This window comes from Novosphingobium sp. DS6-6, assembly GCF_057784975.1.
In genome coordinates this window covers 54945-111534 of sequence record NZ_JBYNTS010000010.1, presented here as the reverse complement: position 1 = coordinate 111534, position 56590 = coordinate 54945, and the positions used below count along the sequence as shown (strand labels likewise).

Genomic DNA, 56590 nt, shown 5'->3' with positions numbered 1-56590 from the left:
GGCGCTGGCGGATTTCTACGCCGGCAGCCCGGTGGTCAGCGTTGCCATGGGCGCGCCCGAGGCAGGGGAACTCCTGATGCGCCGCGACGTCAGGGGCTGGGATGGCCTTGACCTCAGCGTCATCGGCAGCAAAAACGGCGCCCAGGCGCGCCTTGTCGCCCGGCTCGACAATCTGGGCAAGGGGGCCAGCGGCGCTGCGGTCCAGTCGCTCAATCTCATGACCGGGCTGCCCGAAACCGCGGGTCTCGCACTCCAAGCACCGTGAACGGAAGCGCGCCAGGTCGATGCCCGGCGCGCTCCGATGGCGGATCCGCCGGCAATCAATCTTCGGGCGCGATCGTCACTTTAAGACCGTCGAGCACGGGCAACTGGCACGACAGGCGCGAATTGGCGTTGCGATGGTCCGAGCTGTCGAGCAGGTCGTTCTCGTCGCCGTTCATCGCGGGCAGCGCCTCGCCACCATCGTCGACATAGACATGGCAGGTGGCGCAAGAGCAGCAGCCGCCGCACAGCGCCAGCAGCTCGTCAAAGCCGTTGTCGCGAATGGCTTCCATCACGGTCAGGCCGCTGTCCACTTCGATGGTCTTTTCCGCGCCGGCACGATCGACGACAACAAGCTTCGGCATTGGCAAATGCTCCTCATGGCGGGCGGGATTCGCATCGCTCTCTGTTCGCCCTTCGTCGCGGCTGCTAATGCCCCCGAAAAATATTGGCAAGTGCGAAGGGATGCCACGCCACATGGGACTTTCACAGCACGCGATCACCGCCGGCCTCGATCACCTGGCAACGCAGCATCCGGCGTTCGCCGCGGCCCTGGCCAAGGTCGGCTATCCCGCGCCGCGCATCCGCCAAGCCGGCTATCGCACCTTGTTGCGGACGATCGTGGGCCAGCAGGTGAGCGTTGCCGCCGCCGCCGCGGTCTGGGCGCGGCTCGAAGCATCGCTGGGTCCGGACATGCCCCCGGCGGCCGTGCTGGGGGCCGATTTCGATGCCCTGCGCGCCTGCGGTCTTTCGCGCCAGAAGCAGGGCTATGCCCGCTCGCTGTGCGAACTGGTGGTGTCGGGCGAACTCGATCTGGCCGCCCTGCCCGAGGATGACGAAGCCGCAATTGCGCAACTGGTGCAGATCAAGGGCATCGGGCGCTGGTCGGCCGAGATCTATTTGCTGTTTGCCGAAGGACGGCCCGACATCTGGCCGGCCGGAGACCTTGCCGTGCAGGTGGGGCTGGGCAAGCTGCTGGGTCTGCCCGAACGGCCGACCGAACGCAAGACGCGCGCTCTTGCAGAGCCGTGGCGCCCGCATCGCGGCGCACTCGCGCTGTTTACCTGGCATTGCTATGCCAATCCGGCGCTGTGATCGGTAGAGTGACCCGCTGCATCTTCGTCACCGGCGGAGCATCGGGTATCGGCCGTGCCATTGCCCGGCGCTTCGCGGCCGCCGGCTGGTTCGTCGCGCTCGCCGATGTCGATGACGAGGGGATGGCGCAGACCGGGGCCTTGCTGCCGGCGGGCAGATGGTCCGCCCACGGGCTCGACGTGCGCCATGCTTCTGCATGGGAAGCAGCGCTGGCCGCCGCTGCGCAGGCCGGCGGCGGCGCGATCCACGTGGTGGCCAACAATGCCGGCCTGCCGCTGGGCGGCCGTCTGGCGGAGTGCAGCGTTGCCGAGATCGAGCACGTTGTCGCCGTCAACCTGACCGGGGCGATTCTTGGCGCCCGTGCCGCCTATCCCTGGCTCAAGGCTGCGGGGCAAGGCGCCTGTCTGCTCACCACGGCCAGCGCCGCCGCACTCCATGGTACGCCGGGGACCTCCGTCTATGCCGCCACCAAGGCGGGCCTGCGCGCCTTGACCGAAGCGCTGGATGCCGAATGGGCAGGCGATGGCATCGCCGTGCGCAGCCTCATGCCCGGCTTCGTTGCCACGCCGCTGCTCGATCGCGCGCCCAACGGAGCCACCCCGGGCACGATCCGCGACGTGGCCGACCGCCAGGGCCTTGAGGTCATGTCTCCCGACATCGTCGCCCAGGCAGCCTGGCGCGCCGTGCACGGCAGGCAGCTGCACACGCTGATCGGCCCGACGGCGCGGCGCCTGGCGTTTGCCGCGCGCTGGGCGCCGCGCGCCTTGCGACGCCGGTTGCGGCGTTCAGGCCGCGAGGTTACAGCCTGACGTCATGATCGCCCCGTCGTTCGCTGCCCGTGACATTGCCTGCCGACGGGGAGGGCGCATCCTGTTTCGGGGCGTGAACATCGCCGCGGCGGCGGGCGACGTGCTGCATCTTGTGGGCGCCAACGGCATTGGCAAGACCAGCCTGATCCGCATTCTGGCGGGCCTGATGCGGCCCTTTGCCGGGACGGTCGAACGAAAGGGCAGGGTGGCCCTGATGGACGAGCGGCTGGCGCTCGATGCGCATCTGCCGCTGGGCCGGGCGCTGGCTTTCTGGCATGCGATCGACGGTACGGCACCGGCCACGGGCGATCCTTTCGGCCTGGCTGATCTGGCCGATGTTCCCGTGCGCTTTCTGTCGACCGGACAGAAGAAACGCGCCGCGCTGGCCCGCATGGCTGCCACCGGGGCGCCGATCTGGCTGCTTGACGAGCCGCTGAACGGGTTGGATACGGCTTGGGTGGCCAAGGCCCACGATGCGATCGCGGCCCACCTGGCGGGCGGCGGCCTGGCCGTGATCGCCTCGCATCAGCCGCTGTCCCTTGCCGGCCTCAAGACGCTGGCGCTGGCCGACCACGTGCCCCCTGGCCCGCCCCCGGACGTGCGCGAAGACTTTGCGCGGGACTGGGCATGATCGGCCGGCTGTGGCCCCTGTTCAGGCGCGATCTGGCCATGCTGCTGCGTGGCGGCCAAGGCCGCGGCGGGGCATCCTTGCCGCTGCTGTTCTTTCTTGCCGTTGCCATGCTCTATCCCTTTGCCGTAGGGCCGGATATACGCCTGCTGTCGCGCACCGGGGCGGGGGTGATCTGGGTCGCGGCCCTGCTCGCCGCGATCCTTCCGCTCGACCGGCTGATCGAGCCCGATGTCGAAGCCGGCATGTTCGATCAATGGGCGCTGCGCGGGTTTTCGGAAGAACTGCTGTTGCTGGTGCGCATCGTTGCCCACTGGATCAGCTTCGGCGTGCCGTTGCTGCTGGCCGCGCCGCTGTCGGCCGGGCTGCTTTCGCTCGATGCCGGGCAACTGATCACGGTGGAATGGGGCCTGCTGCTGGGCACGCCAGGCCTGGCTGCCATCGGGGTGACGATTTCGGCGCTGACCACCGGCTTGCGCGGCGGCGCGGCGCTGGGCGGCCTGCTCGCGATTCCCCTGGCGGTGCCGCTGCTGATCTTCGGGGCGGGGGCGTTGCAGCCGGGCGGCGAGGGCGGGCTCGGCCTGCTTGCCGCCTGCAGCCTGGTGTCCCTGGCCGTGGCTCCGTTCGCCGGAGGGGCGGCGATCCGCGCGACACGCGAATAGCTTTGCTGCCCCCAAGCGCAATTGGGTTGCCCATCGCCGCGCCGCGCCTTACCTCCCATCGCATGACTGTTCCCGCGACCGCTTCCGACAGCCTCTCCCTTATCGGCAATACCCCGCTCGTGCGCCTTGCCGGGCCAAGCGCGGCGGCCGGCGCCGAAATCTATGGCAAGTGCGAGTTCGCCAATCCCGGTGCCTCGGTCAAGGATCGCGCCGCCCTGTGGATCGTGCGAGACGCCGAGGCGCGCGGGCAGTTGCGCCCCGGCGGCACGATCGTGGAAGGCACCGCCGGCAATACCGGCATCGGCCTTGCCCTGGTGGCCAATGCGCTGGGCTATAAAAGCGTGATCGTGATGCCCGAAACGCAATCGCGCGAAAAGATGGACACGCTGCGCGCGCTGCGTGCCGAACTGGTGCTGGTGCCGGCCGCGCCGTTTTCCAACCCCAATCATTTCGTCCACACCTCGCGCCGGATCGCCGAAGAAACGCCCGGCGCGATCTGGGCCAACCAGTTTGACAACATCGCCAATCGCCGCGCCCACATCGAAAGCACCGCGCCCGAAATCTGGGCGCAGATGGAAGGCCGGCTGGATGGCTTCATCTGCGCGGCGGGCACCGGCGGCACGATTGCCGGCACCGGCATGGGCCTCAAGGCCTTTGACGAGGCGATCACCATCGGCCTTGCCGATCCGCATGGCGCGGCGCTTTACAACCATTATGCCCATGGCGAGTTGAAAGCCGAAGGGTCGTCGGTGGCAGAAGGGATCGGCCAGGGCCGGATCACGGCCAATCTCGAAGGTGCGCCGATCGATACACAATATCGCATTTCCGATGAGGAAGGCCTTTACTGGGTCGGGCGGCTGCTTGGCGAAGAAGGGCTGTGCCTGGGCCTTTCCAGCGGCATCAACGTGGCCGGGGCGGTCGCGCTTGCCAAGGCGCTGGGGCCGGGTGCGCGCGTGGTCACGATCCTGTGCGACAGCGGCTTTCGCTACCTTTCCTCGCTTTACAATCCGGAATGGTTGCGTGCCAAGGGGCTGCCGATTCTTCCCTGGCTGCTTCCCGCGGCCTGAACAATAGGCTATGACCGCGCCATGGCGCTGTTCGGCACCCATCGCGAACGCAAGGTCACCCCGTTCGGGGACACGTCTGCCGCGCCGGTCGCACCGATTCACATTCTGCCGCTTTCGCCGCGTGAATTGCGCGCCCAGGCGGTACATCGCCTGCAGGTAGGCCTGTTCGGCCTCGGCGCCATCGTCCTGCTGATCAGCCTGGCAAACGTGATCATGGAACGCGCCGCCCTGGCGAGCAGCGCAGCCGCGCTCGATCCTGCGGTCGATGCCAGCGCCACGGCCGCCAACGACCCGCTGGTGGACATGGGCGTGGCGCCCGAACTGCCCGTGGGCGCCGCCCCGGCGCAGCAACAGCCCAACCCCTGACGCATCCTTTCCGAGAGCCGAGGGCCTGCGTTTTGCGCCGCCTGCCGCCGCGCGGGAAAGCGCGGGCTGCCTGCGCGCCACTTCGGGTCGCCAGCGGGAAACAGCGGGAGAAAATGTATCGAAAACGGGCATGATTCGAAAATCAACGCGATTCCAACGCCTTCATAATGAAAACGTTTCAAGAACACGTGGGTGCATCACAAGTCAAAAGCATAAAAAACTCTAATTAAATCAGATATCGAACGTTCTTTCCCGTAATTTCCCCTTTTCGCCCGGGCTATCCCGCGATAGCATGGGGCACCGGGGACAAGCTTTCATGTCGCATCCGTGGGGGATGGCTCGGCCGGTGTGCGCACATCGGCCGTCGACGGGCAGTTTTGTCGGGCGGGCAAGGTGGTGACAGGGCGTGACGGGAGCACCGTCAAACTATTGGGGGCAAGGCTTCTCGCCGCGTGGCGAGAAGAACCGCTTTGTCCTGCCCGCAGACTTTCGCTCCGCCGTCCGCGATGCATCGCAGGGCCAGCGCGTGCTCTGCCTCGATCGTCATCACAAGTTCCCCTGCCTCACCGGTTTCGGCCTGTCCCGCGTGGAAACCTTTCCCGCCCGCATCGCCCGGGAAGAGGAAATGGCCTTCAAGCGCGGGGAAGACTTCGACCCCGATACCCGCGCCGCCCAGCTTTATGGCTTTCTGCGCGCCAGCTTCGATGAATCCGGCCGTTTCATTCTGCCCGATCACCTGGGTGAGCAGGCCCGGGTGGAAGAAGCGCTCTATTTCCACGGCGGCGGAGAATTCTTCACCATCTGGGCGCCCGATGTGCTGTTCGAAATGGACAACGGGTGGGACAGCGCCAAGGCCACCTGCCGGGCGCTGGTGGCCGAAGTGGCGCAAAAGGGGAAGCGCAAGTGACCGGCACGCTGCCCTCTGCCTCGCCGCCTGCGCCGATGTCCGCGGCGGCCCCGCACATTCCCGTGCTCCTCGATGAAGTGATGGCCGCGCTGGCGCCGCAGGCGGGCGACCTGATCGTCGACGGCACGTTCGGCGCAGGCGGCTATACCCGCGCGATCCTGGCATGCGGCGCCACCGTGCACGCGTTCGATCGTGATCCCGACGCGATCGCGTCGGCACGCTCCTGGCCCGAAACCACCGGCGACGCGCGTCTGGTGCTCCATCAGCGCCGCTTCTCGGAAATGGTTGCCGCGCTTGCCCAAGCAGGTATCACGACAGTCGACGGTATCGTCCTCGACATCGGCGTCAGTTCGATGCAACTCGACCGGCGCGAACGCGGCTTTGCCTTTTCCAGTGACGGCCCGCTCGACATGCGCATGTCGCAAGAGGGCATGAGCGCGGCCGATTTCCTCAACGAGGCCGACGAGGCCGAGATCGCCGACGTCCTCTATATCTATGGCGAAGAGCGTCAGTCGCGCCGGGTCGCCCGCGCCGTGGTCGCAGCGCGTCCGCTTTCCACCACCGGCCAATTTGCTGCCGTGGTGCGCAAGGCGCTCGGTTATCGCCCCGGCGCGTCGAAAGACCCGGCCACGCGCAGTTTTCAAGCCGTGCGCATCCACGTGAACGGCGAACTCGACGAACTGCGCGCCGCGCTGGATGCCGCGGAAGCCCTGCTCGCACCGGGCGGGCGGCTCGCCGTGGTCAGCTTTCACAGCCTGGAAGACCGTATCGTCAAGCAATTCCTGCGTGAAGCAGCGGGCAGCCAGCCGGCAGCCTCGCGCCACCTTCCGCCCCAGGCACAGGCCTTTGGCGCGGTGTTCGAAAAACCATCCGCGGCCATCCGGCCCGGGCCGTCGGAAGAAGCGCGCAATCCGCGCGCGCGATCTGCCACCTTGCGCTGGGCCGTGCGGACGCACGCACCGGCCCGCGCCCGTGTGGGGAGTGCCCTGGCATGATGCTGTCTGCACACCGCCTGCGGTCGATCGGCTGGCTGGCGCTGTTGGCCGTTTGCGGCGCATTGGTCATGGTTCTTGCTTTCCGGGTCAATGCGCTGCGCAGCCAGGTACACCGCGCGGAAAGCCAGATCGTCGCGCTCAAGCAGCAGAAGATGTACCTGGAAACCGAATTCGAGACGCGTGCCAACCAGCAGCAGCTCAAGACCTGGAACGATCTGGAATTCGGCTATGTCGCGCCGGTCGCCGGGCAATACCTAGAAAACGAACGGCAGCTCGCGGTGCTCAGCAAGCCGGCCGAGCCCGATGCCCCCGCGCCGATCCGGGTGGCGACGGTGGACGACAGCGTGATCGCGGCAGCCGCTTTCCCGGCGCTGTCGGGTGATAGTGGCGCCGTGCGACCCTTGGTCGAAACGCACGAGGCCGAGCGCGACGACAGCGGGCCGGACAAGCCCGGCGCCCGTCCGCGCGATCACGCCGCGGCGATGGCCACTCTTGCCGAAAAGCTGGGCACGCTGCATGCGCCGGGCGCGCGCAAGCCCGGTGCCATCGGCGAAAAGGCCGCAAGGACCGACGCCGCAAGGACCCACGCCGCAAGGACCGACAAGGAGAAGGTCGTCCGCGCGTCCGCCAGGCGCCTGGCAGGGGCCGAAAAGGCAAAGCCGAAGACTTTGGTCAAGGCCCCCGTCGCGTCCAAAGGTGCAGCCAAAGTCGCCAAGGCCGGGATCAAGGCCGAGCCGAGGAGCGACAAGGCCCTCACCAAGACGGCTGCCAAATCATCGGGTGGATCATCGGGTAGGGCTTCGGCAAAATCGCCGGTCAGGTTGGCACAGAACGGCGCCCATCGGGATCGCCAGGCAGGCGTCAGGACCAGCCGGTGAACCAGCTTACCGCCTCGGCTGCGATCGCCACGGGCCGTGTCGAGCTTGTCAGCGTGCGTCAGCGCTCGCTGATCGTGGCCAAGGTGCGCGTTCTGGTGGTGGCGCTCGGCTTCGTGTTCCTGACGCTCACTGCCTTGCTGCGGATTACCCAGCTGGGCCTGTTCGAGCAGGCGCCGGGCCGCCGCTCGCTGGAAGAGGCGTTGCTGCCCCCGCGCGGCGAGATCACCGATCGCAACGGCGTGCCGCTGGCCCGGGCCTTTCCGTCCTATTCGCTGTGGTTCAATCCGAAGGCGCTGGGCGAAAGCGGCAATCCCCTGGTGAAGACGCCCGAGGAAGTGGCCCGTGCGCTGCTCCAGATCTTTCCCGATGCCGATTATGCCGATCTTCTTGCCCGCCTGAAATCGGGCAGGGCCAGCTATCTGCGCAAGCGCGTGCTGCCCGAAGAGGCCAACCGCGTCTTTGCCCTGGGCGAGCCTGCTCTGGAATTCCCGCGCGAGAACCAGCGCTATTACCCGCAAGGCTCGCTGGCGGCCAACGTCCTCGGCTATGTCGATGAAGCGGGCCAGGGCCATGTCGGCATGGAACAGGTGCTCGAACCGCGCCTGCTCGATCCGGCGCGGCGCGGCACGCCCGTGGCGCTCTCGCTCGATTCCCGGGCTCAGGGCGCGCTGGAAGACGAACTGGCGCGCGGCATGCAGGAAAGCAATGCCAAGGGCGCGGCCGGCATCGTGCTGGACGTCGATAGCGGCGAAGTGATCGCGCTTGCCTCGCTGCCTTCTTTCAATCCCAACCGGTCCGATCGCGCGTTCAACGATCTGGTGTTCAACCGCGTATCGAACCAGGTTTACGAACTCGGCTCCACGTTCAAGCCGATCACCATTGCCGCCGCGATCGATGCAGGGGTCATCACCGATCTGGCGATGCGCTATCCGGCAGCGCCCTTGCACATTGCCGGACGCACCATTCACGACAGCCACAATTTCGGCGCCTCGCTCAACGTGCCCGAGGCGCTGATCCATTCATCCAACATCGTCACCGCGCAAGTGGCAGACAAGCTGGGCGGCCCCCTGCTCAAGCGCACGATGATGGCTCTGGGCATGAACCAGCGTCCGACGATCGAACTGCCCGCGCGCGGCTTTCCGCTCTGGCCGCGTGGCGAAAACGCCGCGGGCGACTGGAGCCGCATCACCACGATGACGGTCAGCTATGGCCACGGCATTGCGGTCACGCCGCTGCACCTGGCCTGCGCCTATGCCGCGCTGGTCAACGGCGGCATCTGGCGCCCGGCCACGCTTTACAAGGTCGATCCGGCGCAGGTTCCGGCCGGCACGCGCGTGTTCAAGGCCGCCACCAGCGCGCGGCTGCGCCAGCTTTTGCGCATGATCGTGGCCGATGGCACCGGGCGCAAGGCCGATGCGCCGGGCTTCCGCGTGGGCGGCAAGACGGGCTCGGCCGAAAAGCCGGGCGCCGGCGGCTATCGCAAGACGTCGCTGGTCGCTACTTTTGCCGCGGCTTTCCCGATGGATAAGCCGCGCTATGTGGTGATCGCCATGCTCGACGAACCCAAAGCCACGGCGGCCACCTCCGGCCAGCGCACGGCGGCCTGGAATGCGGCGCCCATCGTCGGCCGCGTGGTGCCGCGCATCGGGCCGCTGCTGGGGGTGGTGCCCGATGCCAGCCGCGACGTGGACATTTCGGATCTTTCGCCGTTGATCGGCAGCGGAGAAGGCGAATGAAGCTGGGGACGCTGGCCCGCTCTGCCGGCGTGGTGCTGCCGCAGGCTGCCGCCAACATCAGCGTGACCGGGTTTGCCATCGACAACCGCAAAGTGGCGCCCGGCACCGTCTTCGGCGCGTTCCCCGGATCGCAGCACAACGGCGAGGATTTCATTGCCGCCGCGATTGCCGCTGGCGCGGTGGCGGTGGTTGCCCGCCCGCAAGCCCGGGTCGAAGGCGCCGTGCATCTGGTCGATGCCAACCCGCGCCGCCTTTTCGCGCACCTTGCCGCGCCGTTCTTTGCCCCCGTTCCCGAAACCGTCGTGGCGGTAACCGGCACCAACGGCAAGACGTCGACAGTCGAAATGACGCGTCAGCTCTGGCGCATGGCCGGCCACGCCGCCGCGTCGATCGGCACGCTTGGCGTGACCACGGCCGACGAAAGCGTTTCGACCGGACTTACGACGCCCGATATCGTGACGTTCCTGGCCAACATGCACGGCCTGGCGCGCGAAGGCGTCAGCCATGTCGCTTACGAGGCCTCGAGTCACGGCCTGTCGCAGTTCCGCAACGAGGGGCTGCGCGTGGTGGCGGGCGGCTTTACCAACCTCAGCCACGATCATCTCGACTATCACGGCACCATGGGCGCCTATTTCGCGGCCAAGATGCGCCTGCTCGACGAGGTCGTGGCCGACGATGGCCACGCTGTCGTCTGGGCCGACGATCCGTGGAGCGACAAGGCGCTGGCCCATGCCACCGCGCGGGGCCTGGCAACGATGACCGTAGGCGAGCGGGGCGATACGATCCGCCTTGCCGGCCGCACGCCCACGCAACTGGGCCAGATGCTCGAACTGGTGCACCAAGGCGTGACGTACAAGGTCACTTTGCCGCTGATCGGCGCCTATCAGGTCGCCAACGCGCTGGTTGCGGCAGGGCTCGTCATCGCCAGCGGCGGCAATGCGAAGGCCACGCTCGATGCGCTGGCGCGCCTGCAACCCGTGCGGGGGCGGCTGGAACGTGCGGCGATCAGCCGTACCGGAGCGCCGGTCTATGTCGATTATGCGCATACTCCCGATGCGATCACGGCCGCGATCGCCGCGCTGCGGCCCCATGTGGGCGCCCGGCTGATCACCGTGGTCGGCGCGGGGGGCGATCGCGATACGGCCAAGCGCGCGCCAATGGGCGCCGCCGCCTGCGCGGGATCGGACGTGGTGATCGTGACGGACGACAATCCGCGGGGCGAAGATCCCGCCGCCATCCGCGCAACCGTTCTTGCAGGGTGCGACGGCCGGGCGGTTGAAGTGGCCGATCGCCGTGCCGCGATTGCCACTGCCGTCGGTCAGGCAGGCGCGGGGGATATCGTCCTGGTGGCCGGCAAGGGCCATGAACAGGGACAGATCGTGGGGCGTGGTGAAACCATGCGGGTGCTGCCGTTCGACGACGTGCAGGTGGCCCGCGAATGCGTTGGAGAAACAAGCCGATGAGCGCGACCGCCGCCCTGCTGGACTGGCCGTTGGAGGCCGACGACGAGACCCCGCTTGCGCTTTGGCGCGCCGACGAGATCGCCGCGGCGACGGGGGGCAGAGCTTCGGGCACGTTCGAAGTGAGCGGCGTCGCGTTCGACAGCCGCGACGTGATGGAGGGCGATCTGTTCCTTGCCCTGCGCGGTGAAAGCGCCGACGGTCACCGCTTCGTCACCGGCGCTTTTGCCAGGGGCGCGGCCGCTGCCGTGGTCGAACATCCCGTGCTGCACCCGCATGTTCAGGTGCAGGATACCGCCGCCGCGCTGCAGGCGCTGGGCCGCGCGGCGCGCGCGCGGCTCGCGCCTGGAGCGCAGGTCATCGGAGTCACGGGTTCGGCCGGCAAGACCTCGGTGAAAGAGGCGCTGTTCGCCGCGCTCGACCGCGGCAGCCGCGGCCGTGCGCACCGTTCGGTGAAAAGCTACAACAACCACGTGGGCGTGCCGCTCAGCTTGGCACGCATGCCCGCCCGCACGCAGTTCGGCGTATTCGAGATGGGCATGAATCACGCCGGTGAACTTTCCGCGCTTACCCGCCTTGTGCGCCCCCACGTGGCTATCGTCACTACCATTGCTCCGGCGCATATCGGCCATTTCAACGGCGAGGAAGCGATTGCCGATGCCAAGGCGGAAATCTTCGAGGCGCTGGAGCCCGGCGGGGTGGCCATCATTCCGGCCGACAGCCCGCATCACGACCGCCTGCGCGCCGCGGCGGCGCGGCATGCGGCCACGGTCATCGCCTTTGGCCGTGCCGCCCATGCAGAGGTGCGCCTGCTCGATGTGGTGGCGGCGCCGGGCGGCGGCTCGCTGGTCACGGCGGATCTGGGCGATCGCAAACTATGCTATACTGTGGCCCAGCCTGGCGATCACTGGGTGATCAATTCGCTGGCTATAATGGCCGCGGTGCGCGCCGTCGGTGGCGATCTGGGCGCCGCGGGACTGGCGCTGGCCGAGATGGAGGGGCTGGCCGGGCGCGGCGCGCGCCACGCCGTCGCCGCGCCCGGCGGGGACGGCAGCGGCACGGCACTGCTGATCGACGAAAGCTACAATGCCAATCCGGGCTCGATGGCAGTAACGCTGGCCGGACTGGGCGCAACGCCCGCCGCCCGGCGCATCGCCGTTCTGGGCGCCATGCGCGAACTGGGCGCGCAGGAAGATCGCTATCACGCCGAACTGGCGGGGCCGCTCCTGGCCGCCGGTATTGCCCATGCGATCCTCGTGGGGCCGGAAATGGCGGCATTGGCGGCCGTGCTGGGGAAAAGCGGCGGGCCTGCGCTTGCCGCGCCGCTGCAAGTCGATCATGTGCAGAGCGGTGCCGAAGCGGCAGAGGTACTGGCGCGGATCGGCATTGCGGGCGGGGACGCCATCCTCGTCAAGGGTTCGAATTCGGTTGGTCTGGGCGCGCTGGTCAGCATGCTGGTTTCAGGGCGCTGGCCTGACAAGGAACGGTGAATGCTTTATCTCCTTGCCCAATGGCTGCATTATGAAGGTCTGACCAATCTCATCCGCTATCAGTCGTTCCGCGCCGGGGCTTCGCTGCTCACCACGCTGCTGATCGGCTTGCTCATCGGCCCGCGGTTCATTTCGATGCTGCGCGTGCGCCAGGGCAAGGGCCAGCCGATCCGCGAAGACGGGCCGCAAAGCCATCTCGCCAAGCGCGGCACCCCTACCATGGGGGGGCTGATGATCGTGACCGCGCTGGTGCTGGGCCTGGCGCTGTGGATGGACCTTTCCAGCCGTTACGTCTGGGCGTGCCTTATCGTCACGCTGGGCTTTGGCCTCATCGGTTTCCTCGACGATTACGACAAGGTGACGAAATATGCCCACCAGGGCGTACCGGCCAAAGTCCGCCTGCTGCTCGAATTCGTCATTGCCGGGGTCGCCGCCTGGCTGGTGGTGACCGAAACCAACCTTTACGTGCCGGTGTTCAGCAATCTCTACGTGCCGCTCGGGCCGTTCTACTTCCTGTTCGCCGCTTTCGTGATCGTGGGGGCAGGCAACGCGGTCAATCTGACCGACGGGCTCGATGGGCTGGCGATCATGCCGGTGATCATCGCCTGCGGCACGTTCGCCATCATCGCCTATCTGGCGGGCCGCGCCGATTATGCCCATTATCTGGGCATTCCCCATGTGCCCGGCGCGGGCGAGCTGGCAATCTATTGCGCGGCGGTGATGGGTGCGGGCCTTGCCTTCCTGTGGTTCAACGCGCCGCCTGCGGCGGTGTTCATGGGCGATACCGGCAGCCTGGCGCTGGGCGGGACGCTGGGGGTGATCGCGGTGGCTGCCCACCACGAAATCGTGCTGGCGATCGTGGGCGGGCTGTTCGTGATGGAGGCGGTCTCCGTCATCGTGCAGGTCTTCGTCTACAAGCGCACCGGCAAGCGGGTTTTCCGGATGGCGCCGATCCACCACCATTTCGAGCAGCTTGGCTGGAAGGAGTCGACCGTGGTGATCCGGTTCTGGATCGTCTCGATCGTTCTGGCGCTGCTCGGCCTCGCCACGCTGAAAGTGCGATGATCGTCTCGCCAGCCTTTGCGGACAAGAAATATGCCGTGCTCGGGCTGGCGCGTTCGGGCATGGCCACGGTGGAGTGCCTGCTGGCGAGCGGGGCGGAGGTGACCGCCTGGGATGCGCGCGAAGAGCCTCGTGCCGCGCTGGAAGGGCGGGCAACGATCGCCGATCCGCTCGCGATCGATCTGGCCGGCTACGCGGGCGTCGTCGTGTCGCCCGGCGTGCCGCTCAATCGCCATCCCGTCGCCGCCCATGCCCGCGCCGCCGATGTGCCGGTGATCGGCGACATCGAACTGTTCGCCCAGGCCCGGCCCGATCTGCCGCCCCACCGCGTGGTGGCGATCACCGGCACGAACGGCAAATCCACCACCACGGCGCTGACCCATCATCTGTTGCAGGCCGCCGGCGTGCCCAGCCTGATGGGCGGCAATATCGGCAAGCCCATCCTGGAGCAGCGGCCGCTTCCCGCCGGCGGTGTCTATGTGCTCGAACTTTCCAGCTATCAGATCGATCTGACGCAGCGGCTCGATGCCGATGTGGCCGTGCTGCTCAACGTCACCCCCGATCATCTCGATCGCTACAACGGCTATGACGATTACGTGGCCGCCAAGGCGCGCCTGTTCGGCATGCAGGCGCCCGGGCACCTGGCGCTGGTCGACATGCGCGCGGAACTTGACGACGACGTGCTGCGCTTCGCGCCAGAGGGGGCCGATTTCGCGTTCATCGACGGCGTCGATCTGCCCGGCGATCCGGCGCAATGGCCCTCGCTGCAAGGGCCGCACAACCGGGCCAATGCCGCCGCCGCCGTGGGCGCAGCGCGCTATCTCGGCTTGTCCGATGCCGCGATCGAGGCTGGTCTCAAAAGCTTCGTCGGCCTGCCCCACCGCATGGAACGCGTGGCGGAAAAAGCCGGCGTGCTGTTCGTCAACGACAGCAAGGCCACCAACCCGGCGTCCACCGCCCCCGCGTTGGCCGCTTTTCCGCGCATTCACTGGATCGTCGGCGGCCTTCCCAAGGCCGACGATCTGGACGAATGCGCCCCCTATTTCAGGCATGTCGTCCGGGCCTATACCATCGGCGAGGCCGGCCCCCGCTTTGCCGAAATCCTCGAGCCTGCGGTTCCCGTGACGCGGGCCGAAATGCTGGGGGATGCCGTGCGCGCAGCGATGGACCATGCCGTTTCGGGCGATGTCATCATGCTTTCGCCGGCTTGCGCCAGTTTCGACCAGTTCCGCGATTTCGAGGCCCGGGGCGAATGCTTCCGCCAGATCGTGGCGGCATTGACGGCAGGGAGTTGATCGGCATGGCATCCGGCGGCCCCGTTATTCCGCCCGCGGCCGGCACTGCGCCGGTTGCCGCGGTCGCTTCCTCAACCGCGATGCAGCGCTTTCGCCGCACCCGGCGCAGCGAGCTGGTAATCTGGTGGCGCGAGATCGATCGCGTGCTTCTGGGCTTGGTCCTCGTGCTGATGATCGTCGGAGCCATCGCCGTGGCCGCTGCGTCCCCGGCCAGCGCGCACCGCCTTTCCACCCACCAGAAAGCGCTGGGTGATCTCTATTTCTTCTGGCGGCAGCTGGAAATGCAGGCGCTTGGCCTGGTAGGCATGTTCGCGGTGTCGCTGCTGCCCAAGGACACGGCACGGCGCGCGGCGATCATGCTGGCGGGCGCGATGATCGTGGCGCTGGTGCTGGTGCCGATCATGGGCACCGAAGTGAAAGGCGCCAAGCGCTGGGTGCTGGGCATCCAGCCTTCGGAATTCCTCAAGCCCGGCTTTGCCATTGCCGTGGCCTGGATCCTCTCATGGAAAGTGCGCGATCCGCACATGCCGGTCATCCGCCTGTCGATGGTGCCGATGGTCGTTGTTTCGGTGCTTTTGATGGCCCAGCCCGATTTCGGCTCGACCGTGCTGTTCTGCGGGGTGTGGTTCGTGCTGGTGCTGCTGTCGGGCCTGCCGCTGGCGCGTATCGGCTGGGCCGTGGGCGGCGGTGTCGCGATCGTCGTCCTGGCGTATCTGTTCTATCCCAACGCCACGCACCGCATTGACAGTTTCCTGTCGGGCGGGGCGGAATTCGATCAGGTGGATCTGGCCATGCGCACGCTGGTGGCGGGCGGCTGGAACGGCACCGGCCTGTGGCTGGGCGCGCGCAAGAACGCGCTGCCCGAAGCGCATACCGACTATATCTTTTCGGTGATCGGCGAGGAATTCGGCCTCGTTTCCTGCGCTATCGTGGTCATTCTCTATTGCGCCATCGTGCTGCGGGTGCTGCTGCGCCTGGTGGACGAGGAGGACCTGTTCACCGTGCTGGCGGCCACGGGGTTGACCGCGCAACTGGCGGGCCAGGCGTTCATCAACATCCTGGTCAACCTGCAACTCTTCCCGTCCAAGGGGATGACGCTGCCGCTCATCAGCTATGGCGGCTCGTCCACTATCGCGTTGTTGATCGGGGTTGGTTTCCTGCTCGCCATCACGCGCCGCAACCCTTATCTGACGCGCGAGACTTTTCACCTGGGCGAACTGACGCGCAAATGACGGCACACTTCCAATCGGGGCAACCTCATCCGGGCGTATCGCGCCACTTCGTGCTCGCGGCCGGGGGCACCGGCGGGCACATGATCCCGGCCTTCGCGCTGGCCACCGAACTGCATCAGCGTGGCCATCATGTGGCGCTGATCACCGATGCCCGCGGCGGCCGGATTCCCGGCAAGCCCGATTTTCTCACCGCTCATGTCCTGCCGGCGGGCCGCCTGGGCCGCAACCCCGTGGCCTTGCTCAGGGGCTTGCGGGCAATCTGGCGAGGCCGTGCGATGGCCTTGCGCCTGTTCGACAGTTTCGAGCCCGCCTGCGTGGTCGGCTTTGGCGGCTATCCCGCCCTGCCGGCCTTGCTGGCCGCCCGCGCAGCGCGCATTCCTACCGTCATCCACGAACAGAATGCCGTGCTGGGCCGGGTCAACCGCTATTTCGCGAAAAGCGTCGATGCCATCGCCACGGCCTATCCGGAGGTAGACCGGCTCGATCCGCGCTGGTCTGGCAAAGTCCATCTGGTGGGCAACCCGGTGCGGCCCGAAGTGCTGGCCCTGCGCGGAGAGCCCTTTCCCGAATTCTCGGACGACAGCCTGTTCCGCGTCCTGGTTACCGGGGGCAGCCAGGGTGCCTCGGTGCTGGCGCAAGTGGTGCCCGATGGCCTGGCCATGCTGCCGCCCGCACTGCGCCATCGCCTGCAGGTGACCCAGCAATGCCGCCCGGAAGATCTCGAGGCGGTACGGGCGCGCTATGCGGCGCATGAGATTCCCGCCGAACTGGGCACCTATTTCGAGGATATGGCCAGCCGCCTTGCCGGCGCGCATCTGTTCGTGGGCCGCGCCGGGGCTTCCACCATTGCCGAACTCACGGCGGTGGGGCGTCCGGCGATCCTGGTGCCGCTGCCGATCGCGACGGACGATCACCAGGCTGCCAACACCCGCGAAATGGTCAGGGCCGGGGGCGCGCGCGCGATCCGCCAGCCGGGCTTCACGCCCAAGGAACTCGCCAAGCAGATCCAGGCCATGGCCATGAACCCCGGGGCGTTGGGCAATGCCGCACATGCGGCTTGGAATTGCGGCCTGCCGCACGCGGTGCAGGACCTTGCCGATCTGGTCGAAGGTTTTGGCGGCGCGCCGCTGATGGACGTGATCCGCGTGAAAACGCCTGCCGCCGCGGCAACCGGCACTGCCGGCGCCCTGGCGCTGGAGAACGATGCATGAAAGGCGTCGGCGTCGAAATCGGCACGATCCATTTCGTCGGGATCGGCGGCATAGGCATGTCGGGCATTGCCGAAGTGATGCACAACATGGGCTATGCGGTGCAGGGGTCCGACATCGCGGAAAGCTATATCGTCGAAGGGCTGCGTGCGCGGGGCATTCCGGTGATGATCGGCCAGCGCGGCGAGAACGTGGCCAACGCGCAGGTGGTTGTCACTTCCACCGCGGTCAAGCGCGACAATCCTGAAGTGGTGGCCGCTCTGGAAGCGCGCATACCCGTGGTGCGCCGCGCCGAGATGCTGGCCGAACTGATGCGCCTGAAGAACACCGTGGCCGTGGCCGGCACGCACGGCAAGACCACCACCACGTCGCTGGTCGCCTGCTTGCTCGATGCCGGCGGGGTCGATCCCACGGTCATCAACGGCGGCATTATCAATTCCTACGGGTCCAACGCGCGCCTGGGCGATAGCGACTGGATGGTGGTGGAAGCCGACGAGAGCGACGGCTCGTTCCTCAGGCTCGACGGCACGATCGCGGTTGTCACCAATATCGATCCCGAGCATCTCGATCACTACGGCTCGTTCGACAAGGTCAAGCATGCCTTTGTCGAATTCATCGAGAACGTCCCGTTCTACGGCGCGGCGATGCTGTGCATCGATCACCCCGAAGTGCAGGCGATCATCCCGCAGGTCCGTGATCGCCGCGTCGTCACGTACGGATTTTCCGCCCAGGCCGACGTGCGCGGCGAAGGGGTCACGCCGGTGCCGGGTGGCAGCCGTTTCACCGCGGTGCTGCGCCAGCGCGACGGATCGTTCCAGCGGATCGAGGACATCCACCTGCCCATGCCGGGGCGCCACAACGTGCAGAACGCGCTGGCCGCGATCGCCGTGGCGGTGGAAATGGGCGTGCCCCACGCATGCGTACGGACCGGCTTTGCCAAGTTCGGCGGAGTCAAGCGGCGCTTTACCAAAGTGGGCGAAGTGGCCGTGCCCGGCGGCGACGTGGCGGTGATCGACGATTACGGCCATCACCCGGTGGAAATCCGCGCCGTGCTCGCCGCCGCGCGCGAAGGCGTGCGGGGCCGGGTGATCGCCGTGGTCCAGCCGCACCGCTTTACCCGCCTGCGCGATCACATGGAAGAATTTCAGGCCGCCTTCAACGATGCCGACGTGGTCTATGCAACGCCCGTCTATCCCGCCGGCGAACAGCCCATTCCCGGCATCGACAGCGCTGCCATGGTCGAGGGGATAAAGGCTCGGGGTCACCGCAGCGCCCATCTCATCGCCGGGCCCGATGCGCTTGCGGCCGAACTGGCCTCGCAATTGCAGGCTGGCGACATGGTGGTTTGTCTGGGCGCCGGGGATATCACCAGGTGGGCGGCCGGACTGGCCGGGGCGATCGCGGCGCTCAAGGGTAAGGCATGATGGCGGACACCATGCCCACCGTCAGCGGCAAGCTGACCCCGAACGCCCCGCTTGCGCCGCTTGTCTGGTTCAAGTCCGGAGGCGCTGCCGACTGGCTCTATGAACCCAAGGACGTGCCGGACCTCCAGGCCTTCCTGGCCACGCTGGCGCCCGACGTGCCGGTCATGGCTCTGGGGCTCGGGTCCAACCTGATCGTGCGCGACGGCGGGGTGCCGGGCGTGGTGGTGCGGCTCGGCAAGCCATTTGCCGGCGTGCGTGCGTGCGATGCGGTAACGCTCGATTGCGGGGGCGGTGCCTCGGGCATTCTGGTATCCTCGACCGCGCGCGATGCCGGTATCGCCGGCCTTGAATTCCTCCGCTCGATCCCCGGCACGGTCGGGGGCTTCGTGCGGATGAACGGTGGCGCCTATGGCCGCGAAGTGAAAGACATCCTCGTCGATTGCGACGTTGTCATGCGCTCGGGCAAGATCGAGCGGCTGGCGCTGGCCGATCTTGGCTATGCCTATCGCCATTCCGATCTGGCCGACGGCAGCATCGTGGTTTCCGCGCGCTTTCGCGGGCATGCGGGGGAGCCTGCGACCATCCAGGCGGAAATGGACCGCATTTCCGCCGCGCGGGAGGCCAGCCAGCCGCTGCGCAGCAAGACCGGTGGCTCCACGTTCAAGAATCCCGAAGGGCACAAGGCCTGGGCGCTGGTCGACGCGGCCGGATGCCGGGGCCTTGCCCTGGGCGGCGCGCAGGTGAGCGAGAAGCACACCAATTTCCTGATCAACACCGGGAACGCCACCAGCACCGAGATCGAAGCGTTGGGCGAAGAAGTGCGTGCCCGCGTGAAGCAGACGCAAGGCGTGGAACTGCAGTGGGAAATCAAGCGAGTGGGGCGGCCATGACGGAATTGCCCCGGCTTCATGTCGCGGTGCTGATGGGCGGCTGGTCAAGCGAGCGGCCGGTTTCGCTTACCAGCGGGGAAGGCGTGGCGGCCGCGCTGGAGGCGCGCGGCCACACGGTGACGCGGATCGACATGGGCCGCGACGTGGCGCTGCGCCTGGCGCAAGCCGCGCCCGACGTGGTGTTCAACGCGCTGCACGGCACGCCTGGCGAAGACGGCACGGTGCAGGGCCTGATGGACCTGATGGGCCTCCCGTATACCCATTCGGGCCTGGCCACTTCGGTCATCGCCATCGACAAGGAATTGACCAAGCGGGTGCTGGTTCCCCATGGCATTCCCATGCCGGGCGGGCGCGTGGTCAAGACGGCGGAACTCCATGTCCGTGATCCCCTGCCGCGTCCCTTTGTGGTCAAGCCGGTCAACGAAGGGTCGTCGGTGGGCGTCGCCATCGTGACCGACGAAAGCAACTGCGGCAATCCGATCAGGCCCGACGTGCAGGGCCCCTGGCAGGAATTCGACGAATTGCTGGCCGAACCGTTCATCCGCGGCCGCGAACTGACCACGGCCGTTCTCGGCGACCGTGCACTGATGGTGACCGAACTGAAGCCCAAGACCGGCTTTTATGATTTCGATGCCAAGTATACCGATGGGCTGACCGAGCACGTCTGCCCCGCCGAAATTCCCGATGAGGTCACTCGCGCCTGCAAGGACATTGCCTTGCGCGCGCACAGGCTCCTGGGCTGCCGGGGCACCAGTCGTTCCGATTTCCGCTGGGACGACACGCGCGGGGTGGAGGGCCTGTTCCTGCTGGAAGTCAACACCCAGCCGGGCATGACGCCGCTCAGCCTGGTGCCCGAACAGGCGCGGCACATGGGGCTTGATTATCCCGATCTGGTCGAGGCCATCCTGGGCGAGGCATTGCAGGATGCCGCCGCCAGGGCCGCGAAGAAAGGCGGCTGACCATGGCGCAGACGATCAGGCGCGGGGGCAAGGGCGTGCGGCGGGTCGCTGCCACGCGCGGCGCCAAGGCCAAGGTGCAGACCGCGCGCAGGCAGACCGGATCGGCCATCGGCCATGTCGTCCGCGCGCAGCCGTTCAGCGAGGAAGCGCTGCACCGCATCCTGCTGGCCATCATCCTGGGCACGGCGGCGGTCGTCGTGTGGACAGTGGCCGATATCGCCGGCGTGCCGGCCCTGGCCGAAAACCGGATGGCGCGCATCGCCCGCGACGCCGGTTTCGATGTGAAGCGCGTGGAAGTGCGCGGCGTGCGCCGCATGAGCGAGCAGGCCATTTACGAAAAGGTGCTGGGCCAGCGCGATCAGGCCATGTCGCGGGTCGACGTTGCCGCCTTGCGCGAAACGCTGCTGGGCCTGCCGTGGATCAAGGATGCGCGCGTTTCGCGCCAGCTGCCCGATACGCTGGTGGTCGACGTGGTGGAACGGACGCCCCACGGCGTGCTGCGCAAGGGCGGCCAGTTGGTGCTGATCGATGAAACGGGGCACGAGCTTGAGCCGGTGAGCCAGGCCCGCGCCAAGGGCATGTTCGTGCTGTCGGGCGAGGGCGCGGCGGCGCGCGTGCCCGATCTCAATCGCCTGCTCGATGCCGCGCCGGCTTTGAAGCCCCAGGTGGCCGAGGCCGAATGGATCGGCAACCGTCGCTGGAACCTGACGTTCAAGACCGCGCAGGTGCTGGCCCTGCCCGAGGGCGAGGATCAGGCGGCCGCGGCCCTGCTCGAATTTGCACGGATGGACGGGGTCAACCGCTTGCTGGGCGGCAAGATCGCCAGCTTCGACATGCGCGCCAGGGATCGCACCTATCTGCTGGTGCCCGGCCATGCCGACGATCTGGCCAAGATTCGGCAGGATGAGGCCCGGCAGGATGAGGCCCGGCAGGACAAGGCCCGGCAGGACAAGGCCAAGGAATAGTCATCCGTGGCCGCACCCCGCATCACCAAAGTCTTTGCCGCCGTCAATCTGGGCTCGTTCCGCACGTCGGCGATGATCGCAGGCTTGTCGGAAGCGGGCGAACTCGTGGTGCTGGGATCGGGCCACCGCGCTTCGCAGGGCATCAGGCGGGGCTATGTGGTCGATATGCTGGCCGCCACCCATTCCGTCCGCGATGCGATCGAACGGGCCGAGAAGATGGCCAATACCTCGGTCGCGCAAGTGCTGGTCGGTTGCGCCGGGGCGGGGCTCGCCAGTGCCAGCGCGCAAGTGGAAGTCGATATCGGCGGCCGGCGGATCGAGGATGACGATATCGAGCATCTGCTCGTTGCCGCGCGCGACGTGATCCAGCCCGACGGGCGCAGCGTGCTGCATGCCCAGCCGGCGCACTATACGCTCGACGGGGCCCATGGCGTGCCCAATCCCAAAGGGCTGCATGCCGATCGGCTGGCGGTGGATATCCTTGTCATGCTGGCCGACGGGGCGCCGATCCGCAACATCCGGGAAACGGTCGAAAACGCGCATCTCAAGGTGGATGGGGTGGTGGCCGCGCCCGTGGCCGCGGGCCTTGCCTGCCTCAGTCCGGAAGAGCGGGATCTGGGCGTGGCCCTGGTCGATTTCGGGGCCGAGGTGACGACCGTCTCGGTCCATGCCGGGGGAATGCTGCTGGGTATGCAGGTGCTGCAATTCGGCTCGGGCGATATCACCGATGCGGTCGCCTCGGCCTTTGGCATCCGCCGCTATCAGGCCGAACGGCTCAAGTGCATGTCGGGTTCGGCCATTGCGACGCCGGCCGATCATCGCGAGATGATCCCGGTCAACGCCCCCGGCGATCCCGAAGGTGCCGGGCCTGTCGCCCGCCATGCCGACGACAAGAACCGGATTCCTCGCGCCGAACTGATTTCCGTCATAACCCAGCAGCTTGGCCATTTCACCGATGAATTGGGCCGCTGCCTCAAGGCCATGGGTTTTACCGGCACGCGCGGGCAGCAGGTCGTGCTGACCGGCGGCGGTGCCCAGTTGCCGGGGCTTGCCGATTATGCCCAGTCGGCACTCGGCCGCCCGGTGCGGATCGGGGCGCCGCCGGCCATGCTCGGCCTTCCCCAGGGGCATGCCACGCCCAGTTCGTCCACCCTGGTCGGCCTCGTGCTCTATGCCGCGTCCGATCCGGTCGATATCCGCAAGCTGTCGGCGGCGGCGCAGGCGGCGGGGGCCACCACGGTATGGGGCATGGGCCGGCGCATCGTTCGCGCGCTTCGCGACTATTTCTGAGGCCCGTTCTGACGCAAGCGCCGGATCAGAGGCTTTTTATCGTGAGGCGGGACCGGATCGCCCCGATTTGCACCAAAAAAGATGCGTGATCTTGTGGAAAAGCGTCGATCGGCTTTGATTCGGTGAAACGTTCCGTGCCAATGCAGGAAAATCCAGATCTGGGCCGTCCCGGCCTCCTATCCGTCCCACTGCCCAACCCGAAAGGGAGACCGACATGAGCATCAACATCGGACCGCCGGCCATCGACGAGCTTCGGCCCCGTATCACGGTCATCGGGGTGGGTGGCGCCGGCGGCAACGCCATCGCCAACATGATCAACGCCAATATCGAAGGCGTCGATTTCGTCGTCGTCAACACCGATGCCCAGGCGCTCAACAATTCAATCGCCGAAAACCGCATTCAGTTGGGCCCGGCGATCACCCAGGGCCTGGGCGCCGGCGCCCGTCCGGAAGTGGGGCGCGCCGCGGCCGAGGAAACCCTTCCCGATCTGGAGCGCGTGCTCGAGGGCGTGCACATGGTGTTCATCGCCGCCGGCATGGGCGGCGGCACCGGCACCGGCGCCGCGCCGGTGATTGCCGAAGCCGCGCGCCGCAAGGGTGTGCTGACGGTGGGCGTGGTCACCAAGCCGTTCCTGTTCGAAGGCACGCGCCGCATGCGCTCTGCCGAAACCGGCATCGAGGAACTGCAGAAGCACGTCGATACGCTGATCGTCATTCCCAACCAGAACCTGTTCCTGGTTGCCAAGGCCGAAACCACGTTCAAGGAAGCGTTCCAGCTTGCTGACGAAGTGCTGCAGCAAGGCGTGCGCTCGATTACCGATCTGATGGTCATGCCCGGCCTCATCAATCTCGATTTCGCCGACGTGCGCTCGGTCATGGGCGAAATGGGCAAGGCGATGATGGGTACCGGCGAAGGCGAAGGCCCCAACCGCGCGCTCGAAGCGGCCGAACGGGCGATTGCCAATCCGCTGCTCGACGGCGTTTCGATGCAGGGTGCCAAAGGCGTGATCATCTCGATCATCGGCGGCGACGACATGAAACTGCTCGAGGTTGACGAAGCGGCCAACCATATCCGCGAACTGGTCGATCCCAATGCCAACATCATCTGGGGTTCGGCGTTCAATCCCGATCTCAACGGCAAGATCCGCGTTTCGGTGGTGGCCACCGGCATCGAACAAAGTGTGGAGCAGGCCGAACAGGCCGCGCGCCCGGTAAACTTGCCGGGTGCGGCCCGTGGGCCTGCCTTCACGCCGATCGCGCCGGCGCGCCCGGCCATCGCCACCCCGGCGCCCGCACCTGCCGCCGCGGCGGCTCCGCCGGCGCCGGCGATGGCGCCGCCGTCGCCCGCCGCTCCGGCCCATTCGCCAGTACCGGCCCCGGCACACGCCTCGGTACAGGCCCCGATACAGGCTAGCGCGCCCGAACCCGATCCGGCCCCGGCAGCCGACGAACCGCTCGACCTCACACTGGATCTGGGCGCCGATCAGGCGGAAGACTATGCGCTCGATCCGGCCCCTGCCGCGCCCGCCCCGCGCCTGGGGCTGGGCGCCGGTGCAGAGCCGGAACGTCCCGATCCGCGCGTTGGCGGTGGTGCCGGGGGCAGCACGCTGTTCGAGCGGATGGCCAACCTTTCGCGCGGCGCTGCCCGCGCTGACGAAGGCGAGGAGGGCGAAGACACCTCGTCGCTCAGCATCCCGCGTTTTCTGGGCCGCCAGAACAACCAGTGATCGTCGGCATCATGCCCCGTCGGACCGCCACTTTCCCCCGCGAGAGTGGCGGCCCGTTGTTCTGGCTTAAGGCACCATAGGCTAAGGCCCGCGCCACGATGACAAACTCGCATCTCCCCGTTCGTCCCCTTGCCGCTGATGGCCGTGTCCCTCTCGCGGCGCGTGCCGTCCTGGCGTTTGCCGCGCTGATCGCCGGAACCGCGCCATCGCTGGCGCAGGACCTGTCGCAGATGCCGCAGCAATCCGTCCTCGATGGGCCGGGCAGCCCTCCCGTGAACCGGCCCGTGAACCGGCCCGTTAACAGGCCCACGCCCTCTCCGGGCGCGCCGGTGCCGATGGTGTCCAGTCCGGTGGTGCAGCCCCTGCCGCGCGCGGCAGGGGCCGGCCCGGCCACCGTTTCGCGTCCAGTGGTACAGGCGGTTCCTGCCGGCGATGGGCAAGGGCTCAATGCCGCGCTGGCCCGCCTGGCGACCGATCCGCGCAATCCCGATGCGCTGCTCGATGCCGGCAATGCGGCCATGGCCCTGGGCGATATCGATGCCGCGCTGGGTTTCTTTCGCCGTGCCGACGAAGTCGCGCCGGGCAACGGGCGGATCAAGCTGCAGATCGGCCGGGCCATGCTGCGCAATAACGATCCCGTGGCCGCGATCCGTGCCTTTGACGACGCGGAACGGGCCGGAACCGATCTTGCCGCCATGGCCGGAGACCGTGGCCTGGCCCATGATCTGGTGGGCGACAACCCGATGGCGCAGCGCTATTACCAACAGGCACTGGCGCGGGCGCCGGACGCGGAGATCACGCGACGCCTGGCTTTGAGCTTGGCCATCAGTGGCGATCGCGCCACGGCGGAGCGGGTGCTGGCGCCCCAGATCGCCCAGTCCGACCGCGCTGCCTGGCGCGTGCGCACGTTCATCCTGGCGATCGCCGGCCAGCCCGATGAAGCCGTGGCCGTGGCCAATTCCTCGATGCCGCCGCAACTTGCCGCCGGCATCGCGCCTTATCTGCGTTACCTGACGCGGCTTACCCCGGCCCAGCAGGCCGCCGCCGCCAATTTCGGCCGTTTCCCGCGCGCTGCCGATATCGGGCGGGACGATCCGCAGATCCTGCAATACACGCAAAGCCGTCCGCGCGCCGCGCCGATCGTTCTCGCCCAGGCCGCGCCGCCAGCCGCCGCCCCGGTTGCGGCAGCCCGCAGCCGGCCCCCCACGCCCGCCGCTCCCCCGGCGCCCGCGATCGTCCTGCCGCCGGCGACGCCCGCGCCGGTAGCCCCGGTGACGACATCGGCGACGGCGACGCCACGCCAGGCACCAGCGGTTCAGCCGCCGGTTCCGGGTCAGGCGGCTGTCGCGCCGTCTGCGGCTGTTCCGGCGCCCGGCCCGGGGCCGAACGCGACTCCGGTACCCCAGCCTGCGCCTGTGCAGGTGGCCATGGCTGCTCCGCCAGCGCCACAGGCACCCGTGCCGCAATCCCCCGCACCACAGCCGCCGCCATCCGCCCCGCCGGCGCGCGCGCCCCAGGTTGCGCCGGTCGGTGCCGCACCGTCTCCCGCCGATTTCGCCGCCCTGTTCGCCGGCTTCACTGCCCCGGCCGAAGAGCAGCAACGCCCGACCGTCGCGGTCGATCTTGCCGCGATCCAGGCCGCCAACGAACGCGCTGCCGCGCAGAAGGCGGCGATCGAGGCGCGCAAGGCGGCCGAGGCCAGGAAACTGGCCGATGCCAGGAAAGCCGCGGCCGACAAAAAGGCCGCGGCCGAAAAGAAGCTGGCCGACGCCCAGAAAGCGGAAGAAGCCCGCAAGGCCAAGGAAGAGGCGAAACGCCTGGCAGCCAACCCCGCGCGCACCTGGGTTCAGGTGCTCACGGGCGGCAACCGGGCCAAGATGGGCAAGGAATGGGCCGGACTCCAGGCCTCCGCACCCGAATTGCGGGGGCGCAAGGCCTATGTCACGCCGTGGAACCGCGTCTATCGCCTGGTTACCGGGCCGTTCCCGAGCAATGCCGCCGCGCAGGAATTCGTCGCCAGGCTCAAGCGCAGCGGCGTTTCGGCGTTCCAGTTCGATAGCCCAGCCGGGCAGGCGATGGACGGCGTGTCGGCCAAGTGATTGTAACGGCCGGCTTGGAATGGCGTTGCTCACTGCTTGTCCACAAGTTTTGCACAGCCTTGTCGAGTTTTGCCCAAGGCTGCGCTAACGCTCGATTGTCGGCGGCGACGCGCTCCGCGATGGAACGCTTGAAACCACGGCTGCCGGCAACGGTGTCGGCATCGGCGCCGGCTCGGGCAGCGTGTGAGGGGGCATGATGATGCGAACCGGCCACGACGACAGCGACCGCGACGACGCCGCGCCGGTGGACATGCTCGCTTCGCTGTTCGAAGCGCGCGGCTGGCCGTGCGAATTCGTGTCGGACGATGAAATCCACGGCGAAGTCCAGGGCTCCTGGGCCACTTACCAGTTGCGCTGCATCTGGCGGCCCGAAGACCACGTCCTGCAGATCCTGTCCCTGCCCGACATTCGCGTGCCCGACGACAAGAAAGGCGCGATGTTCGAAGTCATGGCGCTGATCAACGAGCAGGTCTGGCTGGGCCATTTCGATATCTGGTCCAATGGCTCGGTGCTGCTCTATCGCCACGGGCTCATGCTGGGCGACGATGGCCTGCTCAGCCTGCACCAGGCGCAGATGGCGATCGAGGCGGCGGTGGACGAATGCGATCGTTTCTACCCGGCGTTCCAGTTCATCCTGTGGGGAGACAAGACTCCGGCCGAAGCCCTTGCCAGCGCGCTGGTCGACGCGGCCGGCGAAGCCTGATCGAAAGGTTGCTGCCGATGTCGTTTTCCCTCGTCCAGTTCGGCTGCGGCAACATGGGTGGCGCGATGCTGGCCGGCTGGCTGGCCGCCGGCGTGCCGCCTTCCCGGTTTACCGTGGTCGATCCCCGGTTGGATGCCGCGCCCGAGGGCGTACGCCTGCTGCGCGCGGCGCCCGCCGATGCCCCATCGCCCCGTTTCGTCATGCTCGGCTTCAAGCCCCAGAGCCTTGCCGATGCGGCGCCGGCCGTCGTGCCGCTGGTGGGCGGGCAGACCGTGGTGCTGTCGATCCTGGCCGGCGTCGATCTCGCCACGCTGCGGGCCTGGTTTCCGCGCGCGGCGGCAGTGGTGCGCGTCATGCCCAATCTGGCGGCGGCGCTGGGCAAATCGCCCATTGCGCTCGTCGGCGATGGCGATGCGGCCGTTCATGACGAAGTAACCGGGTTGATGGCCCCGCTCGGCACGACCGAATGGCTCGCTGGCGAGACGCAGATGGATCTGGTCACCGCACTGGCCGGGTCGGGGCCGGCATTCATCTATCGCGTGATCGACGCGCTGGCGGCCGGAGCGGCCGCGCTTGGCCTGCCGCGCGAACAGGCCGATCGGCTGGCGCTCGCGATGGTCGATGGCGCGGCCGCGCTGGCCGCCGCCTCGTCCCACGCCCCGGGCGAACTCGCGCGCCGCGTGGCAAGCCCCGGGGGCACAACGCAAAAAGGCCTCGACGTGCTCGATGCCGATGACCGGCTGGCGCTGCTGATGCTCGATACTTTGCGCGCCGCGCGCGATCGCAGTGCCGAAATGACCCGGGAAGCGCGCGCCGCCGGGTGAGCCGCGCGTCAACGAAATACATTTTGTCACATTTGCCCGATGCCGGTTTCGCTTGAAAGCGGGGCCGGGAACGCCGATATTGCGCCCATGGGCAATTTTTGCCCGCAATGGAGAAAGTGCAAGCACATGGCAAACTGGAACGACCCTCGGCCCACGCAGACGGGCTTCGGCGCGTCTCCGAGCCTGTCGGGCGCCATCGGCCGCGGCGAGGTGTTCGACGCCGGCCTGCGCCGCTACATGCTTTCGATCTACAACTACATGGCCTCGGGCGTACTGCTCTCGGGCGTGGTCGCGCTGGTCTTCGCCACCAGCGGGTTCGCCGGCGCAGTATTCGGCACGCCGTTGCGCTGGCTGGTGGCTTTGGCACCGCTGGCTTTCGTGATGGTTATGAGCTTTGGCATGAACCGCCTTTCCAGCGGCACGCTCAAGGCTCTGTTCTGGGCCTTCAGCGTCACGATGGGCCTGTCGCTCTCGTCGATCTTCTTCGTCTACACCGGCCCCTCGATTGCCGCGACGTTCTTTGCCACGGCCGGCGCCTTCGCCGGGCTTAGCCTGTTCGGCTATACCACGCGCAAGAGCCTGTCGGGCATGGGCACGTTCCTGATCATGGGGCTGTTCGGCCTGATCATTGCCTCGGTGGTCAACATGTTCCTGGCCTCGCCTGGCCTTGCCTGGGGCATAAGCTTCCTGGGCGTGCTGATCTTCGCCGGGCTGACTGCCTACGATACGCAGCGCCTCAAGGATCAGTATGCCTATGTCGCGGGAACGCCGATGGCGGAAAAGGTCGTGGTGATGGGCGCGCTGACGCTGTATCTCGACTTTATCAACATGTTCACCTCGCTTTTGCAACTGATGGGCGACCGCCGCTGATCTGGCATTGCCTGGATTTGCAAGCGTAAGATAAGCGCGTACCCGGCAACCTTGCGGTTGCCGGGTTTTTTCTTGTATATGTACGCTATGGCACGGGTCAGCTTTGGTAAAGGTTTGGCACGTAATTTTGTCTGGTTGATAAAGTCCGGAATTCGTTATGGCGGAAATGCCGCGCGCCAGGAAAAGTATTAAGGTTGGCATTGGGGGGTGGGTCATGTTTCGCATAAACCAGACGCGGATCTGGGCAGCCGTCTTGGCAACCGCGCTGGGGCTGGGGCTTGCCGCCTGCCAGACCCCGCCGCCCCCGCCGCCGCCCCCGCCTCCCCCTCCGCCGCCCAAAGTGGTGATCGTGCCGGCACGGCCCACGCCGCCCAACGGCGCCAGCGCCAATATTGCCGTGCCGCCGCTCGACGCGGCAGGCGTGCGCGTATCGATCAACCGCAATATCACGACAGCCCAGATGGTATGGAACCTGCGCTCGGCCTACAACGTGGCGGCGCTCAATTGCCTCGGCCCGCGCCATGCCGATCTGCTGCCGCTTTACCGCGCGTTCCTCAAGAACCAGGCCAAAGTGCTGGACAAGGCCAACCGCACGATCGACCAGGAATTCAAGGCCAAGTTCGGAGCACAGTTCATCGCCCCGCGCGAGCAGTATATGACGGCGGTCTACAATCACTATGCCTTGCCGCCGACCATGGAGGGCTTTTGCGATGCCACGCTGGCGGTGGCCCGCGATGCGGCCGTCGTCATGCCGGCCGATTTCGAAGCCTTTGCGGTGCGCAGCCTGCCCAACATCGAAATCGTCTTCGACGTATTCTATCGCCAATACGATCAATACCGCATCGACCTGGCGATCTGGCGAGCGCAGTATGGCGATGCCCAGCCAGGTACGCAGTTGGTGATCCCTGCCATCGCCAGCCAGGGCGCGACCGGCGCGGCCGGTGCGACCACGCCTTCACCGCAAACCGGGGCGCTTTAAAAAGATCAAGTTTGCTCTTGGCGCGGCCATGCCCGTGCGCTAAGGGCGTCGCTCTCCAAACAGGGGCCGCAGCGGCCCCGTGACGGATGATACTGGAACGGGGCCGTAGCTCAGCTGGGAGAGCGCGTCGTTCGCAATGACGAGGTCAGGGGTTCGATCCCCCTCGGCTCCACCAGTAAAAATTGAACGGACCGGTCTCGTTTTCCGGTCTCCTGCTCGCCAGCCTGCTGCCTGCCCGATATCCGCCGTGCGATCCAGCCGGCGGACGGGGCGGGAAAGCGGGCCTTGGCGCAATCGGCGTTGGCTGTCAGCGCGCCGGCCGCGCCGCTTCACGATTGCCGGACGCCAACGATGCATTTTCTCGATCAGGCCAAGATATTCATCCGCTCGGGCCAGGGCGGTCCGGGTGCGGTCAGTTTCCGGCGCGAGAAATACATCGAATACGGCGGGCCCGACGGGGGCGACGGCGGCAAGGGCGGGGACATCGTGTTCGAAGCGGTGGCCGGCCTCAATACCCTGATCGATTTCCGCTATACCCAGCATTTCAAGGCCCAGCGCGGCCACGGCGGCGCGGGCAAGAACCGCACGGGCGCGGGTGGCGAAGACCTGGTGGTCAAAGTGCCCGTCGGCACGCAGGTGCTGGATGACGAGCGCGAGACCGTGCTGGTCGATCTGACCGAAGCGGGCCAGCGCGTGGTGCTGCTGCGCGGCGGCGACGGCGGGCGGGGCAACTTGTCGTTCAAATCCTCGACCAACCGCGCGCCCCGCCAGTGCGGGCCGGGTTGGCCAGGGGCGGAAATGTACGTCTGGCTGCGGCTCAAGCTGCTGGCCGATGCCGGCCTTGTCGGCCTGCCCAATGCCGGCAAATCGACGTTCATCAACCAGATCACCAACACCAAAGCCAAAGTGGGCGATTACGCGTTCACCACCACGCGCCCGCAACTGGGCGTGGTGCGCCACCGCGCGCGCGAATTCGTGCTGGCCGATATTCCCGGGCTGATCGAAGGCGCGGCCGAGGGCGCTGGGATCGGCGACCGTTTCCTGGGCCATATCGAGCGCTGCCGGGTGCTGATCCACCTGATCGACATTCACGGCACCGATCCGGCAGAGGCGCTGCATATCGTGGAAGAGGAACTGGCCGCCTATGGCGCCGGCCTCGACGCAAAGCCGCGCGTGGTGGCGCTCAACAAGATCGATCTGGTCGATGCAGAGCTGGTCCACGCCTTTTCGCGCGAATTGATCGAGGCAGGCGCCACACGGGTATTTCCGATTTCTGCCGCCACGGGCCAGGGGATGGACGATCTGCTCGATGCCGTGCTCGATCATCTGCCGGCCGCCACCGTTACCGAGCGCCCCGAGGGCGAGGTGGAAGACGCGGCCCAGGCCAGGCCCTGGTCGCCGATCTGACCTTGCGTGGCGCGAAACCCGTGCGCAAGCGCACGTCAAAGCGTGTCACAATTCCTTCAAGCGCCCTTCACCTGCCGGGGCATTTGGCCTAAGCCGCGCCGGTCATGCGCATCCGCCAGCTTTCCCATCTTGCCGATCCTGCCTTGTGCCCCCGCCTGGTGATCAAGGTCGGCTCTGCCTTGCTGGTCGGCAAGGATGGACAGCCGCGCCGCGAATGGTTGACGGCGCTGGTGGCCGAAATCGCCGCCGCGCGCCTCGCCGGGCAGCAGGTGATCGTGGTCTCGTCGGGCGCGATCGCGCTGGGCGCGCGCCGGCTGGGGCTGGCCAGGGGCGGGCGGGGCAGCCTCGCCGATGCCCAGGCCTGCGCTTCCGTCGGGCAGATCGCGCTGGCCGGGCTCTGGGCCGAGTTGCTGGCCGCCCATGGCATCGCCGCCGCACAGATTCTGCTGACGCTGGAAGACCTGGAGGACCGGCGCCGCTATCTCAACGTCACGGCCACGCTCGGGCGGCTGCTGCTGGCCGGTGCCGTGCCGGTGATCAATGAAAACGATTCGGTCGCGACGCAGGAAATCCGCTTTGGCGACAACGATCGTCTTGCCGCCCGCGTGGGGCAGGCGGCCGCTGCGCAAGCGGTGCTGCTGTTATCGGATATCGATGGGCTTTACGATCGGGATCCGCGCGAGCCGGGTGCCGTGCGCATTCCGCTGGTCCAGGGCGTCACGCCTGAAATTCACGCCATGGCGACCGGCGGTTCATCCTCGGGCCTGGGATCGGGCGGGATGACGTCAAAGCTTCAGGCGGCCGAGATTGCCGAACTGGCGGGCATGGCCCTGGCAATCATCGACGGGCAGCCGGTTTCGCCCATTGCCGGCGCGCTCGGCGCCACGCGTGGCACCCTGTTCCTGCCCCGCCGCCGTCACACGGCGCGCAAGGCCTGGCTGGGTGGCCGCCTGCGGATGCGCGGCACAGTCACTGTCGATGCAGGCGCGGCCGCGGCGCTGGCCCGCGGATCGAGCCTGCTGGCCGCCGGGGTAACCGCGATCGCCGGCGATTTTGCGCGGGGCGATGCCGTGGCCGTGCTGGGGCCGGATGGGCAGACCCTGGCGCGCGGCCTTGCCGAATACGATGCGGCCGAGGCGGCGCGGCTGATGGGCCACCCATCGTCGGCGCACGAAGCGATCCTAGGCTATGCGCCGCGCTCCGCGCTGATCCACCGGGACCAGATGGTGCTGTTGTGAGCGGCCGCGCATGATGGCCTTGCGCCAGAGGCCGGGCGAACTGCTGGCGGTGACCGGGGCGACCGGCTTTGTCGGCCAGGCCGTGCTCGAACAGGCTGCCCGTGCGGGGGTGGACGTGCGGGCGCTGACCCGCCGGCCGCAGCCTGCCCGCGACGGCGTGGAATGGGTCGAAGGCGATCTTCACGATGCCCTTGCGCTAAGGCGGCTGGTCCAGCGCGCCGGCGTGGTGCTGCACATTGCCGGCGTGGTGAACGCGCCCGATCCGGCAGGCTTCCACACCGGCAACGTGACCGGCACGCTCAATGTGGTGAACGCCGCGCTGGCTGGCGGGGTGGAGCGCTTCATCCACGTCTCGTCGCTATCCGCGCGCGAACCGCAGCTATCCGTTTACGGTGCCAGCAAGCGCAAAGGCGAGATGATCGTACGTGCGTCCAGTCTCGATTGGACGGTGGTGCGCCCGCCGGCCGTCTATGGCCCGCGCGATACCGAGATGTTCGAGCTGTTCAAGCTGGCGCGCCGGGGGATCGTGCCCCTGCCGCCCGAAGGCCGCGCCTCGATCATTCACGTCAACGATCTTGCCCGCCTGCTCCTGGCCCTGGTGCCGGGCAGCGAGGACGTGACAAGCCGAACGTTCGAACCCGACGACGGCACCCCCGGCGGCTGGCGCCATGCCGATCTTGCCCGCGCCATCGGCATGGCCATGGGCAAGCGCGTAAAACCGCTGTCCCTGTCGCGCGGTGTCATGGAATGGGCTGCCCGGGCCGACCGTCGGCTACGCAAGGACAAAGCCAAGCTGACGCTCGACCGCGTGGGTTATATGTGCCACCCGGACTGGACCGTCAGCCCCGCGGCGCGCCCTTCGCCCAGCCTGTGGGAACCCCAGGTGGAAACGAGCCTTGGCCTCCACGCGACGGCTGCGTGGTACAAGGAGGAGGGGTGGCTGTAATCCCATTCGCCAGGCCCGCGCCGTTACACCGCGCTGCCCGAGGACCAACCGGGCATCAGGAATCGAGTGCCTTGCGCTTGGCCTCGGCCCAGCGCCGGCCTTCATCACCACCCCAGAGCAGCCAGGCGGTGAACCCGGCGGAAGGGTCTTCGTCGCTGTCCCATTGATGGCTCTGGCCGCGCTTGTCGACAGCATGGCGCGCAAAATAGCTGGCCATCGCCTTGACGTCCTTCTCGCTGACGGATTGCCGTTCGGCCAGTTGCCGGGCACGTTTCACGCCGACGTCCGTACCGCCGCGGTTGAATTTCTCACGCAGCCTGAGGCCGCGCCGGGCATTGGCCGCCATTTTCTGCGTGGGCGTGAAAGTCTGGGTTGCCATGTGTCACTCCCGGGTCAGAGCCGCAGGTTTGTGTGCCGCCCTCGCGCCTTTTTCCGTTTCGACGATGACTTGCGGATTGTCTTTCGAAGCGGCCACCTTGTGACTCTTGATCCTGGTTTCGCTGGTGACGGTTTTCACCACTTTACCGTGCGCGGTGCCGCCGCTGCTGTTCCATTTCACTTTGGTGCCTTTGCGCAGGTTTCCGGCCACGATCGTGCTCCTCTCGCCGTGCAGAGGGAAAAACGAGCAGTCGCAGCGGCCGTTCCCGCCCGCTGGGGTGCGGTCACCGGGCGGTCAGCGCCTCTCCCGCTTCGTGCGGCAGCCGCAGCGCGCTGATCAGGCCGCCCAGCGACAGCAGCGCCATCGCCACGAAGGCAAAGCGATAGTCGGCACCCGCGCCGGCAAGGCCCAGCCTGCCGGCAAGCGCTTCGCCCGCGTGCACGCTCATCGCGGCGGCGGTTACGCCCGCAGCGGCACCAAGCTGGAGGATGGTGTTGAACAGGCCGTTGGCATCGCCCATGGCGGCCTGGTCCACATCGGCAAAGGCCAGCGTGGAAAGCGTCGAGAACTGCAGCGAACGCGCAAGGCCGTTGACGAACAGCAGCGCGGCCACGAGCGAAGCGGGGGAGCGGGGGCCGATCGCTGCGAGCGACAGCAACGAGGCGGCGCAGATCAGGCCATTGACGACCAGCACGTTGCGGTGGCCGAAACGGCGCAGGATACGCTCCACCAGCGCTTTCATGGTGATGTCGCCGGCAAACAGGGCCATCACGAAAAGCCCGGCATGCACGGCGCCGAACCCGAAGCCCGCCTGCATCATCAGGGGCAGCAGGAACGGCACGGCGCCGATCGCCATGCGGGTCAGTGTCCCGCCGCCCACGGCCGCGCGGAACGACAGCGTGGCCAGCGGGCGCAGTGCAAGCAGTGGATGGGGGCTGCGCCGCAAGTGAGCCAGAGTCACCGCCAGCACGGCAAGCCCCGCGGCGATCAGCCCCAGGCCCAGCGCATCGACCCGCCGCGCGCTGTGTTCGAATCCGGCCTGGAGGATGGTAACGCCCACGGCGCTGAGAGCAAAGCCGGTCCAGTCGAAGCGGCGGCGCGGGCCGCGCACGTCGGGGATCAGCCAGAACGCGGCGACCAGCGCGAAAAGACCGAGCGGGACGTTGAAATAGAAAATCCAGCGCCAGCCCAGATGCTCGGTAATGAAGCCACCCACCGGCGGGCCGACAACGGGGGCGAACAGCGCCGGCCAGATCAGGGCCGACATCGTGGCGATCACCTGGTCGCGCGGGGTGTGACGCATGACGACGAGCCGGCCGACCGGCGTCATCATGGCGCCGCCCACGCCCTGAAGCACGCGCAGGGCAACGAATTCGGGCAAGGACTGCGCCTGGCCGCACAGGGCCGATGCCAGCGTGAAGACGGCCACGGCCACCATGAAGATGCGGCGCGAGCCAAAACGGTCTGCCAGCCAACTGCTGGCGGGGATCAGCACGCCCAGCGCCAGGAGATAGGCCGAAATGCCGATATCGAGAGCCACGGCCGCCGTGCCGAAGCTTTGCGCCATCGACGGCAGCGCCGTGTTGAGGATCGTGCCGTCGAGAATTTCCATGAACAGCGCGCCGGTGACCAGCCACATCATCAGGCGGCGGCGCAGCGGGGAAAGGGGAATGATCTCGTCGGTCAAGGGTGGAGCTTCCGGGGCGGGCGATCAGGCGGGCATTAATGCGGCAAGGCCTTGTATCAAGCACCGGCGGCAAGAAAATCCCTGGTGGTCGTGATGGTGCAGGTCCGCCTGGCGCCGGCTGCCGCCCGGTCAGAACGCCGGTTCGTAGCCCGGGGGCAGATCCCCGGGTCGATCCGCGCTGCCGGGAAGGTGGATGCCGCATTCGGTCTTGTCCCAGCCTTTCCAGCGGCCCGAACGCGGGTCTTCGCCCGGCTTTACTCTGCTGGTGCAGGGGGCGCAGCCGATCGAGGGATAGCCCTGTGCCACCAGCGGATGCTGCGGCAGGTCGTGCGCGCGGAAGTAAGCGTCGAGCGCGTCCTTGGACCAGCTGGCCAGGGGGTTGATCTTGAGGCGGCCCGCCGCATCGCTTTCGTCCAGCTCGAACCGGGGCAGGCCCGCGCGGGTGGCCGACTGGAAACCCTTGCGCCCGGTGATCGAGGCATCGAACCCGGCCATGGCGCGGGCGAGCGGTACCACCTTGCGGATTTCGCAGCACCCGTCCGGGTCCCACGACCAGCGCAGCCCGGCTTCGTCCTTCTTGGCAACGACCGCCGGATCGGGTTCCAGCACGGTGAGGCCAGTCAGCCCCAGTTGCGCCACCAGGGCATCGCGATAGGCAAGCGTTTCGGGAAAATGCTTGTGCGTTTCAAGAAACAGCACCGGCGTTGCCGGATCGACCTGCGCGACAAGGTGCAGCAGCACGGCGCTTTCCGCGCCGAAACTCGATATTGCCGCCACGCGCCCTGCCAGCCCTTCGGCCAGCACCGCGCCCAGCATGTCCTGCGCGCCGGCATCCGCGAAGCGTGCATTGAGCGCGGCGACATCGGCCGCAGTGAAGCGGGGGGCACCGGCGCCAAGGGCCAGCATGTCGGGCAGGCGGGCGGGGCTGGCCATGGCGATCAGGCCTGGCGCGGGCCATGCCGCGCTGCCCAGATCGGGGCGCGGCCATCGACCGTCTGCTGATAGACTTCGGGCCAGGTGGCGAAGGCAGCGTCGGCCGCTTCGGGGCTGATCGGCTTGTCGGGCGCAAACGAATCGAAGCCGCAGCGGCGCATGTGGCTCAGCTGGTCGATCAGCACGTCGCCCACCGCGCGCAGTTCCCCGGTATAGCCGCGCTCGCGCAGGGCACGGGCAGCGGAATAGCCGCGGCCATCCGCAAAACTGGGAAAATTCACTTCGATCAGCGCCAGCCGCTCAAGATGCGGCACCAGCGCCAGGGCATCGTCGCCCGGCTCGATCCGCACCGCGGTGGCATTGCCTTGCGCCGCAAAGGCATCGACGGTTACGGCCGGATCGCTTACCGGCTCGTCCGTGCGATAGCGCAGCACCGTTTCAGCCATAGATCGCCTCCTTGAACGGGGCCATGCCGATGCGGCGATAGGTATCGAGAAAGCGTTCCGTGCCTTCGCGCCGCGCCAGGTAGACATCGGTGACCTTTTCGATGGCATCGACCACGCCGTCCTCGGAGAAGCCCGGCCCGGTGATCGTGCCCAGCGAGGTGTCGGCGCTTTCCGTCCCGCCCAGCAGCAGCTGGTAGTTTTCCACGCCCTTGCGATCCACCCCGAGGATGCCGATGTGCCCGGCATGGTGGTGCCCGCAGGCATTGATGCACCCCGAGATTTTCAGCTTGAGCTCGCCAAGGTCGCGCTGGCGTCCGATATCGGCAAAGCGATCCGTGATCTTCTGGGCGAGCGGGATCGACCGGGCATTGGCAAGCGCGCAGTAATCGAGGCCCGGGCAGGCGATGATGTCGGTGATCAGGTCGAGGTTGGGCGTCGCGAGGCCGGCGGCATCGAGCGCCTGCCACACCCGGTAGAGATCGGCCTTCTTCACATGCGGCAGCACGATGTTCTGCGCATGGCTGACGCGCAGTTCATCCAGGCTGTAATCGCACGCCAGATCGGCCATCAGGCGGATCTGATCGGCGCTCGCATCGCCCGGGATGCCACCAACGGGCTTTAGACTGATCGTGACAATGGCATAGCCGGGCCGCTTGTGCGCGTGGACGTTTTGATCCACCCACAGCGCGAAATCGGGATCGGCAAGGTCGAGATCGTCGGAAAGCCCGCTTTCCAGGCCCGGATCGGCAAACATCGCCTTGATCCGCTCCAGCTCGGCCGGCGGTGGTTCCAGGCCCAGAGTCAGGATATGGGCGAATTCCTCGTGCACCTGGCGGCGATACTCGGCAACGCCGATTTCATGGACGAGGATCTTGATCCGCGCCTTGTACTTGTTGTCGCGCCGGCCGTGGCGGTTATAGACGCGCAGCGCCGCTTCCAGAAAGCTGATCATCTGCAGCGCGGGCACGAATTCGGCAATGCACGGCCCGACCATGGGCGTGCGGCCCATGCCGCCGCCAGCAAAGAACTTGCAGCCGATCTCGCCCGCCTCGTTCCTGACGATCTGGATGCCGATGTCGTGCAGGCGCATGGCCGCGCGATCGGTCTCGCTGGCGATGACCGCGATCTTGAACTTGCGCGGCAGATAATCGAATTCCGGGTGGAACGTGGACCACTGACGCAGCAGTTCCGCATAGGGGCGGGGGTCGGCCACTTCGTCGGCCGCGGCACCGGCGAAATGATCGGACGTGGTGTTGCGGATGCAGTTGCCGCTGGTCTGGATCGCGTGCAGTTGCACTTTGGCAAGGTCCGCCAGGATATCGGGCGCATCGGCCAGCTTGATCCAGTTGTACTGAATGTTCTGCCGCGTGGTGAAATGGCCATAGCCGCGATCGTACTTGTCGGCGATATCGCCCAGAACGCGCATCTGCGCCGAACTGAGCGTCCCGTAAGGCACCGCGACACGCAGCATATAGGCATGAAGCTGCAGATAGAGCCCGTTCTTGAGACGCAGCGGCTTGAACTGGTCTTCGGTCAGCTCGCCCGAAAGCCGGCGGGCCACCTGTCCGCGGAATTCGGCAACGCGCGCATCGACCATGGCCTGGTCGTGTTGATCGTATCGATACATGGTCAGATCACCCAGCTGCCGGCCTGCGGATCGGCAGGCTTGCGCGATAGATCGAGGCGCACGGTGGGGCCGAGCGCGCGGATGCGGTCCTTGATATGGGCCGGACGCACCGTGCCATCCTGCAGGAACGCATCGACGACATGGGTATCGGTCACCACCTGCCGCGCGTTTTCGCGGGCGATGATGGCATCGGCATCGTGATCGACCGCGACGGCATGATCGACGTGGCGCGACCAGCCTTCGCCGGTCCACCAGATCACGTCGCCGGTGCGCAGGTCGTTGCCGGTGATCAGCTTGATCCTCTCGCTCATCGGGCTGCCTCTACAACCGCTTGCAAGTCCATGATGTCTCCCCGCGCGGTCACTTCGCCGATGACGATCAGTGCCGGGCTCTTGATCCGCTGCCGGGCCACCAGATCGGCAAGGCCCGCCAGTGGCCCCCTTACCACGCGCATTTCCGGGCGCGAGGCATTTTCGATCACCGCCACCGGCATGGTCGGCGCCAGGCCGTCGGCCATCAGCTTTTCGGCGATCGCCGCCGCCGTCGCCACGCCCATGTAGATGACCAGCGTCCGCCCGACGCCAGCCAGGCCCGCCCAGTTCTGATCCGACAGGCCCTTGCACTGCCCAGCCACGAACGAGACGACCGAGGCGCTTTCGCGGTGCGTCAGCGGCATCTGCGCCGCGGCCGCGGCGCCGAGTGCGGCGCTGACCCCGGGCACGACCTCCACCGGCACGCCGGCGGCTCGGCACGCCTCGGCCTCTTCGCCACCGCGCCCGAAAATGAACGGATCGCCGCCTTTCAGGCGCACCACGTCACGGCCAGCCAGCGCTTCGGATACCAGCAGGGCGTTGATCTCGTTCTGGGGCATGGTGTGGCGTGAACGGCGCTTGGCAACGGAAACGAATCGCGCGCCGCGCGGGGCCATGGCCAGCACGGCCGGATCGACCAGCCCGTCGTGCACCACAAGACCGGCTTTCATCACCAGGCGCGCCGCGCGCAGCGTCAATAGATCGGGATCGCCCGGGCCGGCGCCGACCAGGAACACGGTCCCGGGGATGGATGCATGGGTCATGGGGCGCATGTGGGCATCCTGGCGCTTTCCCGCCAGCGAGAATCGATTGGGCGGGGGCTAGGTGAGCTTTACGGCTTTGGACCGCATCGCTTGCACGCGCCGGCGCAAACGTCGGCAATGTTAGCATGGGCATCAGAAACTTAACCAATTTTGCCAAGCATTTGTTGATATCTGGCTTACGATCATCGGCGCAGGATATGTCGGTGGGGAGGGGGAACACAGTACGAGGACCACACATGCGCTTCTATCTTGCGACATCGTTCATCTTCCCCCGGTCGCTGCGCCTGCGGCTGTTCACCCTGTGCTTCGTTACCACGCACCTGCCGCTGATCAGCTATTGCATCTGGGGTCTGGCGACCGGGCGGATCGAATTGGCGGAATTCGTGCTGCTGACCCTGGCGACGCTGATCGGCACGATCATGGCCCTGTTTGGCATAGGGGCACTGCTCAATCCCATTCACGTGCTGGCCAACAGCCTGAATGGCACGCATGGCCCGAATGGCAAACCCGGCCCGAACGGTAAGCCCGGCCCGAACGGTAAGCAAGGCAACGGCCGCCCGGATGCCGATCCTGCCCTGCCCCCGGCCATGGACGTGATCCAGTCGCTCTATGCCGGGGTGCACCGCGCGACGGCTTCTGCCGAGGCGCAGATCGAGACGCTGATCGTGGCCGCGCAGGAGGATGCGCTGACCGGCATTCTCAACCGGCGCGGATTTCTGGACGAGATGGTCGCCCGGATGAACGACGGGGTGCGCGGCTGCGTGGTCCTGCTCGATGTCGATCATTTCAAAGCCGTCAACGATACCCTGGGGCACGACCAGGGCGATCACATCCTTTGCGCGCTGGCGGCAACGCTGTCCCGCGAGATCCGCCGCGTAGACGTGGTCGGACGCTGGGGCGGGGAAGAATTCGTGGTCTTCCTGCCCGGCTGCGTGGAAGAGGAAGCCGGCCGCATCATAGACCGCATCGGCCGGGTCCTGCGCCATGCGCCCATCGGCGAAGTGAACGGGCGGGCCATAACCTTTTCCGCCGGCATCAGCGCATGTGCGGATGGCGATCTGTCGGCGGCGATACAGCGTGCCGACGAAGCGCTTTATTATGCCAAGGAACACGGGCGTGACCGCGTGGTATGCCATGCCATCACCCGCAGCGAGCATTTCGCCTATTGACCCGCCAATGGATGGGGCATGCCGCCCACCCGGTCTTGACCGCGCGCCCGGCGGCAGCCATAGCAATGTCCATGGCGATGGATTTCCGCCAGGCTTCCGGCCGAACCGCCCGCCACGCCGCAAGGCGCCAGGGCTGATGATTCCTACCTGAGATCGGCCTGCCCCTTGCCGGGCACCTGCAACAGGAGGGATCGTGCGCGCAGTCTTCAACCGGTTCCGCATCCGCTGGTGCTTGGCCCTGGTGGCCATGGCGCTTGCCGTGGGCACGGCCTGTGCCGGGTTCCTGTGGGCACTGGATGCCGTCACGCGCCTGCGCTTCGGGGCGCCCTGGCTGCTTTATGGCCTGCCGCCGTGCGGAGTGGCCGTCGCGCTGCTCTATCGTCGCTTCGGCGCGCGGGCCGAAGGGGGCAACAACCTGATTCTCGATGAAATCCACGAGCCGGGCGGCGGAGTGCCGCTGGCCATGGCGCCGCTGGTCGTGATCGGCACGGTGGCCACCCACCTGTTCGGCGGATCGGCCGGGCGCGAAGGGACGGCAGTGCAGATCGGCGGCGGCCTGGCGGGCGGGCTGGCCGATCGGCTGGAGCTGTCGGGCAAGGCGCGGCGGCTCTTGCTGACCGGCGGCGTGGCGGCCGGTTTCGGCGCGGTGTTCGGTACGCCGCTGGCCGGCGCGGTCTTCGCCGTCGAGGTGCTGGCGCTCGGCGCGCTCGATCTGGCGGCGCTGGCGCCGTGCCTCGTCGCCGCGCTGCTGGGCGATTTCGCCTGCCGGCTGTGGGGAGCGCATCACACCCCCTATCCCGCCTTGGCCTTGCCGTCGGCGGATTGGGGCGGGTTGGCCGTGCTGCTGGCCAAGGCCGCGCTGGTCGGCGTGGCGAGCGGCGCCGTTGCGCGCCTGTTCGCCACCGCCAATCACGGGCTGGCCGGTCTCTACAAGCGGTTCGTGGCAAATCCGCTATGGCGCCCGGGGATCGGCGGGCTGGTGGTGATCGGCCTTGCGCTGGCGTTCGGCACGCAGGACTATCTGGGGCTGGGCATACTGGCGCCCCATCCCGGCGCGCCGACTTTGCCCGGCTTTTTCACGGCCGCGCCTGACCGGTGGAGCTGGCTGATCAAGCTGGTTTTCACCGTTGCGACACTCAGCGCGGGGTTCAAGGGCGGGGAAGTTACGCCGCTGTTCTTCATCGGCGCGGGGCTGGGTAGCGCGCTGGCGCCGGTAACGGGCCTGCCCGTCCCGCTGATGGCGGCGATGGGCATGGTCGCGCTGTTCGGTGCGGCGGCCAATACGCCGGTCGCCTGCGCGGTGATGGGGCTGGAACTGTTCGGCACCGGTGCCGCCCCGGCGCTGATCGTCGCCTGCATGGCGGCCTATCGCGTCTCGGGCCACCGCGGCATCTATCGGGCGCAGCGCATCGCCCGGCCGAAGTGGCCGCGCCGCGGCGGCGAGGGCGGTTCACTCCGCGCGGGGTGAGGCATCCGGCATCGCCGCGAACAGGGCGCGCAGCGCGGCACTGTCGCGCAGGCGAATGTCCGACTGCGGATAGGGCACTTCAACGCCATGGTCCTGGAACAGCCGCCATAGCGCGCGCAGCACCTGGCTGCGCACATTGGCCGTGCCTTCCTGCGGATCCTCGATCGTCACGTAGATCGCCATGTCGATCCCGCTGGCCCCCAGCGCGCTCATGACCACGGACGGGGCAGGCTCGGCAAGCACGCGCGGCGCGGCGCGCGCGGCCTGCAGCATGAGCTGCTCGGCAAGGTCTAGATCGGTGCCGTAAGCGACGCTGACGGGAATGGTCAGCACGATCTGCGTGTTGGAATAAGACCAGTTCTCCACCTGGGTGGTCATCAGGATCTCGTTGGGAATCAGGTATTCGCGGTTGTCGCGCGTGGCGACCGATACCGCGCGGATGCCGATCTTGCGCACCTGGCCGATGGCATTGCCCTTGCCATCGTTGATGGCGATGACATCGCCCGGCTTGATCGAACGGTCCATCAGCAGAATGAGCCCGGCGATCAGGTTGCCGAAAGTCTTTTGCAGGCCAAAGCCGATAGCCAGGCCGAACGCACCGGAAAAGACCGTGAGCGCGGTGAAATTGATGCCCAGCAGATCGATGCCGATGAAAAAGGCCAGCGCCCAGATGACGAGCGAGACGACCTTTTCCCCCAGGACCTGCTGCGCCGGATCGAGACTGGTTGCGCGGGCAAAGAAATGGCGCGCCAGCCGGCTGCCCAGGCGAGCCAGCATGAACATGGCGATGACGACCAGCACCATCCGCGCCGCATTGAGCACGGAAACGTGATAATGGCCGATGTCGAAGCCGAGATCGTCAAGCGATTGGATAAAATCGGCCAGCTTGCGGTTGGCCGGGTGGTGCAGCCGGCGCGCTTCTCCCGCCGTGGCCGCAATCGTGGCCCAGATTGTGGTCAAACTCATGGTATCCGTGCCCAGACCGCAAGAGCCTGTTCAAGATCGGCGACGAGATCGTCCGGGTCTTCCAGCCCGATGGCCAGGCGTATGCCGAACCGGTCGGCCGGGTCCATGCCCGGCTGCGGCCAGAGGCTGGCGTAGCGGATCGGGCCGGGATCGATCGGGGTGGCAAGGCTTTCGAACCCGCCGAAGCTGTAGCCGATGCCGAACAGCCCCAGGGCATCGATCAGGGCATCGCGCGCGCGGGCCGTTCCTCCTTTCAGCACGAAGCTGAACAGGCCGCAGCCCCCGGTGAAGTCACGCCGCCAGTAATCGTGACCTGGCGCGCCGGGCAACATCGGGCAGAGTACGCGCGCCACCTCGGGCCGGGTGGAAAGCCATCGCGCCACGGCAAGGGCGGCCGCCGTCGCGGCTTCGAGCCGCAGGCCCATGGTGCGCAGGCCGCGCAGCAGGATCGCGGCATCGTCAGGCGAAACCACCAGGCCCAGGTTCTGGCTGCGGAGCCGCAATTTTGCATACCATTCGGCCCCGGCGGTCGCCGATCCCATGATCACGTCGGAATGGCCGCTGACGTGCTTGGTCAGCGACATGATGGCAATGTCTGCGCCATGGGCAAGCGGGGCAAAACCCAAGGGAGAAGCCCAGGTATTGTCCACCAGCACGACCAGGCCCTGTTCCCGCGCGGCGCCGATCAGCGCGGGCATGTCGGGCACTTCCATGGTAAGGCTGCCCGGCGCTTCGAGCAGCACGGCGCGTGCGCCGGGGCACAGGGCGGCAAAGGCCTGCGTGTCGGTGGGATCGAACCAGATGGTGTTGACCCCGAATTCGGCCAGCAGGCCGCGCGCCATCGCCCGGCTGGGTTCATAGGCATTATCGGTCAAAAGCAGTGTATCGCCTGGCCGCAGCACCGTCAGCAGCGCGCCGGCAATGGCGCTGACGCCAGAGGGATAAAGCACCGTTCCGCCTCCCAGGGCGCCGGGTTCCAGTTCGGTCAGCGCTTCGGCCAGGGCCCATTGCGTCGGCCCGCCGCGCCGCCCGTAATAGAAATGCCCGTCGGCATTGGCGGGATGGCTGCGCAACGTGGCCATGTCGGGGTAGAGATGCGTGCTGGCGCGCCATACCGGCGGATTGACGACGGCGCCGGGCTGGCCGGGAGTGCCCGTCCATTCCGCGCGGCGCCCAGCCTGGGCCAGGCGCGTGGCCCGCTTGAGATCGAGGCGGTTCGGCTTGTCGGAAGAGGCTGTCATGCCCCGTGCAAAGCACAGATGCAGGGTTTTCGAAAGCCTGCAAACGGATGCGCTGCAAGAAGCCCGTGTTCGTCAATCCACCAGGCAGTTGGCCGGCCCGGTTTCCTTTGGCGTGGCGGGATCGGCGCCCCATTCGCTCCAACTGCCGTCATAAAGCGCAACGTCGTTCTTGCCCAGCAGATGCAGGGCAAAAATGACGACGTTGGCGGTCATCCCCGAACCGCAACTGGCGATCACCGGCTGATCGAGATCGACGCCGGCCTCGGCAAAGGCGGTGCGCAGCCCCTCGGGCTTTTTCCAAGTGCCGTCGGGCGCGAACAGGCTGGCATAGGGCACGTTGCGCGCGCCGGGAATATGGCCGCTGGCCAGCGCCGGGTTGGTTTCCTTGACATCGCCGGTAAAGCGACCGGCGCCGCGCGCATCGACAAGCTGTTCGGCCCGGCTGGACAGATTGGCCAGGATCTGGTCCTTCGATCGCAGCGCGCGCAGATCGCTCCATGCGGTGAAATGCCGATGCCGCAGCGTTTCGCGTCCCTGGGCACAAGGCCGGCCTTCGGCTTTCCACTTGGCGATACCACCGTCCAGCAAGGCCACGTTCTGGGCGCCGAACAGGGTCAGCATGAACCAGGCGCGGGTGGAAGACCTGATCGGGCTGTCATCGTAAAGCACGATGCGGCTGCCATCGCCCAGGCCCAGGTTCTGCATGCGGCTGGCGAATTTTTCCGCCGAAGGCAGCGTGTTGGGCAGGCCGGTGGCGGAATCGACCAGATTACCCAGGTCCATGAACACGGCGCCGGGAATGTGGCATGCCTCATATTCACGCGGCGCGTCGCGCGTGTGTTCGGGCAAAAAGCAACTGGCATCGACGATGCGCAGATCGCTTGCTCCCATCTCGTTGGCGAGCCATTGGGTGGAAACCAGCGGTTCCATGATATTCTCCTGCCTGCGTGCGACCCATCTGCGCGGGTTCGTTTTGGTATCCAAATCCATGTCGATAGGGGTCTAAAACGCCAGCGCCGTGCCGTCGATTGCAAAATGTGGCCGATCGCGCATGCCGCTGTCCCGAAGCTGGCCCCGGCCCCGATCTCGGTCACAGCGCCGGCAGTGGCATCGGCCGCTGATCGAGCGCATCGAACACGCGCGGCCCCTGGTCCAGCCGGAACGGCAGCAGCGGGGCGGCCGGATCGGCCCTGGCGGAGGGCTGGCCCACCAGAAAGGCGGCATGGGCATGGCAGGCCGCGCCATCTTCGCGCGTAGCCCAGACGCCAACGCGCACGATCGGCACGAACAGTTGCGCCGCGCCGGCGCGAATCGTCAGGACGGCCGAGAGCGGCAGGCGCATTTCCACTGCGATTTCCGCAGATTGCCCCGCGTCCAGGCGCTCGATCCGGCCCAATGGGGGCAGTTCCGGCCCGGCCAGGCCCAGTTGCTCCTCCATGGCACGGGATGCATGGGCCGAAGTGACGTCACCCGAAATTGCCAGATCGGCCAGTGCTTGCACGCTGTCGTTGGCAAGGATCAGGCGCCCTGACAACGTGGTGTTGACCAGCGTGGCGCTGAGCCGGTCTGCCTGCAGGGCGAGTACGAGGGAGCCTTGCGCCTCGACCGCGGGCGATACCCGCGGGGTGGGCATCGGCTGGCGCTGGGGCTGGGGCGGAGCAGGCGGCGGAGGGGGCGCGGCTGGCGCCGCGACGGCCCTCGGCAGGCGAGCGCGCCGGCGCCGGCGGATCAGCACAGCCGCCGCCATCGCGAGGGCGCCCAGGCCCACCGGCCAGGGCCACCACGCAACCCCCGCGCGTGGCGGGGCGGTGGGCGCCGGTACGGCGGTGCCGGTGGTGTCTGGCGTGTTGGCCGGGCGGGGCCCGACGGCTTCGGGCAGACGTGCTGCGGGTGTGGCGGATGACAGTGCGACGGGCGCGGCTGGCGAGGGTGCGGCCGCCACCGGTGCTGGCCGCGGTGCCGGTTGTGGCGGGCGCCGGGTGGGCCGGAGGCGGGGCGGCGGGCCGGCCTGCGGCAAGACGATGGCCGGGGCATCCGCACCCCGGGCCTGCAACGGCGCTGGCAAGTCCCGGCTTGCCTCGGCCGGGGCCATCGGCCTGATCGCCGGCACGGGCGCCGGTCTGTCGAGCGTAGGCAGCGTGGGGGCCGGCACTGTCGGTGCGATCACGGGCGCTGCCCCTGGTAAACCGGGTCGCGGGTCTGCCTGGGGCTGGGCCTTGCCCGGTGTGCCCGCAAGCACCGCCAGGGTGCCGGCTGCAAGGCCGACGATCTGCCCGGCCCGGCGCAGATTGTGACGTAATGGGGAAATGCCGCGCATGGCTGGCTCGAACTGCCTTGTTTCGTGATGTGTCGCGATTGACCATACGGCCCGGGCGCGTTGAATAATGCCTGAACCGGCGTGCGCAAGCCGCCGGCTTGCCCGCAGGCCGCGTTTCGGTGCATGGCGCGCCGGAGAAAGGATTGCCCATGTCAGATTCCCGCCATCCGGCCCCGCTGCACCTGGGGCAGGCCAGCACCTTGCCCGCCTCGCCCGAAGCGGCCGTGCTCGACTATGTGCCCAACCCGCGGCCGGGCACGCTGTATCTGGTGCGCTTTGCCGCGCCGGAATTCACCTCGCTGTGTCCGGTTACCGGTCAGCCCGATTTCGCGCATCTGGTGATCGATTACGCACCGGGCGAAACCATCGTGGAATCCAAGTCGCTCAAGCTGTTCCTGGGCGCCTTCCGCAATCACGACGGCTTTCACGAGGATGTGACCGTGGGCATCGGCCAGCGCCTGTTCGCGGAAATGAACCCGCAATGGCTGCGGATCGGGGGTTACTGGTATCCGCGCGGCGGCATTCCCATCGACGTGTTCTGGCAATCCGCGCCGCCGCCCGCCGGGCTGTGGCTGCCCGACCAAGGCGTGCCCGGCTATCGCGGCCGCGGCTGACGGGCTGCCGGCGAGCGGGGCCTGGGTGTGACCGGTGTGTGGCTGAAATGTGATTTTGCAAAGGGTTAACCAGCACCTTTGGCGATATGGCGCAATTGCATGCGGTTTCCGCTGCAAAAATCCGGAGAGCGTTTACCATTGGTTAGGTCTACTCCGGCAGAAGGGCTCCAGATTTTGGACTGGAGACCGGGACCATGACTTTCCTTCGCAAGCTTGCCAATGACACCGAGGGCGCCACCGCCATCGAATACGGCCTGATCGCCGCCCTTATCGCCGTTGCCGCCATCACCGCCATGGGCGCGCTGGGCAACTCGCTCGGCAACACGTTCAACCTTGTGTCGAACGACATGAACAACGCTTCGGACGGCACTCTTTAAGGCCTGATCCGGCTTGATGGCCCCGGCCGCGCCGATGCGCTGCCCGGGCCATCCCAGGGCCTGGAGCGATCCGACGGATCGCGGCGCAGGCCATCCACGGTAGAGGGAAAAGGGAGCCCGCAACGGCTCCCTTTTCTTTTTGGAACGGCCGCGTTCTATTTTCCGGGGTGCAGGCGAATGGCCGCGCCGCCGCCGGGGGCGAGCCACAGTGCGAGCGTGTCGCCTTTCCGTACGGTTCTGGTTTCGTAGGCGATCCTGTGGCGCGCCTCGGTTTCATACGTGGCGCCTTCGCCGTCCCTGTAAATCGTGGCGGTATAGGCCTTGCCGGGATCGAGCATGTCGAAGCGCATCGTGACAGTGCGCGCCGTCGCATCGTTGACGCCGCCCGCGTACCAGTCGTCGCTCTTGCGGTCCTTGCGCGCAAAGATCGCATATTCGCCCACTTCGCCCGCGATCAGGTGGCTTTCGGCCCAGTCGGCCGGTACCTGGCGTATGAATTCCAGTTCCCGCGGATGGGCGGCCAGGTTTTCGATGAAATCGGCGGCCATCTGGATGGGCGAATAGATCGCCAGATAAAGGCCCAGTTGCTTGGCCAGGGTCGATGCCATCGCTGCGTGGTTGGCCCCTTCCAGGCTGAGCACGCCGGGCGTGAAGTCCATCGGGCCTGACAGCATGCGGGTGTAGACCAGCGTGGGTTCGTGTGCCGGCCCGTTGGCGAATTGCCCCCAGGCGTTGTATTCCATGCCCCGCGCGCCTTCGCGATCGATCCAGTTGGGATAGGTGCGGCGCAGACCGGTATCCTTGACCGGTTCGTGCGCATTGACCGCGATGTGATACTTTGCCGCCGTTTCGACGACTTTCAGGTGATGCTGCACCTGCCGCTGGCCATCATGGTAAGCCATGGCATAGCTGCCGGGCGTGGCGCCGGGTGCCAGGATGCCCCCGGCATCGGCGACATAGCCGGTCTTGACGGCATGTACGCCGAGCGACGCATAGAGCTTCATCGCATCGTCAAGCTGGGCTTCGTAATTGGCGATGTTGCCGCCGGTTTCGTGGTGCCCGATCAGTTCCACGCCTTTCTTGCGCGCATAATCGGTAACGGCCTTGATGTCGAAATCCGGCGTCGCCTGCGTATAGCTGAAATCCTTGCCGTTGCCGAACCAGTTGCCGTTCCAGCCCTTGTCCCAGCCTTCCACCAGCACGCCGCCGAAGCCGTTCCTGGCGGCGAAATCGATATATTGCTTGGTGCGCGCGGTGGTCGCGCCATGGTTGGGGCCTTCCGCCCAGGTCCAGTCGCCGCGGATCATGCCCCACCAGATGCCGATGTATTTCATCGGCTTGATCCAGCTGACGTCGCCCAGCTTGTTGGGCTCGTTGAGATTGAGTTCCAGATCGTTTTCGACAAGGCCGGCCGCGTTATCGGCAATGCGGATCGTGCGCCAGGGCGTGGCGAAGGGCAGCGCGCGCACCACTTTCGGGCCATTGGGATCGGGGGACAGGGTGGAACGGAAGCTGGTGCCTGAAATGCGCTTGAACCACATGGCCGAATAATCGACCAGCGCGGCTTCATGGAACGCCAGGTGCGTGCCGTCGTCCAGCTTCATGGTGATCGGGGTGTGAGCGGTGGATACGCCGTTGATCGGCGTTTTCTGGTAAACCTGCTCGTACCGGTTCCATTCGCCACCGGGTATCCACCAGGCCGTGCCGTTCTGCGCGATGTTGAATTCGGTAAGTTCGTCGGCGATGTTCATCGTCTTCATCGCCGGCTGGGCGGGCAATTCATAACGCAGGCCGAAGCCATCGTCGAACAGGCGGAAGCGCACGTTCATCGCGCGCCCGCCCCATTCGGGCACCTGCCTGAATTTGACCAGCAGTTCCGTGTGGTTGTCGGTGACGAAGCGGCGTTCCCCCCACGGCTGTTCCCAGGTGACGGACTTGGGGCTCGATGCCTCGCTGCCGATGATGTGGTTGCCGCGTACCATGGTCGGGCTGTCGGCCAGGATGAAGCCCAGCGACGAGGCGCCGATCAGCAATTTGCCTTTGCGCGAAAGGCTATAGGTGGGGCGGCCATCGGTGTCGATCGCCACGGTCAGCACAAGGCTTCCATCGGGCGATGCGGCGGAGACCGGGGCATCCTGGGTTTGCTGGGCAAGCGCCGGAAGCGGGGCGCAGGCCAGCGCCAGCGCCAGCGGCGCTGCTAGGCGGGCAGGGATAGACATGGGGGGTCAGGTCCTCTCTTCGATGATCAGCGCAGCGAACGGGGGGAGATAGCCGGGACCGGCATCGTTTTCGGCCACCAGTACCGTGCCGTGTTCGGCCACGTCTTCTGGCCAGGCGACGGGTTTGCCCGACATGTTGATCAGCACGAGCAGCGACTGGCCGGCATGGCGGCGCCGCGCCACCAGCAGGCTGGCGTCGGCATGGAGCACGGCGAAACTGCCGTGGCGCAACGCCGGGCTTTCCCGGCGCAGGTGCAACAGGCGGGTGGTGAGCGAAAGCAGCGAGCGGGGATCCTTCTCCTGCCGGTCTACCGCACGCGCCAGGTTTTCCTCGCCCAGCGGCAGCCACGGCGCCGGGCCGGCGGTAAACCCGCCCATCGCGCTTTGTGCCTGCCAGGGCAGCGGCGTGCGCGCGCCATCGCGCGACAGGGTCAGCGGCCAGTTGGCGATCGCTTCGGGATCCTGCAGCATTTCGAAAGGAATATCCACCTGGGTAAGGCCAAGCTCCTCGCCCTGATAGAGGATGATATTGCCGCGCAACGCCGCGAACAGCACGGCTTTCATGCGGGCATAGGCATCGCGCGCTTCCGGCGTGGTCCAGCGCGACAGGGCGCGCGGGGCATCGTGGTTTTCGAACGCCCAGCTGGGCCAGCCCATGCCCGGCTCGTCAGGCCATTTGGCCAGCACATCGCGCACCATCGCGGGGGTGATCTGCTGGGCATAGAGAAAATCGAAGCCATAGGCGCTGTTGAGGCGCGAAGCGCCGGCCGTGTATTCCTTCATTTCGGTTTCGGCGAGATCTCCGCCCACTTCGGCCACGGTAAAGACCGCGCCATAGCTGTCGCACAGCGCACGCAGGCGTTCGATGAACGTGACGATGCCCGGGTGCGACTGGTTGTAGATCTTGAGCTGGTAATCGAACGGACGGGTACGGCGGCGGCCGTCCTGGGGCGCGGGCGGATTGTCGCGCAGCGTCGGGTCATGCATCAGGAAATTGAGCGCATCGATGCGGAACCCGTCGACGCCGCGATCCAGCCAGAACTTCATGACGCCCAGCAAGGCTTCCTGCACCGCCGGATTGTGCGCGTTGATCTGCGGCTGTTCGGCGAGGAAGTTGTGCAGGTAATACTGGCAGCGGCGCGCATCCCAGCGCCAGGCGGGGCCGCCGAACACCGATTGCCAGTTCGACGGCGGCGACCCGTCGGGCTTGGGATCGGCCCAGACATACCAGTCGGCGCGGGGATTGTCGCGGCTCTGCCGGCTTTCCACGAACCACGGATGCAGATCCGACGTATGGGCATAGACCTGGTCGATAGTGACTTTCAGCCCGAGCGCGTGCGCGCGGGCGATCAGTGCGTCGAAATCGTCGAGCGTGCCAAAGACCGGATCGACGTTGCAGTAATCCGAAACGTCATAGCCGAAATCGCGCATCGGCGAGGTGAAGAACGGCGAAATCCAGATGGCATCGACCCCGAGCCGCGCCACGTGATCGAGCCGCGATGTGATGCCGGCCAGATCGCCCACGCCATCGCCATTGGAATCGGCGAAACTGCGCGGATAGATCTGATAGATCGTCGCGCCATGCCACCAGGGCAGGCCTTGCGCGGAAGACGGAAGCGGTTGCTGGATCATTGGCCCTGCTTGGGAGAGGAGAAAGGAAGGACGCGGCAGACAGCGCTGCCATAGGCCGGCAAGTCAAGCACGGCCGAGCCCGGTGCGGATACGGCAGCGGGGCACTGCCCGAGCAGACTTTCCAGCGCGCGCGCGCCGCTGCCGATCGTGCTGGCGGCGCTGATCGCCTGGCCGGACGTGTTGAACGCGATCAGGTATTCCGCGCCGGTTGCGGGATCGAAGCGCGAGACGCTGAACAGACCCGGCTTTTCGCCATAGCTGCGCGTCACCTGCATGCCTCGGGCCAATGCGGGATGAGCGGCGCGCAGGGCGTTGAGCCGGGCGATCAGGCGGTAAAGCGGATGATCGGGATTGAAATTGTCCTGCGCCGTCGTGCGCGTCGTGCCGAGCAGCGGCTGGTCGTTATAGCTTGCAACCTTGCTGGCGAACATATCCTGCCGGGCGGCCTGGTCGTTGCCGTGGCCGACCATGCCCTGTTCATCGCCATAATAGACCACCGGGCTGCCGCGCAGGGTCAGCAGCATGGTATGCGCCAAAGCCGTGCGGGCCAGCAGTTCGTCCCGGGCCATGCCTGGGCGGTCGTGTTCCACCAGCCAGGCGAAACGGCCCACGTCGTGATTGTCGATGAACGTCGGCTGGGCCAGCGCGGCCTTTTCGCCGCCCTGGTAAAGCACGTCGCCATCGAACAGATCGGCCAGAACGTCGGTGCCCTTGTCCTGCGCCAGCACGGCGCGCACCGCCGCATGAAACGCGAAATCCAGCACATGGGGATAGCCATCGCGCCGGGTGAAGCGGGCGATATAGCCGTTGTCGGGATTTTCCCGCGCCACTTCGCCAAAGATGGTGAAATGGGGAATGCCTGCGTCCCTGGCCACCCGTTGCATGGCGGGAATGAACGCCTGCCAGAAGCCGGGATCGACATGGCGGGCGGTATCGATGCGGAAGCCATCGACGCGAAATCGGCGGATCCAGTCGGCATAGATCGCGATCATTCCGGCGCGCACGCGTGGATGCTCGGTAAACACGTCGTCCAGACCACCGAAATCGCCGAATCGGCTGTTCTCGCCGCTGAACGTGCTGTCGCCGCGATTGTGATAGTATCGCGGATCGTTCAGCCAATCGGGCACTTTCACATGCTCTTCCCCCTGGGGAACGATCGGCGTGTAGGCATAGGCGGGATCGGTAAGACGGGCGAAATTGGCGGCGCTGGCGTCTTCGTCGCCGGCAAAGCCGGGATTGATGGCCGGGCCGGACAGGCCACCCTTGCGGCTGTAGGGATAACTGGCCTTGTCGCGATAAGGCGCGGCGGTGCCGGCGGGCACTTCGCGATACTGGATCACGTCGGCTGTGTGGTTGACCACGATGTCCATATAGACCTTGAGACCGCGCGCATGGGCGGCCGCCACCAGCGCGGCAAAATCGGCATTGGTTCCGAAATGCGGATCGACCCGGGTAAAATCGGTTATCCAGTAGCCATGGTAACCGGCGCTTTCCTGGCCAGGGGCACCTTGCACGGCCTTGTTCTTGAACACCGGCCCGACCCACAGCGCGGTGAAGCCCATGCCTTTGATGTAATCCAGCCGGGCGACCAGGCCCTTGAGATCGCCGCCGTGGTAAAAGCCCTTGTCGGATGGATCGAACCCGGTCTGCAGGCGGCTGCCGGAAAGCCCGCCGGCATCGTTGGCCATGTCGCCATTGGCAAAACGATCGGGCAGGACGAAATAGATCGATTCTCCTTCGGCCGGGCGGGCCGCCACGGCAGAGGGCGCAGGCGGTGCTGCCGGCGCGGCTTGCGCGGTGAGCGCCAACAGGGCAGCCGAAAGCGCGGCAACGGCACGGAACGGCATCATGCGGCGGCTCCCTGAAGGGAATGGGCCGCGCAGTGGCGGGCGATATAGTCCCCATGCCTGGGATAGGCCGCCACCTCGCGGGTGTAGAGCGCGTGCAGCGTATCGAGCCAGGCGGCGAGATCGGCGGGCGGAACCGCCTCTGCCAGGGCATGGCTGGTGGCGGGAACGATGCCCTGGCCGACCAGCACCTGAAGCCAACCCACTTCGCTGAACAGATCCGCCTGGTCGCGGAAGAGATGGCCACCCGCGCGGAACAGCGCGATCCGTTCGGCCAGCGTCTCGGGCAGGGACAGGCTGCGACAGGCCTGCCAGAACGGCTCTTCGCGTTCGTTGGCCCAGTAATGCAGAACGAGGAAGTCGCGAATGCGCTCCATCTCTTCGGCGAACTGGCGGTTGAAGGCGGCGCGTACCGCCTGTTCCGGTCGACGCGTCGGACCGAACGCGATGATCCGGGCGATCATCGTCTGGATCAGGTGGATCGACGTCGATTCCAGCGGCTCGAGAAATCCGCTCGCCAGGCCCACCGCAATGACGTTGTGCGACCAGGCCCGGCGGCGCCGGCCGGTGGTGAAACGGATGATGCGCGGATCGGCCAAGGCTTCGCCGTCGAGATGGGCCAGCAGGCCCGCGGTCGCTTCATCGTCGGAAAGATAGGCGCTGCAATAGACGCGGCCGTTGCCGGTGCGATGCTGCAGGGGAATGCGCCATTGCCAGCCCACGGCATGCGCCGTGGCGCGGGTATAGGGCGTGAGCGGCGCGGCGCTGACACTGGGCACTGCAACGGCGCTGTTCGCCGGCAGAAACTGCGACCAGTCATCGAAGCCCGCGCCCAGCGTCTGTTCGATCAGCAACCCTTTGAGGCCCGAGCAATCGATGAACAGATCGCCGCCGATAACGCTGCCGTCGGCGAGGGTCAACCCGGTGACATCGCCGCTGGCCCCATCGCGCCCCACGGCAACGATCGTGCCTTCGCGGCGGATGACGCCCTTGCCCTGCGCATAGCGGCGCAAGTAGGCGGCATAGAGCCCCGCATCGAAATGGAACGCATGAGGCATCTGCGGCACGTTGGGATTGGTGACCGGCGCGCCGTCGTGCATCTTGCCGGCGCGGCCGGCCAGATCGTTGAGGCTGTAATCGCCCAGGGGCCGGGCCAGGCCCAGCCGATGCGCGCGCGACCAGTAATGGCGAAAGGCGCCCAGGCCGATGTCGCGGCCGACATCGCCGAAGGCATGCATGTAGCGGTGCCCCGGGCGCAACCAGCCGACGAATTCGATGCCCAGCTTGAACGTGGCGCCGGTGGCGCGGATGAAATCGGTTTCGTCGATACCCAGGGCCTGGTTGAACATGCGGATCTGGGGGATCGTTGCCTCGCCCACCCCGATCGTGCCGATCGCATCGCTTTCCACCAGCGTGATACGGGTGCTTTCGCCCAGGAAATGGCCCAGCGCGGCCGCGGTCATCCAGCCGGCCGTGCCGCCGCCGACGATAGTGATCGAACGCGGAACCTGGCTGTCCATGGCGATAAACCTCTATCGGGGATCAGGGCGAAAGCGGGCGGCCGGGGGAGACCGCCCGCTTTCTCAAGGGAACCTTACAGCTTGTAGCTCAAGGTCAGATAGAAATCGCGGCCATAGCGCTGATAGTCGATCACCTGGCGCGGATCGTTGTTCTGATAGGTAATGAACGGGCGATCGGTAAGGTTCTTCCCCTGGAACATCACGGCCAGGCCCGCCAGCGAAGAGCCGGGCTGGAATTCATAGCCGATCTGCGCATCGAGAATGCCTTCCGACCTGGCCGTGCGATAGGTCGGGTTGGCGGAAAGCCCGGCCACTTCGGCCAGGAACTTGGAGCGATAGCGATAGTTGGCGCGGGCCTGGAACCCGGACTTTTCGAAATAGACCGAGGTGTTTATCACCCAGTCGGACAGGCCCGGCAGCGTGATCGGATCGTTTGGCGTCTGGGCATAGACGATGCGGCTGTCGGTATAGCTTGCCGAGGCGAACACGCCGAAGCCATCGAGCGCCGGGGTGATCAGCACGAACGGCACCGAGGCCGTGACTTCGGCGCCCTTGACCGTACCCTTGCCGGTATTGCCCGGGGCCGTGACCGGGCCGACGGTGGTGCCGATCTGGTTGCGGATCTCGGCAGGCAGGCTCGCCACGACCGATGCGAAATCATAGGCGTAGGAATTGTTCGGATCGACGAAGTCGGTCAGGCGCTTGAAATAGAGCGCGCCGGAAACATAGCCCCCTTTGGCGAAATAGTGTTCGGCCGAAAGGTCGAGATTGGCCGATTTGTAAGGCCGCAACGCCGGGTTGCCGCCGTTTGACCGGAAGAAAGGGCGGGTCGGATCGGTAGAGCCGATATTGGCGGCGTCGATCGAGAATTCCTGGTTCACGCGCTCCTGATCCATGCGCGGGCGCACCATGGTCAATGCCGCGGCAAGCTTGACGTACGTGGCCGGCGCCACTTCGAGCGCGAAATTGGCGCTGGGCAGGATGTTCCAGTATTTGGCGCCGCCAGTGGCCGGCGTGACGATCACTCTGCCGGTGCTGCTGTCGAAATTCGATAGCGACCCGGTGGAACTTTGATCGGTATAGATGCCCTGCACGCCGATCGAGCCGGTCAGGCGCTTGCCCATGACATCGCCATCGAGCCGGACCATGGCATAGCCGGTCCAGACCTTTTCGGTGACCGAATTGTCGCGCACCAGGGAGACCGGGCGGTTGTCGTACACCGCGTCATAGGAGTTGTTGTAGAGATAGAGCGGATCGAGCGCGAGCATGCTCGGCACGCCGAGATAGCCGAGCGGAACCGTGCCGACGACGGCGGCCTGAGGGATCTGCGCAAACGTGGTGGTGCCGCTGCTGACCGTGCAGCCGCTGCCGCTGCCCTTGGGGCAGAGGAAGTACGAGCGAAACGCCGAGACTTTCTTGCGATAGCTGTAGTTGGCGCCGACTTCCCAGCCCTTGAGCAGTCCGCCCTTGGCGAATTCGCCGTCCAGGCTGGCGCGCAGCGAGGCCAGGTCATCCTTGAACGTGGGCTTGTTGAGGAAGCCCGCCTGGACCACGGCGGTGGTGCCGTTATAGCCCCAGCCGCGCGGGTCGGTCAGGCCGAAA

53 protein-coding genes, 1 tRNA gene and 1 riboswitch (2 of these 55 only partly in view) are annotated in these 56590 nt (G+C 66.9%); of the genes, 36 read left to right on the top strand and 18 right to left on the bottom strand.

From position 1 onward, the window contains the following. On the top strand, positions 1-265 hold the end of the coding sequence (gene argC / locus AC3EDY_RS12850; RefSeq protein WP_488572894.1) for an N-acetyl-gamma-glutamyl-phosphate reductase. 674 nt of this gene lie to the left of the window's left edge; the window shows 265 of its 939 coding nt (coding positions 675-939); the start codon falls outside the window, past its left edge; its stop codon occupies positions 263-265. A gap of 55 nt (positions 266-320) precedes the next feature. On the opposite strand, the gene AC3EDY_RS12845 is transcribed toward argC, so the two are convergent. Next, positions 321-626, bottom strand: a complete 306-nt coding sequence (locus AC3EDY_RS12845; protein WP_488572893.1) for a 2Fe-2S iron-sulfur cluster-binding protein — start codon at positions 624-626, stop codon at positions 321-323. Between the two features lie 112 nt (positions 627-738). On the opposite strand from AC3EDY_RS12845, the gene AC3EDY_RS12840 reads away from it, so the two are divergent. From AC3EDY_RS12840 to AC3EDY_RS12690, 31 genes are all read left to right on the top strand, one after another. After that, positions 739-1356, top strand: coding sequence for a DNA-3-methyladenine glycosylase family protein (locus AC3EDY_RS12840; protein WP_488572892.1), 618 nt, complete (start codon positions 739-741; stop codon positions 1354-1356). Positions 1357-1364: 8 nt separating this feature from the next. Continuing rightward, complete coding sequence (locus AC3EDY_RS12835) at positions 1365-2165, top strand: SDR family oxidoreductase (protein ID WP_488572891.1); 801 nt, start codon at positions 1365-1367, stop codon at positions 2163-2165. A gap of 4 nt (positions 2166-2169) precedes the next feature. Continuing rightward, on the top strand, positions 2170-2796 hold the full coding sequence (ccmA, locus tag AC3EDY_RS12830) for a heme ABC exporter ATP-binding protein CcmA (protein WP_488572890.1): 627 nt from the start codon (positions 2170-2172) through the stop codon (positions 2794-2796). Next, on the top strand, positions 2793-3455 hold the full coding sequence (gene ccmB, locus AC3EDY_RS12825) for a heme exporter protein CcmB (protein ID WP_488572889.1): 663 nt from the start codon (positions 2793-2795) through the stop codon (positions 3453-3455). Before ccmA ends, ccmB begins: the two co-directional genes overlap by 4 nt. A 62-nt stretch (positions 3456-3517) precedes the next feature. Beyond that, complete coding sequence (locus AC3EDY_RS12820; RefSeq protein WP_488572888.1) at positions 3518-4522, top strand: cysteine synthase A; 1005 nt, start codon at positions 3518-3520, stop codon at positions 4520-4522. Between the two features lie 21 nt (positions 4523-4543). Continuing rightward, positions 4544-4888, top strand: coding sequence for a hypothetical protein (locus AC3EDY_RS12815; RefSeq protein WP_488572887.1), 345 nt, complete (start codon positions 4544-4546; stop codon positions 4886-4888). A gap of 406 nt (positions 4889-5294) precedes the next feature. After that, positions 5295-5795 (top strand): division/cell wall cluster transcriptional repressor MraZ, encoded by a 501-nt coding sequence (locus AC3EDY_RS12810; RefSeq protein ID WP_488572886.1) that lies wholly within the window; start codon positions 5295-5297, stop codon positions 5793-5795. Positions 5796-5830: 35 nt separating this feature from the next. Further along, positions 5831-6790 (top strand): 16S rRNA (cytosine(1402)-N(4))-methyltransferase RsmH, encoded by a 960-nt coding sequence (gene rsmH, locus AC3EDY_RS12805; RefSeq protein ID WP_488572903.1) that lies wholly within the window; start codon positions 5831-5833, stop codon positions 6788-6790. Further along, positions 6787-7668, top strand: coding sequence for a hypothetical protein (locus tag AC3EDY_RS12800; protein WP_488572885.1), 882 nt, complete (start codon positions 6787-6789; stop codon positions 7666-7668). Before rsmH ends, AC3EDY_RS12800 begins: the two co-directional genes overlap by 4 nt. Beyond that, complete coding sequence (locus tag AC3EDY_RS12795; RefSeq protein ID WP_488572884.1) at positions 7665-9404, top strand: peptidoglycan D,D-transpeptidase FtsI family protein; 1740 nt, start codon at positions 7665-7667, stop codon at positions 9402-9404. The genes AC3EDY_RS12800 and AC3EDY_RS12795 overlap by 4 nt, the downstream gene beginning before the upstream one ends. Continuing rightward, positions 9401-10867 (top strand): UDP-N-acetylmuramoyl-L-alanyl-D-glutamate--2,6-diaminopimelate ligase, encoded by a 1467-nt coding sequence (locus tag AC3EDY_RS12790; protein WP_488572883.1) that lies wholly within the window; start codon positions 9401-9403, stop codon positions 10865-10867. The genes AC3EDY_RS12795 and AC3EDY_RS12790 overlap by 4 nt, the downstream gene beginning before the upstream one ends. After that, positions 10864-12354 (top strand): UDP-N-acetylmuramoyl-tripeptide--D-alanyl-D-alanine ligase, encoded by a 1491-nt coding sequence (locus tag AC3EDY_RS12785; RefSeq protein WP_488572882.1) that lies wholly within the window; start codon positions 10864-10866, stop codon positions 12352-12354. Before AC3EDY_RS12790 ends, AC3EDY_RS12785 begins: the two co-directional genes overlap by 4 nt. After that, the gene (gene mraY, locus AC3EDY_RS12780; RefSeq protein WP_488572881.1) at positions 12355-13419 is read left to right on the top strand and encodes a phospho-N-acetylmuramoyl-pentapeptide-transferase; all 1065 of its coding nucleotides are present in this window, start codon (positions 12355-12357) and stop codon (positions 13417-13419) included. Then, the gene (gene murD, locus AC3EDY_RS12775; RefSeq protein WP_488572880.1) at positions 13416-14711 is read left to right on the top strand and encodes a UDP-N-acetylmuramoyl-L-alanine--D-glutamate ligase; all 1296 of its coding nucleotides are present in this window, start codon (positions 13416-13418) and stop codon (positions 14709-14711) included. Before mraY ends, murD begins: the two co-directional genes overlap by 4 nt. A gap of 5 nt (positions 14712-14716) precedes the next feature. Next, positions 14717-15943, top strand: coding sequence for an FtsW/RodA/SpoVE family cell cycle protein (locus AC3EDY_RS12770; protein WP_488572879.1), 1227 nt, complete (start codon positions 14717-14719; stop codon positions 15941-15943). Further along, positions 15940-17154, top strand: a complete 1215-nt coding sequence (gene murG / locus AC3EDY_RS12765) for an undecaprenyldiphospho-muramoylpentapeptide beta-N-acetylglucosaminyltransferase (protein WP_488572878.1) — start codon at positions 15940-15942, stop codon at positions 17152-17154. Before AC3EDY_RS12770 ends, murG begins: the two co-directional genes overlap by 4 nt. Next, positions 17151-18575, top strand: coding sequence for a UDP-N-acetylmuramate--L-alanine ligase (gene murC / locus AC3EDY_RS12760; protein ID WP_488572877.1), 1425 nt, complete (start codon positions 17151-17153; stop codon positions 18573-18575). Before murG ends, murC begins: the two co-directional genes overlap by 4 nt. Further along, the gene (murB, locus tag AC3EDY_RS12755; RefSeq protein WP_488572876.1) at positions 18572-19465 is read left to right on the top strand and encodes a UDP-N-acetylmuramate dehydrogenase; all 894 of its coding nucleotides are present in this window, start codon (positions 18572-18574) and stop codon (positions 19463-19465) included. Before murC ends, murB begins: the two co-directional genes overlap by 4 nt. Continuing rightward, positions 19462-20424 carry a D-alanine--D-alanine ligase gene (locus tag AC3EDY_RS12750; protein ID WP_488572875.1) on the top strand — a complete coding sequence of 321 codons (963 nt, stop codon included), beginning with the start codon at positions 19462-19464 and terminating at the stop codon, positions 20422-20424. The genes murB and AC3EDY_RS12750 overlap by 4 nt, the downstream gene beginning before the upstream one ends. Before the next feature lie 2 nt (positions 20425-20426). Continuing rightward, positions 20427-21389 carry a cell division protein FtsQ/DivIB gene (locus AC3EDY_RS12745; protein WP_488572874.1) on the top strand — a complete coding sequence of 321 codons (963 nt, stop codon included), beginning with the start codon at positions 20427-20429 and terminating at the stop codon, positions 21387-21389. Positions 21390-21395: 6 nt separating this feature from the next. After that, positions 21396-22679, top strand: a complete 1284-nt coding sequence (gene ftsA, locus AC3EDY_RS12740) for a cell division protein FtsA (protein ID WP_488572873.1) — start codon at positions 21396-21398, stop codon at positions 22677-22679. Positions 22680-22893: 214 nt separating this feature from the next. Continuing rightward, positions 22894-24405 carry a cell division protein FtsZ gene (gene ftsZ / locus AC3EDY_RS12735; protein ID WP_488572872.1) on the top strand — a complete coding sequence of 504 codons (1512 nt, stop codon included), beginning with the start codon at positions 22894-22896 and terminating at the stop codon, positions 24403-24405. A 98-nt stretch (positions 24406-24503) separates the two neighbouring features. Next, entirely contained in the window at positions 24504-26504 is a 2001-nt protein-coding gene (locus AC3EDY_RS12730; protein WP_488572871.1) for an SPOR domain-containing protein, read from the top strand. A gap of 199 nt (positions 26505-26703) precedes the next feature. After that, complete coding sequence (locus AC3EDY_RS12725) at positions 26704-27207, top strand: type III secretion system chaperone family protein (RefSeq protein WP_488572902.1); 504 nt, start codon at positions 26704-26706, stop codon at positions 27205-27207. A 17-nt stretch (positions 27208-27224) separates the two neighbouring features. Next, complete coding sequence (locus AC3EDY_RS12720) at positions 27225-28031, top strand: pyrroline-5-carboxylate reductase family protein (protein ID WP_488572870.1); 807 nt, start codon at positions 27225-27227, stop codon at positions 28029-28031. 126 nt (positions 28032-28157) lie between these two features. Next, the gene (locus tag AC3EDY_RS12715) at positions 28158-28901 is read left to right on the top strand and encodes a Bax inhibitor-1/YccA family protein (RefSeq protein WP_488572869.1); all 744 of its coding nucleotides are present in this window, start codon (positions 28158-28160) and stop codon (positions 28899-28901) included. A 214-nt stretch (positions 28902-29115) separates the two neighbouring features. Further along, positions 29116-29880 carry a hypothetical protein gene (locus AC3EDY_RS12710; protein ID WP_488572868.1) on the top strand — a complete coding sequence of 255 codons (765 nt, stop codon included), beginning with the start codon at positions 29116-29118 and terminating at the stop codon, positions 29878-29880. A 99-nt stretch (positions 29881-29979) separates the two neighbouring features. Further along, a tRNA-Ala gene (locus tag AC3EDY_RS12705) sits at positions 29980-30055 on the top strand. A 176-nt stretch (positions 30056-30231) separates the two neighbouring features. Further along, positions 30232-31287: a GTPase ObgE gene (gene obgE, locus AC3EDY_RS12700; protein WP_488572867.1), complete on the top strand. Its 1056-nt coding sequence runs from the start codon at positions 30232-30234 to the stop codon at positions 31285-31287. 104 nt (positions 31288-31391) lie between these two features. Then, positions 31392-32525 carry a glutamate 5-kinase gene (gene proB / locus AC3EDY_RS12695; protein WP_488572866.1) on the top strand — a complete coding sequence of 378 codons (1134 nt, stop codon included), beginning with the start codon at positions 31392-31394 and terminating at the stop codon, positions 32523-32525. A gap of 13 nt (positions 32526-32538) precedes the next feature. Next, the gene (locus AC3EDY_RS12690; protein WP_488572901.1) at positions 32539-33471 is read left to right on the top strand and encodes an NAD-dependent epimerase/dehydratase family protein; all 933 of its coding nucleotides are present in this window, start codon (positions 32539-32541) and stop codon (positions 33469-33471) included. Between the two features lie 55 nt (positions 33472-33526). Here AC3EDY_RS12690 and AC3EDY_RS12685 read toward each other — a convergent pair whose 3' ends face one another. The 8 genes from AC3EDY_RS12685 to cobA all read right to left on the bottom strand — a co-directional run bounded on the left by AC3EDY_RS12685 (position 33527) and on the right by cobA (position 39618). Beyond that, on the bottom strand, positions 33527-33850 hold the full coding sequence (locus AC3EDY_RS12685) for a hypothetical protein (protein WP_488572865.1): 324 nt from the start codon (positions 33848-33850) through the stop codon (positions 33527-33529). Positions 33851-33853: 3 nt separating this feature from the next. Further along, the gene (locus tag AC3EDY_RS12680; RefSeq protein WP_488572864.1) at positions 33854-34060 is read right to left on the bottom strand and encodes a hypervirulence associated TUDOR domain-containing protein; all 207 of its coding nucleotides are present in this window, start codon (positions 34058-34060) and stop codon (positions 33854-33856) included. 73 nt (positions 34061-34133) lie between these two features. Further along, complete coding sequence (locus tag AC3EDY_RS12675) at positions 34134-35537, bottom strand: MFS transporter (protein WP_488572863.1); 1404 nt, start codon at positions 35535-35537, stop codon at positions 34134-34136. A gap of 129 nt (positions 35538-35666) precedes the next feature. Next, positions 35667-36470 (bottom strand): phosphoadenylyl-sulfate reductase, encoded by an 804-nt coding sequence (locus AC3EDY_RS12670; RefSeq protein WP_488572862.1) that lies wholly within the window; start codon positions 36468-36470, stop codon positions 35667-35669. Between the two features lie 5 nt (positions 36471-36475). Next, a complete protein-coding gene (locus AC3EDY_RS12665) occupies positions 36476-36916 on the bottom strand; it encodes a DUF934 domain-containing protein (protein WP_488572861.1) in 441 nt (146 codons plus the stop codon). Next, the gene (locus AC3EDY_RS12660) at positions 36909-38543 is read right to left on the bottom strand and encodes a nitrite/sulfite reductase (RefSeq protein WP_488572860.1); all 1635 of its coding nucleotides are present in this window, start codon (positions 38541-38543) and stop codon (positions 36909-36911) included. Before AC3EDY_RS12660 ends, AC3EDY_RS12665 begins: the two co-directional genes overlap by 8 nt. A 2-nt stretch (positions 38544-38545) precedes the next feature. Then, the gene (locus AC3EDY_RS12655) at positions 38546-38842 is read right to left on the bottom strand and encodes a DUF2849 domain-containing protein (protein ID WP_488572900.1); all 297 of its coding nucleotides are present in this window, start codon (positions 38840-38842) and stop codon (positions 38546-38548) included. Between the two features lie 8 nt (positions 38843-38850). Next, entirely contained in the window at positions 38851-39618 is a 768-nt protein-coding gene (cobA, locus tag AC3EDY_RS12650; protein WP_488572859.1) for a uroporphyrinogen-III C-methyltransferase, read from the bottom strand. Between the two features lie 236 nt (positions 39619-39854). Between cobA and AC3EDY_RS12645 the strand changes: the two genes are divergently transcribed. Both AC3EDY_RS12645 and AC3EDY_RS12640 read left to right on the top strand, forming a co-directional pair. Then, positions 39855-40787: a diguanylate cyclase gene (locus AC3EDY_RS12645; RefSeq protein ID WP_488572858.1), complete on the top strand. Its 933-nt coding sequence runs from the start codon at positions 39855-39857 to the stop codon at positions 40785-40787. 64 nt (positions 40788-40851) lie between these two features. Continuing rightward, positions 40852-40940, top strand: a riboswitch (Fluoride riboswitch). A gap of 40 nt (positions 40941-40980) precedes the next feature. Then, on the top strand, positions 40981-42255 hold the full coding sequence (locus AC3EDY_RS12640) for a chloride channel protein (RefSeq protein ID WP_488572857.1): 1275 nt from the start codon (positions 40981-40983) through the stop codon (positions 42253-42255). Here AC3EDY_RS12640 and AC3EDY_RS12635 read toward each other — a convergent pair. The 4 genes from AC3EDY_RS12635 to AC3EDY_RS12620 all read right to left on the bottom strand — a co-directional run bounded on the left by AC3EDY_RS12635 (position 42238) and on the right by AC3EDY_RS12620 (position 46779). Further along, positions 42238-43221 carry a mechanosensitive ion channel family protein gene (locus AC3EDY_RS12635; RefSeq protein WP_488572856.1) on the bottom strand — a complete coding sequence of 328 codons (984 nt, stop codon included), beginning with the start codon at positions 43219-43221 and terminating at the stop codon, positions 42238-42240. The genes AC3EDY_RS12640 and AC3EDY_RS12635 overlap by 18 nt on opposite strands. Then, positions 43218-44462: a cystathionine beta-lyase gene (gene metC / locus AC3EDY_RS12630; RefSeq protein ID WP_488572855.1), complete on the bottom strand. Its 1245-nt coding sequence runs from the start codon at positions 44460-44462 to the stop codon at positions 43218-43220. The genes AC3EDY_RS12635 and metC overlap by 4 nt, the downstream gene beginning before the upstream one ends. 72 nt (positions 44463-44534) lie before the next feature. Beyond that, the gene (sseA, locus tag AC3EDY_RS12625) at positions 44535-45392 is read right to left on the bottom strand and encodes a 3-mercaptopyruvate sulfurtransferase (protein ID WP_488572854.1); all 858 of its coding nucleotides are present in this window, start codon (positions 45390-45392) and stop codon (positions 44535-44537) included. 160 nt (positions 45393-45552) lie between these two features. Further along, a complete protein-coding gene (locus AC3EDY_RS12620) occupies positions 45553-46779 on the bottom strand; it encodes a hypothetical protein (protein ID WP_488572853.1) in 1227 nt (408 codons plus the stop codon). Positions 46780-46928: 149 nt separating this feature from the next. Here AC3EDY_RS12620 and queF point away from each other — a divergent pair, with 149 nt between their 5' ends. Both queF and AC3EDY_RS12610 read left to right on the top strand, forming a co-directional pair. Beyond that, a complete protein-coding gene (queF, locus tag AC3EDY_RS12615) occupies positions 46929-47393 on the top strand; it encodes a preQ(1) synthase (protein ID WP_488572852.1) in 465 nt (154 codons plus the stop codon). A gap of 194 nt (positions 47394-47587) precedes the next feature. Further along, complete coding sequence (locus AC3EDY_RS12610; RefSeq protein ID WP_488572851.1) at positions 47588-47770, top strand: Flp family type IVb pilin; 183 nt, start codon at positions 47588-47590, stop codon at positions 47768-47770. Between the two features lie 155 nt (positions 47771-47925). Here AC3EDY_RS12610 and AC3EDY_RS12605 read toward each other — a convergent pair whose 3' ends face one another. From AC3EDY_RS12605 to AC3EDY_RS12585, 5 genes are all read right to left on the bottom strand, one after another. Then, positions 47926-49989, bottom strand: coding sequence for a glycoside hydrolase family 97 protein (locus tag AC3EDY_RS12605; protein ID WP_488572850.1), 2064 nt, complete (start codon positions 49987-49989; stop codon positions 47926-47928). 6 nt (positions 49990-49995) lie between these two features. Next, complete coding sequence (locus tag AC3EDY_RS12600) at positions 49996-51621, bottom strand: alpha-amylase family glycosyl hydrolase (protein ID WP_488572849.1); 1626 nt, start codon at positions 51619-51621, stop codon at positions 49996-49998. Beyond that, on the bottom strand, positions 51618-53471 hold the full coding sequence (locus AC3EDY_RS12595) for an alpha-amylase family glycosyl hydrolase (RefSeq protein ID WP_488572848.1): 1854 nt from the start codon (positions 53469-53471) through the stop codon (positions 51618-51620). Before AC3EDY_RS12595 ends, AC3EDY_RS12600 begins: the two co-directional genes overlap by 4 nt. Then, positions 53468-54988, bottom strand: a complete 1521-nt coding sequence (locus tag AC3EDY_RS12590; RefSeq protein ID WP_488572847.1) for a tryptophan halogenase family protein — start codon at positions 54986-54988, stop codon at positions 53468-53470. The genes AC3EDY_RS12595 and AC3EDY_RS12590 overlap by 4 nt, the downstream gene beginning before the upstream one ends. A 74-nt stretch (positions 54989-55062) precedes the next feature. Further along, a protein-coding gene (locus AC3EDY_RS12585) for a TonB-dependent receptor (RefSeq protein WP_488572846.1) crosses the window boundary here: on the bottom strand, positions 55063-56590 show its 3' portion. It continues 1349 nt past the right edge of the window; the window shows 1528 of its 2877 coding nt (coding positions 1350-2877); its start codon lies off the right edge, out of view; the stop codon is at positions 55063-55065.

What these genes read in the sequence shown, in the direction of transcription:
- AC3EDY_RS12690 (WP_488572901.1), top strand. Translation starts at nt 32,539, where the DNA reads ATGGCCTTGCGCCAGAGGCCGGGCGAACTGCTGGCGGTGACCGGGGCG.
- AC3EDY_RS12725 (WP_488572902.1), top strand. Translation starts at nt 26,704, where the DNA reads ATGCGAACCGGCCACGACGACAGCGACCGCGACGACGCCGCGCCGGTG.
- AC3EDY_RS12820 (WP_488572888.1), top strand. Translation starts at nt 3,518, where the DNA reads ATGACTGTTCCCGCGACCGCTTCCGACAGCCTCTCCCTTATCGGCAAT.
- AC3EDY_RS12595 (WP_488572848.1), bottom strand. Translation starts at nt 53,471, where the DNA reads ATGATGCCGTTCCGTGCCGTTGCCGCGCTTTCGGCTGCCCTGTTGGCG.
- AC3EDY_RS12610 (WP_488572851.1), top strand. Translation starts at nt 47,588, where the DNA reads ATGACTTTCCTTCGCAAGCTTGCCAATGACACCGAGGGCGCCACCGCC.
- ccmA (WP_488572890.1), top strand. Translation starts at nt 2,170, where the DNA reads ATGATCGCCCCGTCGTTCGCTGCCCGTGACATTGCCTGCCGACGGGGA.
- rsmH (WP_488572903.1), top strand. Translation starts at nt 5,831, where the DNA reads ATGTCCGCGGCGGCCCCGCACATTCCCGTGCTCCTCGATGAAGTGATG.
- AC3EDY_RS12665 (WP_488572861.1), bottom strand. Translation starts at nt 36,916, where the DNA reads ATGGCTGAAACGGTGCTGCGCTATCGCACGGACGAGCCGGTAAGCGAT.
- sseA (WP_488572854.1), bottom strand. Translation starts at nt 45,392, where the DNA reads ATGGAACCGCTGGTTTCCACCCAATGGCTCGCCAACGAGATGGGAGCA.
- queF (WP_488572852.1), top strand. Translation starts at nt 46,929, where the DNA reads ATGTCAGATTCCCGCCATCCGGCCCCGCTGCACCTGGGGCAGGCCAGC.
- murD (WP_488572880.1), top strand. Translation starts at nt 13,416, where the DNA reads ATGATCGTCTCGCCAGCCTTTGCGGACAAGAAATATGCCGTGCTCGGG.
- ccmB (WP_488572889.1), top strand. Translation starts at nt 2,793, where the DNA reads ATGATCGGCCGGCTGTGGCCCCTGTTCAGGCGCGATCTGGCCATGCTG.
- AC3EDY_RS12600 (WP_488572849.1), bottom strand. Translation starts at nt 51,621, where the DNA reads ATGATCCAGCAACCGCTTCCGTCTTCCGCGCAAGGCCTGCCCTGGTGG.
- AC3EDY_RS12590 (WP_488572847.1), bottom strand. Translation starts at nt 54,988, where the DNA reads ATGGACAGCCAGGTTCCGCGTTCGATCACTATCGTCGGCGGCGGCACG.
- metC (WP_488572855.1), bottom strand. Translation starts at nt 44,462, where the DNA reads ATGACAGCCTCTTCCGACAAGCCGAACCGCCTCGATCTCAAGCGGGCC.
- AC3EDY_RS12750 (WP_488572875.1), top strand. Translation starts at nt 19,462, where the DNA reads ATGACGGAATTGCCCCGGCTTCATGTCGCGGTGCTGATGGGCGGCTGG.
- AC3EDY_RS12715 (WP_488572869.1), top strand. Translation starts at nt 28,158, where the DNA reads ATGGCAAACTGGAACGACCCTCGGCCCACGCAGACGGGCTTCGGCGCG.
- AC3EDY_RS12840 (WP_488572892.1), top strand. Translation starts at nt 739, where the DNA reads ATGGGACTTTCACAGCACGCGATCACCGCCGGCCTCGATCACCTGGCA.
- murC (WP_488572877.1), top strand. Translation starts at nt 17,151, where the DNA reads ATGAAAGGCGTCGGCGTCGAAATCGGCACGATCCATTTCGTCGGGATC.
- AC3EDY_RS12620 (WP_488572853.1), bottom strand. Translation starts at nt 46,779, where the DNA reads ATGCGCGGCATTTCCCCATTACGTCACAATCTGCGCCGGGCCGGGCAG.
- AC3EDY_RS12720 (WP_488572870.1), top strand. Translation starts at nt 27,225, where the DNA reads ATGTCGTTTTCCCTCGTCCAGTTCGGCTGCGGCAACATGGGTGGCGCG.
- AC3EDY_RS12710 (WP_488572868.1), top strand. Translation starts at nt 29,116, where the DNA reads ATGTTTCGCATAAACCAGACGCGGATCTGGGCAGCCGTCTTGGCAACC.
- AC3EDY_RS12845 (WP_488572893.1), bottom strand. Translation starts at nt 626, where the DNA reads ATGCCGAAGCTTGTTGTCGTCGATCGTGCCGGCGCGGAAAAGACCATC.
- AC3EDY_RS12800 (WP_488572885.1), top strand. Translation starts at nt 6,787, where the DNA reads ATGATGCTGTCTGCACACCGCCTGCGGTCGATCGGCTGGCTGGCGCTG.
- AC3EDY_RS12745 (WP_488572874.1), top strand. Translation starts at nt 20,427, where the DNA reads ATGGCGCAGACGATCAGGCGCGGGGGCAAGGGCGTGCGGCGGGTCGCT.
- murB (WP_488572876.1), top strand. Translation starts at nt 18,572, where the DNA reads ATGATGGCGGACACCATGCCCACCGTCAGCGGCAAGCTGACCCCGAAC.
- AC3EDY_RS12685 (WP_488572865.1), bottom strand. Translation starts at nt 33,850, where the DNA reads ATGGCAACCCAGACTTTCACGCCCACGCAGAAAATGGCGGCCAATGCC.
- mraY (WP_488572881.1), top strand. Translation starts at nt 12,355, where the DNA reads ATGCTTTATCTCCTTGCCCAATGGCTGCATTATGAAGGTCTGACCAAT.
- obgE (WP_488572867.1), top strand. Translation starts at nt 30,232, where the DNA reads ATGCATTTTCTCGATCAGGCCAAGATATTCATCCGCTCGGGCCAGGGC.
- AC3EDY_RS12730 (WP_488572871.1), top strand. Translation starts at nt 24,504, where the DNA reads ATGACAAACTCGCATCTCCCCGTTCGTCCCCTTGCCGCTGATGGCCGT.
- murG (WP_488572878.1), top strand. Translation starts at nt 15,940, where the DNA reads ATGACGGCACACTTCCAATCGGGGCAACCTCATCCGGGCGTATCGCGC.
- AC3EDY_RS12660 (WP_488572860.1), bottom strand. Translation starts at nt 38,543, where the DNA reads ATGTATCGATACGATCAACACGACCAGGCCATGGTCGATGCGCGCGTT.
- proB (WP_488572866.1), top strand. Translation starts at nt 31,392, where the DNA reads ATGCGCATCCGCCAGCTTTCCCATCTTGCCGATCCTGCCTTGTGCCCC.
- AC3EDY_RS12770 (WP_488572879.1), top strand. Translation starts at nt 14,717, where the DNA reads ATGGCATCCGGCGGCCCCGTTATTCCGCCCGCGGCCGGCACTGCGCCG.
- AC3EDY_RS12815 (WP_488572887.1), top strand. Translation starts at nt 4,544, where the DNA reads ATGGCGCTGTTCGGCACCCATCGCGAACGCAAGGTCACCCCGTTCGGG.
- ftsZ (WP_488572872.1), top strand. Translation starts at nt 22,894, where the DNA reads ATGAGCATCAACATCGGACCGCCGGCCATCGACGAGCTTCGGCCCCGT.
- cobA (WP_488572859.1), bottom strand. Translation starts at nt 39,618, where the DNA reads ATGACCCATGCATCCATCCCCGGGACCGTGTTCCTGGTCGGCGCCGGC.
- AC3EDY_RS12605 (WP_488572850.1), bottom strand. Translation starts at nt 49,989, where the DNA reads ATGTCTATCCCTGCCCGCCTAGCAGCGCCGCTGGCGCTGGCGCTGGCC.
- AC3EDY_RS12785 (WP_488572882.1), top strand. Translation starts at nt 10,864, where the DNA reads ATGAGCGCGACCGCCGCCCTGCTGGACTGGCCGTTGGAGGCCGACGAC.
- AC3EDY_RS12790 (WP_488572883.1), top strand. Translation starts at nt 9,401, where the DNA reads ATGAAGCTGGGGACGCTGGCCCGCTCTGCCGGCGTGGTGCTGCCGCAG.
- AC3EDY_RS12635 (WP_488572856.1), bottom strand. Translation starts at nt 43,221, where the DNA reads ATGAGTTTGACCACAATCTGGGCCACGATTGCGGCCACGGCGGGAGAA.
- AC3EDY_RS12645 (WP_488572858.1), top strand. Translation starts at nt 39,855, where the DNA reads ATGCGCTTCTATCTTGCGACATCGTTCATCTTCCCCCGGTCGCTGCGC.
- AC3EDY_RS12670 (WP_488572862.1), bottom strand. Translation starts at nt 36,470, where the DNA reads ATGGCCAGCCCCGCCCGCCTGCCCGACATGCTGGCCCTTGGCGCCGGT.